Source organism: Chryseolinea sp. T2 (assembly GCF_037203685.1).
Lineage (GTDB): Bacteria > Bacteroidota > Bacteroidia > Cytophagales > Cyclobacteriaceae > Chryseolinea.
This window is the reverse complement of sequence record NZ_JBBCAU010000001.1, coordinates 1-57,671: the sequence shown is the minus strand read 5'-3', so window position 1 is coordinate 57,671 and position 57,671 is coordinate 1. Positions and strand designations below refer to the sequence as shown.

The 57,671-nt window shown below is 47.8% G+C and carries 48 protein-coding genes and 3 tRNA genes (1 of these 51 running past the window's edge); 32 read left to right on the top strand and 19 right to left on the bottom strand.

Annotated elements, in window-relative coordinates; genetic code table 11:
- A protein-coding gene (locus WBG78_RS00255) for a M20/M25/M40 family metallo-hydrolase (RefSeq protein ID WP_337324350.1) crosses the window boundary here: on the top strand, nucleotides 1–93 show its end. Its footprint begins 1,257 nt before the window's first position; 93 of the gene's 1,350 nt are visible here — the last part of the coding sequence; the start codon falls outside the window, past its left edge; its stop codon occupies nucleotides 91–93.
- A 317-nt stretch (nucleotides 94–410) separates the two neighbouring features.
- Here WBG78_RS00255 and WBG78_RS00250 read toward each other — a convergent pair whose 3' ends face one another.
- Nucleotides 411–1,475 carry a GNAT family N-acetyltransferase gene (locus tag WBG78_RS00250; protein WP_337324349.1) on the bottom strand — a complete coding sequence of 355 codons (1,065 nt, stop codon included), beginning with the start codon at nucleotides 1,473–1,475 and terminating at the stop codon, nucleotides 411–413.
- Complete coding sequence (locus tag WBG78_RS00245; protein WP_337324348.1) at nucleotides 1,472–2,743, bottom strand: hypothetical protein; 1,272 nt, start codon at nucleotides 2,741–2,743, stop codon at nucleotides 1,472–1,474. The genes WBG78_RS00250 and WBG78_RS00245 overlap by 4 nt, the downstream gene beginning before the upstream one ends.
- 270 nt (nucleotides 2,744–3,013) lie before the next feature.
- Here WBG78_RS00245 and WBG78_RS00240 point away from each other — a divergent pair, with 270 nt between their 5' ends.
- From WBG78_RS00240 to WBG78_RS00230, 3 genes are all read left to right on the top strand, one after another.
- The gene (locus WBG78_RS00240; RefSeq protein WP_337324347.1) at nucleotides 3,014–3,865 is read left to right on the top strand and encodes a helix-turn-helix domain-containing protein; all 852 of its coding nucleotides are present in this window, start codon (nucleotides 3,014–3,016) and stop codon (nucleotides 3,863–3,865) included.
- Nucleotides 3,866–3,960: 95 nt separating this feature from the next.
- Nucleotides 3,961–5,169, top strand: a complete 1,209-nt coding sequence (locus tag WBG78_RS00235; protein WP_337324346.1) for a PIG-L deacetylase family protein — start codon at nucleotides 3,961–3,963, stop codon at nucleotides 5,167–5,169.
- Between the two features lie 114 nt (nucleotides 5,170–5,283).
- Nucleotides 5,284–6,516 (top strand): sugar phosphate isomerase/epimerase family protein, encoded by a 1,233-nt coding sequence (locus WBG78_RS00230; protein ID WP_337324345.1) that lies wholly within the window; start codon nucleotides 5,284–5,286, stop codon nucleotides 6,514–6,516.
- Between the two features lie 333 nt (nucleotides 6,517–6,849).
- Here WBG78_RS00230 and WBG78_RS00225 read toward each other — a convergent pair whose 3' ends face one another.
- Nucleotides 6,850–7,488, bottom strand: a complete 639-nt coding sequence (locus WBG78_RS00225; RefSeq protein ID WP_337324344.1) for an ankyrin repeat domain-containing protein — start codon at nucleotides 7,486–7,488, stop codon at nucleotides 6,850–6,852.
- Nucleotides 7,489–7,611: 123 nt separating this feature from the next.
- Between WBG78_RS00225 and WBG78_RS00220 the strand changes: the two genes are divergently transcribed.
- The 3 genes from WBG78_RS00220 to WBG78_RS00210 all read left to right on the top strand — a co-directional run bounded on the left by WBG78_RS00220 (nucleotide 7,612) and on the right by WBG78_RS00210 (nucleotide 8,564).
- Complete coding sequence (locus tag WBG78_RS00220; protein ID WP_337324343.1) at nucleotides 7,612–8,037, top strand: VOC family protein; 426 nt, start codon at nucleotides 7,612–7,614, stop codon at nucleotides 8,035–8,037.
- Between the two features lie 146 nt (nucleotides 8,038–8,183).
- Nucleotides 8,184–8,258 (top strand) — tRNA-Val (locus WBG78_RS00215).
- Nucleotides 8,259–8,282: 24 nt separating this feature from the next.
- Nucleotides 8,283–8,564, top strand: a complete 282-nt coding sequence (locus tag WBG78_RS00210) for a hypothetical protein (RefSeq protein ID WP_337324342.1) — start codon at nucleotides 8,283–8,285, stop codon at nucleotides 8,562–8,564.
- Nucleotides 8,565–9,247: 683 nt separating this feature from the next.
- On the opposite strand, the gene WBG78_RS00205 is transcribed toward WBG78_RS00210, so the two are convergent.
- From WBG78_RS00205 to WBG78_RS00190, 4 genes are all read right to left on the bottom strand, one after another.
- Nucleotides 9,248–11,476 (bottom strand): hypothetical protein, encoded by a 2,229-nt coding sequence (locus tag WBG78_RS00205; RefSeq protein ID WP_337324341.1) that lies wholly within the window; start codon nucleotides 11,474–11,476, stop codon nucleotides 9,248–9,250.
- A 107-nt stretch (nucleotides 11,477–11,583) separates the two neighbouring features.
- Nucleotides 11,584–11,916 (bottom strand): nuclear transport factor 2 family protein, encoded by a 333-nt coding sequence (locus WBG78_RS00200; RefSeq protein WP_337324340.1) that lies wholly within the window; start codon nucleotides 11,914–11,916, stop codon nucleotides 11,584–11,586.
- A gap of 196 nt (nucleotides 11,917–12,112) precedes the next feature.
- Entirely contained in the window at nucleotides 12,113–12,835 is a 723-nt protein-coding gene (locus WBG78_RS00195; protein WP_337324339.1) for a Crp/Fnr family transcriptional regulator, read from the bottom strand.
- Nucleotides 12,795–13,658, bottom strand: a complete 864-nt coding sequence (locus WBG78_RS00190) for a hypothetical protein (RefSeq protein ID WP_337324338.1) — start codon at nucleotides 13,656–13,658, stop codon at nucleotides 12,795–12,797. The genes WBG78_RS00195 and WBG78_RS00190 overlap by 41 nt, the downstream gene beginning before the upstream one ends.
- Before the next feature lie 640 nt (nucleotides 13,659–14,298).
- On the opposite strand from WBG78_RS00190, the gene WBG78_RS00185 reads away from it, so the two are divergent.
- From WBG78_RS00185 to WBG78_RS00155, 7 genes are all read left to right on the top strand, one after another.
- Nucleotides 14,299–16,554 carry a bifunctional alpha,alpha-trehalose-phosphate synthase (UDP-forming)/trehalose-phosphatase gene (locus tag WBG78_RS00185; protein WP_337324337.1) on the top strand — a complete coding sequence of 752 codons (2,256 nt, stop codon included), beginning with the start codon at nucleotides 14,299–14,301 and terminating at the stop codon, nucleotides 16,552–16,554.
- Nucleotides 16,555–16,656: 102 nt separating this feature from the next.
- The gene (locus WBG78_RS00180) at nucleotides 16,657–19,110 is read left to right on the top strand and encodes an ABC transporter permease (protein WP_337324336.1); all 2,454 of its coding nucleotides are present in this window, start codon (nucleotides 16,657–16,659) and stop codon (nucleotides 19,108–19,110) included.
- A gap of 169 nt (nucleotides 19,111–19,279) precedes the next feature.
- Nucleotides 19,280–20,473: a glycoside hydrolase family 5 protein gene (locus tag WBG78_RS00175; protein WP_337324335.1), complete on the top strand. Its 1,194-nt coding sequence runs from the start codon at nucleotides 19,280–19,282 to the stop codon at nucleotides 20,471–20,473.
- Nucleotides 20,474–20,757: 284 nt separating this feature from the next.
- On the top strand, nucleotides 20,758–21,048 hold the full coding sequence (locus tag WBG78_RS00170; RefSeq protein WP_337324334.1) for a DUF1330 domain-containing protein: 291 nt from the start codon (nucleotides 20,758–20,760) through the stop codon (nucleotides 21,046–21,048).
- Nucleotides 21,049–21,200: 152 nt separating this feature from the next.
- On the top strand, nucleotides 21,201–22,835 hold the full coding sequence (locus WBG78_RS00165) for an aminotransferase class V-fold PLP-dependent enzyme (RefSeq protein ID WP_337324333.1): 1,635 nt from the start codon (nucleotides 21,201–21,203) through the stop codon (nucleotides 22,833–22,835).
- 176 nt (nucleotides 22,836–23,011) lie between these two features.
- Nucleotides 23,012–24,256 (top strand): amidohydrolase/deacetylase family metallohydrolase, encoded by a 1,245-nt coding sequence (locus WBG78_RS00160; RefSeq protein WP_337324332.1) that lies wholly within the window; start codon nucleotides 23,012–23,014, stop codon nucleotides 24,254–24,256.
- 49 nt (nucleotides 24,257–24,305) lie between these two features.
- Entirely contained in the window at nucleotides 24,306–25,538 is a 1,233-nt protein-coding gene (locus tag WBG78_RS00155) for an amidohydrolase/deacetylase family metallohydrolase (protein ID WP_337324331.1), read from the top strand.
- Between the two features lie 49 nt (nucleotides 25,539–25,587).
- On the opposite strand, the gene WBG78_RS00150 is transcribed toward WBG78_RS00155, so the two are convergent.
- From WBG78_RS00150 to WBG78_RS00135, 4 genes are all read right to left on the bottom strand, one after another.
- Nucleotides 25,588–25,851: a hypothetical protein gene (locus WBG78_RS00150; protein ID WP_337324330.1), complete on the bottom strand. Its 264-nt coding sequence runs from the start codon at nucleotides 25,849–25,851 to the stop codon at nucleotides 25,588–25,590.
- Between the two features lie 86 nt (nucleotides 25,852–25,937).
- On the bottom strand, nucleotides 25,938–26,711 hold the full coding sequence (locus WBG78_RS00145; RefSeq protein ID WP_337324329.1) for an SDR family NAD(P)-dependent oxidoreductase: 774 nt from the start codon (nucleotides 26,709–26,711) through the stop codon (nucleotides 25,938–25,940).
- Between the two features lie 107 nt (nucleotides 26,712–26,818).
- Entirely contained in the window at nucleotides 26,819–28,531 is a 1,713-nt protein-coding gene (locus WBG78_RS00140; protein WP_337324328.1) for an IlvD/Edd family dehydratase, read from the bottom strand.
- A gap of 18 nt (nucleotides 28,532–28,549) precedes the next feature.
- Nucleotides 28,550–29,530, bottom strand: a complete 981-nt coding sequence (locus tag WBG78_RS00135; protein WP_337324327.1) for a Gfo/Idh/MocA family protein — start codon at nucleotides 29,528–29,530, stop codon at nucleotides 28,550–28,552.
- 124 nt (nucleotides 29,531–29,654) lie between these two features.
- Between WBG78_RS00135 and WBG78_RS00130 the strand changes: the two genes are divergently transcribed.
- On the top strand, nucleotides 29,655–30,161 hold the full coding sequence (locus WBG78_RS00130; RefSeq protein WP_337324326.1) for a hypothetical protein: 507 nt from the start codon (nucleotides 29,655–29,657) through the stop codon (nucleotides 30,159–30,161).
- Between the two features lie 55 nt (nucleotides 30,162–30,216).
- Here WBG78_RS00130 and WBG78_RS00125 read toward each other — a convergent pair whose 3' ends face one another.
- Nucleotides 30,217–30,726 carry a YdeI/OmpD-associated family protein gene (locus WBG78_RS00125; protein ID WP_337324325.1) on the bottom strand — a complete coding sequence of 170 codons (510 nt, stop codon included), beginning with the start codon at nucleotides 30,724–30,726 and terminating at the stop codon, nucleotides 30,217–30,219.
- 79 nt (nucleotides 30,727–30,805) lie between these two features.
- On the opposite strand from WBG78_RS00125, the gene WBG78_RS00120 reads away from it, so the two are divergent.
- Together WBG78_RS00120 and WBG78_RS00115 are read left to right on the top strand one after the other, a co-directional pair.
- Nucleotides 30,806–31,255 carry a MarR family winged helix-turn-helix transcriptional regulator gene (locus WBG78_RS00120; RefSeq protein WP_337324324.1) on the top strand — a complete coding sequence of 150 codons (450 nt, stop codon included), beginning with the start codon at nucleotides 30,806–30,808 and terminating at the stop codon, nucleotides 31,253–31,255.
- A gap of 180 nt (nucleotides 31,256–31,435) precedes the next feature.
- Nucleotides 31,436–33,931 (top strand): ABC transporter permease, encoded by a 2,496-nt coding sequence (locus WBG78_RS00115; RefSeq protein ID WP_337324323.1) that lies wholly within the window; start codon nucleotides 31,436–31,438, stop codon nucleotides 33,929–33,931.
- 47 nt (nucleotides 33,932–33,978) lie between these two features.
- On the opposite strand, the gene WBG78_RS00110 is transcribed toward WBG78_RS00115, so the two are convergent.
- Nucleotides 33,979–36,582 (bottom strand): FtsX-like permease family protein, encoded by a 2,604-nt coding sequence (locus tag WBG78_RS00110; protein ID WP_337324322.1) that lies wholly within the window; start codon nucleotides 36,580–36,582, stop codon nucleotides 33,979–33,981.
- Nucleotides 36,573–36,911: a PadR family transcriptional regulator gene (locus tag WBG78_RS00105; RefSeq protein ID WP_337324321.1), complete on the bottom strand. Its 339-nt coding sequence runs from the start codon at nucleotides 36,909–36,911 to the stop codon at nucleotides 36,573–36,575. The genes WBG78_RS00110 and WBG78_RS00105 overlap by 10 nt, the downstream gene beginning before the upstream one ends.
- Before the next feature lie 319 nt (nucleotides 36,912–37,230).
- On the opposite strand from WBG78_RS00105, the gene WBG78_RS00100 reads away from it, so the two are divergent.
- Together WBG78_RS00100 and WBG78_RS00095 are read left to right on the top strand one after the other, a co-directional pair.
- Nucleotides 37,231–38,100, top strand: a complete 870-nt coding sequence (locus WBG78_RS00100) for a pirin family protein (RefSeq protein ID WP_337324320.1) — start codon at nucleotides 37,231–37,233, stop codon at nucleotides 38,098–38,100.
- 57 nt (nucleotides 38,101–38,157) lie between these two features.
- Nucleotides 38,158–38,754 carry a nitroreductase family protein gene (locus WBG78_RS00095; protein WP_337324319.1) on the top strand — a complete coding sequence of 199 codons (597 nt, stop codon included), beginning with the start codon at nucleotides 38,158–38,160 and terminating at the stop codon, nucleotides 38,752–38,754.
- An 80-nt stretch (nucleotides 38,755–38,834) separates the two neighbouring features.
- Here the strand turns inward: WBG78_RS00095 and WBG78_RS00090 are convergent, their stop codons facing one another.
- On the bottom strand, nucleotides 38,835–40,730 hold the full coding sequence (locus WBG78_RS00090; RefSeq protein ID WP_337324318.1) for a tetratricopeptide repeat-containing sensor histidine kinase: 1,896 nt from the start codon (nucleotides 40,728–40,730) through the stop codon (nucleotides 38,835–38,837).
- A gap of 415 nt (nucleotides 40,731–41,145) precedes the next feature.
- On the opposite strand from WBG78_RS00090, the gene WBG78_RS00085 reads away from it, so the two are divergent.
- Nucleotides 41,146–43,344: a PQQ-dependent sugar dehydrogenase gene (locus WBG78_RS00085; RefSeq protein ID WP_337324317.1), complete on the top strand. Its 2,199-nt coding sequence runs from the start codon at nucleotides 41,146–41,148 to the stop codon at nucleotides 43,342–43,344.
- A 67-nt stretch (nucleotides 43,345–43,411) separates the two neighbouring features.
- Here the strand turns inward: WBG78_RS00085 and WBG78_RS00080 are convergent, their stop codons facing one another.
- Nucleotides 43,412–43,885 carry a cupin domain-containing protein gene (locus tag WBG78_RS00080; RefSeq protein ID WP_337324316.1) on the bottom strand — a complete coding sequence of 158 codons (474 nt, stop codon included), beginning with the start codon at nucleotides 43,883–43,885 and terminating at the stop codon, nucleotides 43,412–43,414.
- Nucleotides 43,886–44,050: 165 nt separating this feature from the next.
- Here WBG78_RS00080 and WBG78_RS00075 point away from each other — a divergent pair.
- From WBG78_RS00075 to WBG78_RS00065, 3 genes are all read left to right on the top strand, one after another.
- Nucleotides 44,051–44,123 (top strand) — tRNA-Lys (locus tag WBG78_RS00075).
- A 67-nt stretch (nucleotides 44,124–44,190) separates the two neighbouring features.
- A tRNA-Val gene (locus tag WBG78_RS00070) sits at nucleotides 44,191–44,265 on the top strand.
- 525 nt (nucleotides 44,266–44,790) lie between these two features.
- On the top strand, nucleotides 44,791–45,525 hold the full coding sequence (locus tag WBG78_RS00065; RefSeq protein ID WP_337324315.1) for a hypothetical protein: 735 nt from the start codon (nucleotides 44,791–44,793) through the stop codon (nucleotides 45,523–45,525).
- Nucleotides 45,526–45,631: 106 nt separating this feature from the next.
- Here WBG78_RS00065 and WBG78_RS00060 read toward each other — a convergent pair whose 3' ends face one another.
- Both WBG78_RS00060 and WBG78_RS00055 read right to left on the bottom strand, forming a co-directional pair.
- Nucleotides 45,632–46,537, bottom strand: a complete 906-nt coding sequence (locus WBG78_RS00060; RefSeq protein WP_337324314.1) for a WD40/YVTN/BNR-like repeat-containing protein — start codon at nucleotides 46,535–46,537, stop codon at nucleotides 45,632–45,634.
- 11 nt (nucleotides 46,538–46,548) lie between these two features.
- The gene (locus WBG78_RS00055; RefSeq protein ID WP_337324313.1) at nucleotides 46,549–47,166 is read right to left on the bottom strand and encodes a YceI family protein; all 618 of its coding nucleotides are present in this window, start codon (nucleotides 47,164–47,166) and stop codon (nucleotides 46,549–46,551) included.
- Between the two features lie 137 nt (nucleotides 47,167–47,303).
- Between WBG78_RS00055 and WBG78_RS00050 the strand changes: the two genes are divergently transcribed.
- Together WBG78_RS00050 and WBG78_RS00045 are read left to right on the top strand one after the other, a co-directional pair.
- The gene (locus WBG78_RS00050) at nucleotides 47,304–48,569 is read left to right on the top strand and encodes a sensor histidine kinase (RefSeq protein WP_337324312.1); all 1,266 of its coding nucleotides are present in this window, start codon (nucleotides 47,304–47,306) and stop codon (nucleotides 48,567–48,569) included.
- Nucleotide 48,570: 1 nt separating this feature from the next.
- Nucleotides 48,571–49,278: a response regulator transcription factor gene (locus WBG78_RS00045; RefSeq protein WP_337324311.1), complete on the top strand. Its 708-nt coding sequence runs from the start codon at nucleotides 48,571–48,573 to the stop codon at nucleotides 49,276–49,278.
- 10 nt (nucleotides 49,279–49,288) lie between these two features.
- Here WBG78_RS00045 and WBG78_RS00040 read toward each other — a convergent pair whose 3' ends face one another.
- Entirely contained in the window at nucleotides 49,289–50,938 is a 1,650-nt protein-coding gene (locus WBG78_RS00040; RefSeq protein WP_337324310.1) for a L,D-transpeptidase family protein, read from the bottom strand.
- A 171-nt stretch (nucleotides 50,939–51,109) separates the two neighbouring features.
- Between WBG78_RS00040 and WBG78_RS00035 the strand changes: the two genes are divergently transcribed.
- The 7 genes from WBG78_RS00035 to WBG78_RS00005 all read left to right on the top strand — a co-directional run bounded on the left by WBG78_RS00035 (nucleotide 51,110) and on the right by WBG78_RS00005 (nucleotide 57,111).
- The gene (locus tag WBG78_RS00035) at nucleotides 51,110–52,030 is read left to right on the top strand and encodes a glycerophosphodiester phosphodiesterase family protein (protein ID WP_337324309.1); all 921 of its coding nucleotides are present in this window, start codon (nucleotides 51,110–51,112) and stop codon (nucleotides 52,028–52,030) included.
- 50 nt (nucleotides 52,031–52,080) lie between these two features.
- Nucleotides 52,081–53,079, top strand: a complete 999-nt coding sequence (locus tag WBG78_RS00030) for an adenosine kinase (RefSeq protein ID WP_337324308.1) — start codon at nucleotides 52,081–52,083, stop codon at nucleotides 53,077–53,079.
- Nucleotides 53,080–53,580: 501 nt separating this feature from the next.
- A complete protein-coding gene (rpmH, locus tag WBG78_RS00025; protein ID WP_025538858.1) occupies nucleotides 53,581–53,742 on the top strand; it encodes a 50S ribosomal protein L34 in 162 nt (53 codons plus the stop codon).
- 58 nt (nucleotides 53,743–53,800) lie between these two features.
- Nucleotides 53,801–54,154, top strand: a complete 354-nt coding sequence (gene rnpA / locus WBG78_RS00020) for a ribonuclease P protein component (protein ID WP_337324307.1) — start codon at nucleotides 53,801–53,803, stop codon at nucleotides 54,152–54,154.
- Between the two features lie 3 nt (nucleotides 54,155–54,157).
- A complete protein-coding gene (locus tag WBG78_RS00015) occupies nucleotides 54,158–55,840 on the top strand; it encodes a S41 family peptidase (RefSeq protein WP_337324306.1) in 1,683 nt (560 codons plus the stop codon).
- A complete protein-coding gene (tsaB, locus tag WBG78_RS00010; protein WP_337324305.1) occupies nucleotides 55,818–56,525 on the top strand; it encodes a tRNA (adenosine(37)-N6)-threonylcarbamoyltransferase complex dimerization subunit type 1 TsaB in 708 nt (235 codons plus the stop codon). Before WBG78_RS00015 ends, tsaB begins: the two co-directional genes overlap by 23 nt.
- A gap of 19 nt (nucleotides 56,526–56,544) precedes the next feature.
- Nucleotides 56,545–57,111, top strand: coding sequence for a DUF2480 family protein (locus tag WBG78_RS00005; protein WP_337324304.1), 567 nt, complete (start codon nucleotides 56,545–56,547; stop codon nucleotides 57,109–57,111).
- Nucleotides 57,112–57,671: the final 560 nt, after the last annotated feature.

Sequence of the window (57,671 nt, the reverse complement as noted above, 5' to 3'; positions counted from 1 at the left end):
GAAAAGGCAGATCCAAGATCAATTGCGTGGGAGGCAAAACGTGTAGCCGTATTGATGTATAGGTTAACGGCGAATAAAACGATGGCGCGGTAACGTTTATCAACGACATTTCGCACGTTTACAAATGATGTTTGCCACGATCGTAACCCAACGTTGAACCCGACGATAAAACGCGACGATTGATCCCGACGATTGGTCCTCACGTTTAACCCGACGATTGATCACGGCGATTGATCCCGACGATTGATCCCGACGTTGCCGTAGAGACGCAATGCATTGCGTCTCTACCCGCACGCACGTACCCGCACGCACCCGCACCCGCACGCACCCGCATACACCCGACGCACCCGCATGAATGCGCACCCACCAATCCAATTTGTGATTTAATTGCATATCGGCGCCAACGGCGCCTATTGATTTCCCTGCGTAAACAAACGGCTAAGGAATAACTTATTAGGTTCCAGCCCCGCAGGCTCCAACTCCTTCCATACGAAGTAGCCACCTCGTTTCAATATGATAAAACCACTTCTCTTGAAGAGTTGCTCCTGATCGATTAGGGCATCATTCGCGTCGAAGCACAACACGCGGATAAGATCTACTTTGTATTTGAGCTCACGCACAATAGCGCCAACGATCTTCTGCTTATCGTTCTCGTTAAGCCCTTCACCGAAGATAATTTGCTCAACATAGCCCAACCGTGGTAGACGTGTGTTGATCAAAGCATCCGCGACCAGCTTTCCGTTTTGCAGTATCTGGAAGTTGTCGTAGTTGTTGCCAAAGGGATTGCGCTTGAGACGCCACTCGAGGTAATCGGTGGTCATGTCGAGATAAAACATTTCACCATTTGGAGCCAACGCCTTTAACGTATGTTGCTTGTCGTAAAAGGCTGTTCGCTTAAGCTCGAGGTCCGGTGGGTTGGGAACAACGCGCGATGCAAGCCGCGATAAGAACGTAAGACCCGCGATCTTTAATTTATCAATGCGCTTGTTACTCGGATTTAACCGCGACAAATACGCATAGGCCTTCCGTGGATTCATCACCATCAATGCCTGATGCGCCTGGAACGGTATCTGAAATCCAATTCTCTCAAACGCCTTTCTCGCTGGCGTGAAACCCCATATATATTTGATGCCAGCATTCTTACAGGCATCGAATAACATCTCATACATGCGTTCAAAGATCTTTTGTCCGCGATAAGATGGATCAACTAAAGTATCTTCAGACTTGGCCGTCATTACACGGTCTCCAGCCGAATTCACCAGGCTGATAGGAATGGCACACTGGATACCCACGACCTTTATAGTATCCGTTACTTCCTGGTCAATCGCTACGACATAGATTGCAGGACCAAAGGGTCCATGACTGAATTCCCATTCGAAGTCCTTCAGCGACCGGTTGGTCTTATACGTCACATTGAAGAAGTCGTTCGCAAGCGTATATTCATGAGGCTGCAGTAAACGGATGAGAATGCTCATGGGCTTATCGTGTAGTGTTGGGTAATCTCTCGCGCCGAAATCGTGCGGAACTTGTTGTCGCTAATGTAGGCAAGTATATCCTTATATAGGGCAACATATCCCTTGAACTTATGGTCCGTGAAGAAATTGTTGTGCCACAGCACCGACAGTACACAGTTGTTCCGGTTCCTCTCGAAGAAGTCGAATATATCCACGCGCGCCTCCGCAGCCGTTTGTTTCTTGTATTGAAAGAAGGTCCTGTCCATTACATTCAGAGGCGCCTCCACGAATGAAAACGGCCTGCGCTCTTTGAAGTCGTAAGGATTAAAGGGCAGGCCGTAGCTATTCCGGAATCCCATTTCGGCGGAAAAACCAAGACTTGCATCCAGTTTCAGCCCGCCACTCTCGACGTCATGCCACGCATCTGGCAACCGAAACTTCAAAAAATGATAACGGTTGGCATACGCGGCGTTTCCAAATTTGGTAAGCTCTTCCCGAAACGATTCAGAACTTATGCTTTTGTGAAGCCCGTTCTCGAATCCTTGCCTGGCCACCGCATCAAAGTGTCGCTGTATCGGCCTCGAGTGAAAAGTGTAATCCGCATTCTCCTCACGACTGTTGATGCGTCCCTTGTTTACAATCCAAAAGAATATAGACTTGCAATCATACTCCGACTCGAGTGCCATGATCTTGTCCATGTTCAGCCACTCCGGCCGGGCAATAGCAAGATTGAACAGCATCTTAAAGAACAGATCGAAGCGGCCCTTGCGGATCACATTGTTTCCATCTTCAAGGATGGCCCCGTACACAATATCAATGTCATGGGATAAGAAGAACCGGGTAGGGGTGCTCTTCAACGGAAGCTTCAGCTTGCTGCTGATCGATTCAAAGCATTTTTGTACGAGATTGTCGTACACGTTGTTCAGTCGTTTTTGATAGCTGGTTTTGAACTGATAGCGGTTGAGCTCATCATATTCAGGAGCATCGTATTCCTGCAAAGCATTAACCATCTGGAAGGCACTCGCAAGGGGATCAGTCAGGTGGTCGAATCTGTCGGATGCGGTGCCGTCCATTTGAACATAGGGAGATCTTGTTGCTGGCTCGCCGGGTGTTGGAAATCGCAAACCAAGGCGAAGGTGTGCTTCACTTTGGGTACCAACGACAATTGAATTTTCGCGAAAGGGTGAAAACGCTATTTCGTGCGATTGATTTATTGCCCAAAGGCCAAGCGTATATCGGATTTCGGCCTCGAAGGCGCGAACGGAATCGTTGATATGAAAGGTGATCATGTGTTCGGTCCCATGCAATTATCGGCATTCCGTTTTGTTGCGCAAAACCACGCGCCCTCACCACCCACGACATCAAACCCCATTGTTGTAATTACCATTGCGTTCACCAACACGGTACATCGCAACACGCACCCCAATGGTTTCACAACGGTTGGGATATTGATCCAACAGGCAGACACGGTCTTGAAATTTCTCAATTCCCAATTTCCAATAATGTGCCGCATCGCGACGAATACGAGACGCATTCGCCAAATTTTCATAATTTTATCAATGACCATCGCTACCCAGCTCCCCATTATCTCAATAAAAGAGGCCAGTGTGCCGTTGAATAATGTTCCGGGCTTTAGCATTGGAAGACACGAAGAAATGGGCAAGGCATTTCTGCCGACCGCCCACAAGCACGACTTCTACCTCATCTTCGTTGTTGACGAAGGTTCCGGTGTTCATAGCATCGATTTTCAGAGGCATGCCGTCAGGAACAGGACAGTGTTCTTTCTGGCGCCCGGTCAGGCACACCAATGGAAACTTCATGAAAGCACCAGCGGCTTTCAGGTCATGTTCACAGCCGACTACCTGCCAACCCTCCCTGCCAGGCTTCCGTTTTTCATCTCCTCCTCGAAACCGTACCTGACATTGAGCAACACTGAGTTCATGGTGCTCAAAGAAGAACTGACAATCATCAAGGATGAATTCGACAATCAGGACCTGTTTGTGAACGAGGTCATCCGACAGCGCCTCCACATTGTCCTCACATTACTTCACCGCTGGTATGCAAAGTCTGACCCATTGGTGTTCAGTGAGTCAAGCAATCGCATTATATCGCGGTTCTTCAACCTGCTTGAAAAGCATATTCAGGAGGATACCTCCGTGGCGTTCTATGCCAAACGACTGCATGTTACTGCCAACTATCTCAACATTATTTCAAGGAAGGAAGTAGGCTTCAGTGCTGGTGATTGTATCAGGCGCCGGCTGTTACTGGAAGCGAAGCGATTGCTTGCCCTCACTCAAAAGGATGTTAAGGAGATCTCTTATGATCTCGGCTTTCAGGACGCCGCTTACTTTTCACGCTTCTTCAAGAAACACACAGGATACACACCTAAGGAATTTCGCGCGCAGTTATAAGAAGTACCAGTATCGGTATAATAAGAGCAATATTTCAGAATTGCGAACACCTAGATTCGTAGCTCACTAATTCCATTTCGTCAAACTAACATCACATGAGAAAAGTCTCTTTGATTCTTACCTTATCAATTTGTTTTATCAACGCCATGGCACAACAACCCTTAAGAGTGATGATGATATTCGCCCATCCTGACGAAGGCGAAGTCTACACCGGAGGAACAGCCGCGCTGTACACGCAATTGGGGCACCAGGTAAAGTTCATGTCACTCACGAACGGTGATGCTGGCCATTGGGAAGAGAAGCCTGAAGTCCTGGCAAAGCGCCGCTACCAGGAAGCGATGAATGCAAAAAAGGTGCTCAATCTTGTGGACTATGAGGTGCTGGATTATCACGATCAGGGTTTGAAGAATACCAAAGAGTCTCGTGCAAAAGTGGTGAAGAGCATTCAGGCGTTTAATCCCGACGTTGTCTTTACCTATTATCCGGCGGCGGGCGGTCACACGGATAACATGACCGCCGGCTACATCGTGCGTGACGCTGTACGCGAACTGAAGATGGAAAGGCTTCCAGTGTTCTTTTATGTTCGCGACTTTCACACTTCGACTTTCACTTACATTCCTCACTTCGCATTCAGCATCGACAAAGTGTGGGAAACAAAATTGCAGGCGTGTGGTTCGCATCAGACACAGGTTGCAGAAGCGATCCCTCATAGCATGGGCATCCTTGAGGAAGTCCGGAAGGATCCTGCAAAGCAAAAGCAACTGATAGATGACAACACTTATGCATTCAGCAAAGTGTTCCCGACATATCGCTATGCACTCGAGAAGTGGTACGGCAAAGATGAAGCTTCGAAAATTCGCTATGCTGAAGGCTTTGAAGTAGCAGAGTTCGGACGACAGATCCGCGAAGAAGAAGTGTTCGCGTTATTACCGATGCTACCCCGCTCATATGCCGTATCAGGTACCAAAGACTGGACGGATACCGGAATAACAATCACAGAAGGTGAGCAATATGAAGTCACTGCTGAGGGTACGATTGTATGGAACAAAGACGGAAGACAAAGATGTACTCCCGAAGGTGCAGTGCCCTATACACGCTGGGGCAACAAGCCCGTGCTTGGAGCGCCAACAGGTTCGCTCATTGCTCGTATTGGCGAAGATTCGAAGGATGGTTTCCTGGTTGGTTCTGATAGAAAGTTTATCGCGTCGAAGTCGGGCAAACTTTATTTCGGCATCAACGACGACAATACAGCTGATAATGATGGAGAGTTCAGAGCGTGGGTAAGAAAGATTTCTGGTAACTAGTTAGATTCGAATGAGTTCATTAATCACTTACGTTCGTCTGGCACCCAAGTTGGTTGATGTTAATATTGTTAAACCGCGTCCCCTTGTATTTGACGAAAGAAAAGCATTCTTAATATGAGCAACCTTTTATCAAGAAGAGAATTTATCAGCTCATCTCTTGCATTGTCTGTTGTCTCGACAGGTACATTGGCATCGGATGGCAATTCTGATATTGCCGTCGCATCTAATGTTGCCTCTGCTAATAGCGCAACGGATCACAAGGAAATTTCATCAAACAAGTCCGGTAAAGACAAACCAAAAGGAATGCGGCTGGGCTCTGATACAGACAAGCTCTATTCGGTAAAGTCCAAAGGCCCGTTGGCCATTTTGGATTATCTCAAGGAGAATAATTTTGATGGCGCATTCTTCAGAACAATGCTGGACATCAGTCCTACGCTCGACAGCGGGCAGTTGAAAGAAGTGAAAGCACATGCCGATTCACTTGGGCTCTTCCTCGATGGCGGCATCGGGTGGCTCAATCCTTATAACACTGCTGAAACGCCTGAGATAAGACGATTCGGAAAGGGAGACTACAGACTCGCCGTCGAGAAAATGATCGAGGCTGCCCGCGAAATTGATTGCACGGAATTGTATTCGGTGTCGGGCCATTCGATCCATGGCAATCAATTCTTCGTGGCTTACGATCGTTTCAGAACAGACGTGAGTTGGGGTGATCAATTGATCGCGATGAAGAAGTTCATAACGATGCTCAGTCCGATGATGAAAGACCTTGGACTAAGAGCCAACATCGAAACCCACGGTGACGAAACATCATTCGAACTCATACGTATGATCGAGGAGATCGGTCCTGATGTATTGGGTGTCACGCTGGACACTGGCAATCTTCCCCTCAGTGGCGATGTGCCGAACGATGCCATCAAAAGACTTGCCCCCTATGTGCACTGCACGCATTGCAAAGACGGCATCATCTACCGTTCCGAGACCGGAGTTACGCAGCAACTTCGAACGGTAGGTGAGGGCGTTGTCGATTGGAGCATGGCCATTGAAGTGTTGGGCAAGTACAGTCCCAACCTTCATTTGTGCTTCGAAGATTATCGCGCTGAAAATGTGATCGCACTTTATGATGACAAATGGCGGCGCCACTTCCCCGAACTCACCGACGAAGACGTAAGAAAATTTGAGCAGCTCGGTGATGATGCTCAGAGAAAGATCGACAAGAAAGAAATAAAGGGCATCGCGGAGTATAATAAACTTCCTTTTGGCGATGCTGAAAGACTTGCATCCTACAAACAGGGATACAAGTATCTCAAAGAGATTATCAGGAAGAAGGGCTTGGGATATTCGTAAAGGGCAAATCGGTTGTAGACATTCCACATGTATTCACGATCGCCGCGGTTGACACGTGTAATCCGAACCGACGTGCGACGATCCACCCATCAAACACGGATCCGAATGACGCACATAATCACCGTAGAGACGCAATGCATTGCGTCTCTACCCGTTGCGTCTCTATCCGTTGCGTCTCTATCCGTTGCGTCTCTATCCGTTCCAACATATGCGCCTCACACATTCGTCCCCACACATTGCGTCTATACATACGCACGTAACGCCATGTACATCACAACCCATTACAACAACAAACATCCGATAGATTATTTGCATCCCACCGTCGTTGTGAAGTTACTCTAATAGCTTCACGATTTCCTTAAAGCCCTTCGATCGTGCGTGTTGCAATGGCGTAACACCTTCGTGATCTGCAATGCGCGTATTCACTCCCGCCTCTTTTAGTATCTTCACGATCTGCTGGTACTTCGCACTGCCGTCACCCAAGATAACGGCCTCGAGCAACGCCGTCCAGCCCAACCGATTGACGTGATCGATCGGGAAGTTCTTAGTGTTTGCCAACAGCTTCACAGTTTCGATATGGCCCCGCTCGCAGGCTGGGATCAACGCAGTTCCATTGTAGCGGTTGAACAGATCGAAGCGCGCACCATTGTCGAGAAAGAGTTTGACCAACTCTGTTTGTCCACTCGCACCCGCATATAAAAATGGACTGTCAAGGTTATCGGCCTGTTGGTTAACATTCGCTCCTTTGGCGACAAGAAGTTTTGCCATCTCTTCATGGCCGTTGACCGTTGCAATAAGCAACAACGATCGGTTGCTCCCGTCTTTAGCATTCACGTCGCCGCCCTGTTCGAGCGCCTTCCGCGTTGCTTCGATATTATTTTTTCTGACCAGATCGACAATGTCCTGCTGCATGGAATGATCCGTGTTTGTCTTCAGACAAAGGAATGAAAAGAAAAGTATTATCACTTGCATGCCCTGATGTTTTGACGTTCCTGTCGCAATCTCCCCTTTAATTTGACATCATCACACCGTCTCGAACATTCACGTCTTGGCTAACATTGTATTGTACAACAAACGCTGATAGCAAAAAATACAATGGCCGAATCTATTTATCCATGCCTTTGGTTTGACAATCAAGCCAGGGCAGCAGCTGAATTCTATTGTTCAGTATTTAACAATTCAAGGATCCTTAGCGAACATCCGGTGGTCGTGATGTTCGAATTAAACGGTAGCAAGTTCATGGGGCTGAACGGAGGTCCAATTCACAAACCGACACATGCAACTTCGTTCGTCATTCCGTGTGATACTCAGAATGAAATCGATAGCTACTGGCAGAAATTGTCTGAAAACGGCGGTCGGGAAGAGCAATGTGGCTGGGTGCGTGACAAGTTCGGTTACTCGTGGCAGATTGTTCCGTCAATTCTCGGGGAACTGATGTCCGAGCCGGCGAAGGCCGAACGCGTGATGAACAAAATTCTGAAGATGAACAAGCTGGACATAGAGCAGCTAAAGAACGCCTAAACCGCCTCAAATTCGCCGATTTTGGGCTATTTTGGACGTGGTGCCCTTCCAATTGTAAATTACCGGTGATCTGTATTTGCAGATATTGAAATCTGGTTTACATTTGCACTCCCAAAGAATTCCCCGCCGGGGTTTTTGAAGGAAATGGGAGCTTAGCTCAGCTGGTTCAGAGCATCTGCCTTACAAGCAGAGGGTCGGGGGTTCGAACCCCTCAGCTCCCACATCAAAAAAGCCATTCCAAAAGGATGGCTTTTTTAGTTGTAATGAATTTCACATCTCTGGGCCAGGAAGATTGTCCGGAAAGCTTGTTGTCAATAACAGGCGATAAGCTCAATGTGTTCACGACATTGGCTACCATCATTGTAGATGGAGAGATACCAGAACAAATATCGCATTCCCTCAAGTCGCGCTTCCTTTTGGAACTATGGATGGGTGGGAGCATACCTGACTACCATTTGCACTCGGGATCGTCAATGCTTTTTCGGCGGCGTAGAAAGCAGCGAGGTGGTTCTGTCAACGATCGGTGAAATAGCAGATGAGGAATGGCAAAGAACATTCATAATGCGACCCGACATGAACCTTCAAATGGGTGCATACATTGTGATGCCTAACCATATTCATGGGATCGTTATCATCGGCCCGAACCCTTTTAACCAGAGAACATCGGATTATACTGTAGAGACGCAATGCTTTGCGTCTCACCCTTCGTGTTCCACCACAATAAACCATTTCGCACCCCAGTCCAAAAATTTATCGTCGATCATTCGTGGATTCAAGATAAGTGTAACGAAACGAGCCCATTTGATTGATCCCTATTTTGACTGGCAGGCGCGGTTTCATGATCGTATTATTCGGAATGAGATGGCATATCAAACCATTTCCAATTACATCACCAATAACCCTTCAAATTGGAAGGAGGATAAATTTCATTCCGCTCAGTAAATTATCTCGTTAACATAACATGATTTACACGAGTCAATCTCCAATCATGACCACGGTTCGATTATAATACGATCCCAAACGGCACCCCATGATCCAATGGCGGTAATCACGACCCCCGATCCGATGACGACCGGCGACGACGCCGACGACGATCCCGATAAACCCGCCGTAGAGACGCAATGCATTGCGTCTCTACAACCCACGTCGTACCCCATGTCGAACCCCGCGTGCAATCCCACGTCGAACGCATCGCGACACGAATTCCACATCAATAACCCGACAAAACCATCGCCCCCGTCTCCCCATCCAACACCCAGGTCGAATTCGGCGGCATCTCTAAAACCACACGCTTCCCATTCTTCAACGCTACCTCTACCGGCCCGCCCGTCTTAGTATGAATCGACACCATGCCACTCCACGCATACACAATCTCTCCATTGCTGCAATACCTATGCGCACCAGCTTTCGTTAATATATATGACCACAACTCGCTGCGATCATACGGCAGCGACAAAAACCACGACGTACTTTCTTTCAGTTGCTTCGATGCCAATGCAGATTGTGTTGTCTTCGAAATGACACCGTAAGTCTGTGCCTTGGTGTCCGTCACAACAAAAACAGGATTCGATACAGCAGGCTTGTTCAAAGCAAACGTGTAATTAACTATCGATGAATCAATCACTGCGCCCGGCGCTTCCGTTGTCTGAAGCTTCGACAAACTCATGCCGGTAACTTCGTCCATGAATTTCTGATCAAGTGTTGCACCGTCGCTGTATGCGGGAGCATATATCCAGATGAGATGCCGTCCTTTCTTCGCGACATTGCTTTTGATCAACGCACGCTGCTGCCCCGACATCACAAAGGTGTTAACAAAAACGACGGCCTTATATTGATCAAGATTTACCAGGGAAAGATCATCGATATGAATAACATCGTGAACAACGCTGGCCTTGAATATCCCCACCGGGATCCAGTTGTTTGCCCGATGAGCAACCGACGAATGATCGCGCGAGCTCCCCATATAGTAGAACGACTTAGTATCATGAACCAGCAGTACATCAGCAACACTCTTTAAGGGCAACTGATATTGCTTGTCAAGTACGGTTTTGAGATTCTTGATATCGGCACGAAGCGTTGGTTCATCCCACCATCCCCAGGTACCGTGATCTTTCAGCCTGGCACCGCCGTTAAACCCCGACGGACCAAAGTCATAAAACCAAAGTCCCTGTCCCTTACTGAACGTGAACAACACATTGCGCCTCACCTGGGCAATACTCTTCTGAAGGCTCTCTTTATAGGTGGGATCTTTGAGCGGAACCAATGGCGTTTGCTGGTCCATTTCATCCAACCACATCTTACCGTGTAATGACACAGAGTTGATGAGACTTCGCGAGCGATATGGATCTCCCATCTCAACGGCCGATGGATAATAGGTACCCGGCCCGCATAGAAAATCAATATCGGTCGACTTCAACAACCGTTGAAGTTGCAGATGCCCACCAGCCGCTTCCCTTCCAAACACTGCATAGAAGTACCCATAGAACGCACCGGTAACAATTGGTCGCGTCCAGCTTTCTTTAATGATCTTGCAAAAGTGGAGGATGTCATCCACAACCACGTCCTGTTGTGCTTCATAGTAATCGATCACGCTACGTTCCTTTACAGGATCACGAAATACACCATGCAACGTTTGACGCCTTTGCTCGAGCGATGGTATTGTTGCATCTGCTAAAGTAATCTTAACGCCCCATGACTGTTGAAGCGCCTTGTCAGTCTTGTATTTTTGCGTTAGCCATTGTCGGAAATATTGCTGCATCGGCAACGACATATCGGGCTCGTTTTCAATAAATCCCCAATAATGCCATTCACCATAAACACCGCCAGCAACCTGGATACCCGCGAGACTGTTTGATTCCGGAATGTTCTTTAGTTGCGAAAGAAACTCTTTCAGCTTGATTGTCGCCTCTGCCTTCCAACGCTCCGATGCCAAACTATGACGCGTTGGATTTTCTTCATCATCCTCAATAATGCGCTGAATACCCCAGCCGATATCAGGCATTGGCTTTGTATCGGCATAGACAGTATTCTCTTCAGGATGTTGTTGCTGCCACCACTTTGGCGGATTGACATGAAAGCGAATGAATACTGCAGCATCAGGACAAACATCATGCACTGCCTTGAGCTGACGTTGAACGGTATCCATCACGATGCGTCCATCAGGTGCCCAGACGTGATCAAAGGCTATATCAACCTGAACGAGTTTGATTCCGAGTTCACAAAATGATTTAAGGTTATATCTGGGAACTTCTTCCCATGCCCAGCGTCCGCCAGGGACGTCCGTGAGCGAGTAAAACATCGGATATTCCGCCCTGCCGTTGATGAATAGTGTAGGCCTTCCGTTGCTCATACGGACTTCTCCACTATTCTGAGCGAAGGCTAACGAGTACGCTGATAACAAAGCAAAGGAGAAAGCGATAATTGCAATTCTGCGTGACATGCTGATCAGTATTAATGATGTACATGTTCAGAAATCCACGCCAGAATTGCAACTATAACTATGCAATGTGGGATTTGCCATTAACGTTCGTGCGGCTCTCTGCCCGGTCAGTCTCCATAAAAGAACTGCTCTTTCACGATCTTGTTGTCCTTCCAGGTCTGTACCGAGACTTGCGTATAGTTCTTCACTCCCCATTCCTTGTGGGTATAGTCATAGCTCCAGATAACAAAGGAAGTGTTATTTGACACAGCCAATCCTTTGACAGATGCATTCCGAAACTCAGTGATATTCGAAAGAAACTCCTGCTCGCGCTTCCGGTTTGCATCCTTGCCACGTACAGGGCTGTTTTCGTTTTCCTGCATCTCAACATCGTCGTGGTAGTACTTTTCGAAAGCATCCAGCAGCTTGCCTGAGATGACCAACTGATTGAGGTCCGCCACTTTTCTGTGATTGTGTTCATGATCTTGTTTTGCTTTTATGTGAAGCAAAATTGTGACCCTCGGCGGCGAGAAACATTGACGTGGATCAAGAACGAATCTTGACCTGTGTCAAGAACAAGCATTTGTTTAACCTCTCCCGAACGCCAAAACTATGCGCGTTTCGTGCTGCATATGAATTGGCAGCAGCGTTATTAGTTTAATGTTTTGATTGTTGTTTCCTGATCCGACTGATAGTTTCAGCCGACATCCCAAGGTAGGATGCTATCTGATGCTGAGGTACTCGCTGCTCGATGGATGCGTACTTTCCGATGAACTCGATGTATTGTTCTTCCGCGGTCTGACTGATCTTGCTGAGGATCCGTTGCTGATACGCGACAAAAGCATTCTGAAAAAGTATTCTGAACATGCGCTCGAACTTCGGTATCTCCCGGTACAATCGTTCAAGGTCACTCTTGTCAATGGTAAAAACGTCGCTGTCTTCTATTGCATCAATGTTTAGAGTAGCAGGTGCACCAGAGAGAAAACTGTAGAGATCACCGATCCACCAGTTTTCAATGGCAAACTGTACGATGTGTTCTGTGCCATCTTCTTCTACTGAATATGATCTAAGGCAGCCACCCGCTACAAAGGTCTCGAAGGTGCTTACGTCTCCAGCCTGCAAAAGGTATTGACGCTTTCTCAGTTTACGGTGCTTCAAAAATGACTTGAAGCGTTCCGCTTCTGTATCTGTCAGTTCAATATACTTTGACAAATAGTCTAAGATCGGTTGATACATCGCTTTGACTGTGAGCTCAGTTTTTCGAAACCATAGTCGTACTGTCGTGCCTTCAATGTTCTGCGTTGCTGCAAAGTCTTCATCCTGCATCCCTAATCGCTTCTCACCCTGGTGGAGGATCTTCTCGCAGTGAAGGAGCATCATGTCCTTTTAAAGTACCGGCGTCCGTCGCTTTGCCAACCTCGTCGTTAGATGGAGCGGATACAGATGATCTATTATTTAGCATCGCATCAATTTCCGCCTGCGATACCGGAGAATACACAACTTTGTTGAAGCCTGAGGTCGATTCGATTTCTGACTTCGCTGACTTGCGTTCCATTTGTGCAAGTATGGCCGAAGCAGATATTACCGGAATTTTCACATGCTTCTGCTTAATGGATTCGGCTTGTCCTGCCAGTGGAATGGTTACTATCCTCCTCGCTTTGTTGCCTGCCATATCTGTGGCTGTTACTGTAAACACAGTTCCAGGAACACTGTCGTTTCGTACCGTGGTGGCCATACGCCACAATCCCTTTTTGCCCCTTGGCAACGCCTGACCCTCTTCTATGATAGTGCCATCGTTTTTTGCTATTGTGATGGATACTGACATCACTTTAAAATCATCCCATGCCCGTACCCGGATGAGTTCACCAGGAGCGCCAGTGTAGGTCAATAGATTAACTTCCCTGACCTCGGGACAAGTCAGATAGTCCTTAAGCGCGACTGCGTTCACACTGGTCCTCACGGCATCGATGCCCTTAGCATAGATTGCACTGACCTGGGGATGGGCCGTAGCATTAGTAGCATACTGGGTAGCGTACCGAAAGACACTTTGTTGAGCAATCTGTTTGTCGGAATCGCTCTTCCTCTTCTTCCCATAGTTCGCTACTATGACGACACCACGTTTACGGTATTGTTTGATCACGATGTTCTTTCCAAGAGCACCGGATAATCCTTTGTATAGAGAGTTATTGCTAACGATTGGCATAATCTCAATACTAAGCAATACCAGTTAGGATTCCGATATAATTTGGAAATATATTTTTCGTGCATACTTCGTTGATTCTTCGTTGATCCTTCGTGCTTTGTGTTGATATTATTTGAAATTGAGCTAAAAAAGCTGTTTTACATCAATAAAAATGCTTTTATTTGATGTAAAATGGGTTTTGATTGAACCCATAGGCGAAATAACAGGAGAGGCGTTACCTTAAAAGGCGTTACCTAAAAGGCCGCTTTGATCTTCTAAAATACCAAATTTGAGGGGCCTGCGGCATTTAAATAGTGTTCTTAAAAAGAATTCTTGTCAAGCCGTTGGCCCATCAGGACAGACAAAATTTTCAAAAGTAGCATTTGCATAATACCACAATCCGAAAGCAATGGATAGACTATTGTGCTAACGCGTAGCTATACCGTTGTACAATCGGAATTTTTATCCTCATATTTTCACCCTACATTGCTACACGTTCGGAAATCTAACTGAGGTTAAATTTTCATTAAAACTCAGTTCTCCTTTATACACTGAGTATTTTCACGCGGTCACCCGCCGCACCTTTGCATGGGTGTCCGAAACACTGCAACTCTTTCGTGCCAGACACGTGGCATGCAGTTTGAACCTAACAGCTTTGATTATGGGTGATTCTAACAAACGACTAATCCTCGTTTCCAATCGGCTCCCCTTTCAGTTGATTGAAAAAGATGGACAAATATCCCTCAAACAAAGCGATGGCGGCCTCGTCACCGCACTAAAGGGCTATTTCGAGCAGTTGAGTCAGGCTAATGGCATTGCAGAGAAGATATGGATTGGTTCTGCCGATTTTCCGGAGAAAAGATGGCTTAAATACAAGCAGAACCCCGAAACACAGTCTTTTCGGATAGATGCACTGTTCATTGACGCAAAATCCTACAGCAAATACTATAATGGCTTTTGCAACGCCACACTGTGGCCTTTATTCCACTATTTTCCATCCTATGTGGTGTACGACGACGCAACTTTTGCGGAGTATGAAAAAGTTAATCAGCAGTTTGCGAATCAAATTATAAAGCAGGCCCGGCCCGGCGATACAATCTGGATACACGACTACCAACTGTTCCTCGTACCTCAAATGGTACGCGAACGTATTCCTGATGCGACCATCGGGTTCTTCCTTCATATTCCATTTCCATCATTCGAAGTCTTCCGGATGTTGCACCGTCCCTGGAAAGAAAAGATCATCCGGGGAATGTTGGGTGCCGACCTCGTCGGATTTCATACACACGAATACGTACAGCACTTCCTGAAAGCCGTTCGCATGGTCACAGGGCACGACCATCACTATCGCCAGATTGCTCATGAGAGTCGCCTTGTAAAAGCAGAGCTCTTTCCGCTCGGCGTTGACTTTGCAAAATTTAACGACTCGGCCAAGCGCGATGATGTCGCCGCTACGAGAGACGAAATCGTGAAGAATTTTCCCGACAAAAAAATAATCTTCTCCGTCGACAGGCTTGACTACACAAAAGGTATCACACATCGCCTCGCAGGCTACGAGTGCTTTTTAGATAAACATCCGGAGTGGCGCGAGAACGTCGTATTCATTCTCGTGGTTGTTCCATCACGACAGATCATTTCAAAGTACAACGAACGTCGAAAGCTTATAGAAGAACAGGTCGGCGGACTTAATGGAAAATACTCGACGCTATCGTGGCAACCGGTAATCTACAGATATAGCACACTTGACTTCAGAGAACTCTCTGCATTGTACAGTGCCGCACATGTCGCGCTTATCACACCATTGCGCGATGGGATGAACCTGGTTGCAAAAGAATACATTGCCAGCAACTCAGATCACGGTGTGCTCATCTTAAGTGAGCTCGCAGGCGCCGCCATCGAAATGGGCGAAGCAATCCCTGTAAATCCGTTGGACACTTCGGAAACTGCCGACGCTATTAATCAGGCCTTGTCTATGCCATTGCTTGAACAAAAGCGAAGACTCACGGTAATGCGCAAGCGTCTTCACGACTACGACGTGTTAGCATGGGTTAACGATTTTCTCAGTCAACTCAACGAAGTCAAAACACAACAGCAACAGGAGCATAGTAAATATCTTTCACCGGGTATCCGAAAGAACCTTGTCCGAAGCTACCGCAAGGCCAGCCATCGCAGTTTGCTTTTGGATTACGATGGAACATTGGTTCCATTCGCTCGAAATCCACGCGAAGCCATTCCAGATCCTGAATTATTGGCGCTATTGACAAAACTGGGAACAAGCGAAAGCACAAGTCTCACGATCATCAGTGGCCGGGATGCTGAATCCCTTGAGGAATGGTTCGGCAATATGCCCGTGAATCTAGTCGCCGAACACGGTGCCACAATCCGGCGTGTAGGCAAGCCGTGGACTAACGCAAAAGCCTTTGATCAAACATGGAAGCCAATGTTGAGGCCTACGCTCGAAATGTTTGTGAAACGTTGCCCTCGTTCCTTTATTGAAGAAAAGAATCATACCCTGGCGTGGCATTATCGCAATGTTGATCCGGAACTCGGCTTTCTTAGATCAAGGGAATTGCTTGATAGTCTTTTCCACCTCGTAAGAAACGGTCAGCTGCAGGTTATAGACGGAAACAAGGTGATCGAGATCCGCATGGCAGGCATTGACAAAGGTGTCGCCGCCCGACGAATTATAGAACGTACTGAAAGCGATTTCATTCTTGTTGTCGGTGATGACAAAACAGACGAAGATATGTTTAAGGCAATGTCCAACCTGGCAACAACGATAAAGGTGGGCTCGGGTCATTCAGCAGCCCAGTATTCGCTGTCACATCATTCTGAGGTGATCCGACTTTTGGGCGAACTGGCCAATACACATGATGAACAGGATAGTCCCGCAAGCGAGGTGATGCGCGTTCTTTAACTGGTCCGGTCAAACACGATTGTAGCCTGTGGGATAATTCGCGGAGAGACCTTCGCTGTTGCCTTCAATATTGATTATCATTGAAGTCCAATCTCACAACCTATGTCTTCCTGGCTCACCACCGTTTTGAGAAGTTTTCTCAAGCATAAGTCTTTTACATTGCTTAATGCAGGTGGTCTGCTCTTCGGACTGGGCTGTTTCACCGCCATACTTTTGTACGTAGTGGATGAACTGAAGTTTGATCGCTTTCACGACAACGCGTCGAGGATATATCGGATCAACGTCACCACATCGTACGATGGTGCGGGTACGCGCTATCCAACAACGGCTGCCCCACTGGCCGAATTTGTTGCCCGCGACATTCCGGAAGTGGAGCACGTTGCCCGGTTGTTTGGCAGAGAAGCATCGCTTCAGCCGATATCAGAAGATTCATCTTTGGTCGCCGACAAGAAATTCCGCGAGCCGAACTTTTACTTTGCGGACCCATCAACGCTGAAATTATTCACATTCAGCTTTCTTGCAGGCAACTCTTCAACAGCACTCGATGCTTCCAATAAAATCGTCTTGTCCAGGCGCACCGCGGAAAAATACTTTGGCTCAGCCACAGCAGCCATCAACAAACTGTTGATGTTTGAAGGTTCAATACCAATGGTTGTATCCGCAGTTTACGAGGATTGGCCACTGCAATCTTCTAACATCATCGACGCGGTAGCACACTTCGACAACTACTACGCTGTTGAGACGCCTGAAGTCCGTGACTTCTTAAAGCGCGACTGGCTGTATAATCCACTTCAAACTTATGTCATGCTCCGGCCAGCAGCCGATCCGGTAAAGACAACAAGCCTTATTCAGAAATTGAACGAGCGATATGCAGATGAACGCGTACGCGATCACGTGATTTATAGCCTTCAGCCTATTACCGATATTCACCTGCGTTCCGACTTCACCCATGCGAGCGATCGAAATGCCATTCGTTACATCTATATCTTCCTGGCGATCGGAGTATTGATTCTTCTGATTGCATGCATCAACTTTATCAATCTGTCAACGGTGCATTCGATGCGTCGTGCGAAAGAGATTGGCGTCCGGAAAGTCGTTGGAGCAAGCAGGTTTGTGCTGTTCTGGCACTATATGTCGGAATCGTTGTTATTAACGGTTTTGTCGGGCGGATTGGCAATGGGACTTCTTTACTACGCTCTGCCACTGATCAACGGGCTCACAGGAAAATCATTCGATAGTACCGCACTGTTTGGAACAGAGGTACTCTTCATTCTCATTCCCATTATTCTGATCACCGGACTTACCTCGGGAATTTACCCTTCACTGTTTGTTTCAAGGATCAATCCGGTAAGTGCACTCAAGGGATTGAAGACCAGAATTGGCACAGGACACTTCCTCGTGCGACGCATTCTCGTGGCCGCGCAATTTACAGCTTCCATTGCCCTCATTGCTTTCACACTGGTGATTCAAAGGCAGATACATTTCATGCAGGACAAACCACTTGGATTCAATAAAGAATTTGTACTAACGGTTCCGGTGTTCAGCAGCAATCCAAACTCGATTCTTGGCGGCGGCGTGGGCCGCGATCTGCGCCTTAGAATGAATGGCTTCGAGACTGAAATTGGCAACACACCTTCCGTGAAAGCCGTTACCGTTTCATCAACACTGCCCGGACAGGGAGCAGTGTTTGCACTGGTTACGACAGACAGCATTAGGGATACAGACAACCTTTTCGTTCCAATAGTGAGTGTGGACTATGATTTTCTGGAGACCTACGACATGCAGGTAATTGCGGGGCGCGCCTTCGACAGAACCGCAGGTACCGATCACCTTAACGCTTTCATGGCAAACGAAGAAGCTTTATCAGTTCTGGGATTTGGGGATGCCAGAAGTGCTATCGGCAAACAGGTAAATGCTTTCGGAAAGAACGGAACATTGATCGGTGTCATTCGTAATTTTCATGTCCAGGGATTGCAGCAACCCTTGCGTCCGTTGTTAATGGAAGTCGATGTCAGCAAGTTCACCGTCTTTTCCGTTCGGCTTGATAACACGAATGTTTCTTCATCAATCGAGGCAGTGAAGACCGCATGGAACAAATCGTTCCCGGAGCGCGTGTTCGAGTATCGCTTTTTGGATGATCAGCTAATGGAAGCCTATCAATCTGAACAACGGTTCGGCAGTCTCATCGGCGCATTCTCCTTGTTGGCTATCGGCATTTCTTCATTGGGACTTTTGGGGTTGGCCGCCTATGTTAACATACAACGGCAGAAGGAAGCAGGCATTCGGAAAGTATTGGGTGCTTCTACAATACAGGTCTTTTATGCTTTGTCAAAGGAGTTTGCACTGATATTCGGCATCGCCGCATTCATCGCCATGCCACTTTCATATTATCTATCGGCAGCATGGCTCGCCACCTTTGCCAACCAGGTTGGTATCGGATGGATACCGCTGATGCTGGCGCTGTTCATAACATTTGCTGTGATCCTCTTTACTACTGCCGTTCAAACCATCCGCACCGCGTCAGTCAATCCCGTTCAAACCATACGTAACGAGTAATACGGCCTTGCTGTAAATTATAGGTCGAAGGGCCAATATGACATTGGCATTTTCACAAGGCTGCTGCAGATTTGACCCTGCTGAACACTACCACGGCATTCTCGGAGATGAATTACTGAATGCAGACCGTGTTCAATGGATCAATTACAGACATATAAGATTCTAATAGATGAAAAGAAGAGACTTCATTCGGACGACGGCATCCACAGTTGCTGTGACGGCTGCTTCGTCGGCACTGGTATCCACGGCTATCGGCGCCACAAGGTCACCGGAATCGCCAACGGTAGGGGTATCTGAAGCACTAATAACGCCACCCAAAAACGCGATTCCCAGATGGAAAGGGTTCAATTTGCTTGACTTCTTTTCACCGGATCCCGCCAACGGGCGCGGCACCACTCCGGAAGAACATTTTAAATGGATGTCAGACTGGGGTTTCAATTTTATACGAATTCCCATGGCCTACCCATCTTATCTCAACATCGACAGAAGTAAGAACATTACTCCCGACGATGTCTACAAAATCAATAACGAGGCCGTCGATCATATCGATGCGTTGGTAAACAAGGCCCTCAAATACAACATGCACGTGAGCCTCAACCTTCACCGTGCACCGGGATATTGTGTGAACGCAGGCTTTAACGAACCGTACAATCTTTGGAAAGACCAGGCGGCCCTCGATGCGTTCTGCTTTCACTGGAACATGTGGGCAAAGCGTTACAAGAACGTGAGCGAAACAAAGATCAGCTTCGACCTCGTCAACGAGCCGTCTATGCGCGAAGACATGAATGATCAGCATTCTAAACGTTCCAGTGTTCCCGGCGATGTTTATAGGAAGGTAGCCAAGGCTGCCGCCGAAGCCATCAGGAAGGAAAATCCAAAGCGTATGGTTGTCGCTGATGGAAACGATGTCGGCAATAAAGTAATTCCTGAACTGATCGATCTGAATATTGCCCAGAGCTGCAGAGGTTATACTCCCGGAATTATTTCACATTATAAAGCACCCTGGGCGAACAAGGATCCGGACCATCTCCCGGAACCCAAATGGCCTGGCCAGGTCGGAGATCAATACCTCAGTCGCAAGATTCTCGAAGACTATTTTAAACCCTGGATAGAACTCAAGAACAAAGGCGTTGGTGTGCATTGTGGTGAATGCGGTTGCTGGAATAAGACACCTCACGACGTGTTCCTCGCGTGGTTCACGGATATGCTCGACATACTTAAATCAAACGAGATTGGATTTGCTCTCTGGGAATTCAAAGGCTCATTCGGCGTGATCGACTCAGAACGTGCAGATGTGAAGTATGAAGACTGGCACGGAGCGAAGTTGGATAGGAAGCTGCTTGACTTGCTCATGAAGTATTGAAAAGTCCTGAGTCCTTAGTCCTGAGTTCTTAGTTTGGTTGGTAGTTTTGAGTTTTTAGAGTATCAGCTCCGGGTTATGATTCACCAGTCCGCAGCCTAATATGTTTTTAGTGCTGCCAAAAACAAATCAATAATCCATAGCCTCAGGACTTAAGACTCAAGACTAAGGACTATATTTGAACCAGAGCACCCAGCCCTAAATACTCTACCTCTACTCAGGACTACTAACCACTAACGACCAACACTCAATACTCAGGACTAACTACTCAGGACTATTTTAAAATCATGAAGGCGTACATCATCGGCGACATTACCATCACGGACCCTGTCCGCTATGAGGACTACAAGAAGCTCACCCAGGCAACACTCGAGCCTTACGGCGGAAAGTTTGTTGTACGTGGAGGCCCGCTTACTGCTCTTGAAGGGGATTGGAATGCAGGACGAATAGTACTATTGGAGTTCCCATCTCCGGAAAAAGCAAAAGCCTGGTATGAAGGAGAAGTTTATGCACCTGCCAAGAAGATCCGCCAGAGTGCATCGAAAGGGAAGTTCGTCCTTGTAGAAGGAATTGAATAAAAGTTCGTGGTGTGTGAAAGGCACATCAATATATTGGTACCGGATGCTTCGGTAAACAGCAGTTCAAATGAACAATGTTATCAGTTCAGAGGACGATGCTGGTGCTGACCGTGCTCATTAAGTTCTACACCCTTTCCTTAGAAAGATTCATCATGAAAAGAAGAGAGATTGTTAAACAATTATCCACGATTCCATTCGCGGGCGGATTGATTTCTGCTGCGGCAGCAACTCAGGCAGCGGCTAACGGTTTACCCCTATCGACACCGTTGGATAAAAAGCCTGTTGCCACCGGTTCAATATATGACTCGATCGGCGTCGATCCCATCATCAACTGTCGTGGCACATTCACCATCATTGGTGGATCTGTAGAACGACCGGAAGTTGTGAATGCCATGAAGGCGGCTTCGGGCTATTTCGTTCAGTATGACGAACTCGCTTACGGTGTGGGCAAGCGACTGGCAGAGTTAACAGGCGCTGAATGGGGCATGGTGAGTTCCGGATGCGCGGCCGGGCTGAAGCACGTAACTGCCGCTTGTGTAACTGATGGTAATCCGGAGAAGCTGATAAGAATTCCAAACCTGACAGGATTTACCAAAACGGAAGTAATCATACCGAAGCATAGCCGAAATGTTTACGATCACGCACTGCGTAATATCGGCGTGACGATCATTACTGTTGATTCCGCCGAGGAGCTGAAGGCTGCTATCAATTCCCGAACGGCGCTGATCTATTTGATGGCAAGTGAAGAAACGATGCCAGGTCAGCCATTGTCTACTGAGGTGATCGCACAGATCGCGAAACCCCACAATATTCCCATTCTTATCGATGCAGCTGCAGAGGTACTGACTATTCCTAACGTTCACCTCGCGCATGGCGCTACCGTTGTCGCATACAGCGGCGGCAAAGCCATCTGCGGTCCGCAGTGTGCTGGTTTGCTTCTGGGCAAAAAAGATCTGCTGATGTCTGCCTGGCAGGCAAGCTCACCTCACCACGGACCCGGCCGCGACAACAAAGTCGGCAAGGAAGAAATGATGGGAATGCTGGCAGGTGTTGAAGCGTGGACAAAACGCGATCATGCTGCAGAATGGAAGGTGTGGCTTTCTTATCTGGATACGATCAGCAAGGAAGTGACAAAGGTTGCCGGCGTTACTACGAAGGTTTTTGAACCTACAGAATTATCGAATAAGTCCCCAGTGCTGAACGTATCATGGGAAGTGAACAAGTTTAACATCACCGGCGAAGAGGTAGCGGAACTGTTCGCCAGAACAAAACCGCGCGTTGCTATCGGAGGACGTACCGAGGGGGATGTAACTTCGCTGAGTATCACCACAGGTCAGATGCAGCCAGGTAATGATAAAGTAGTGGCACAGCGTATCGTTGCTGTATTGTCCGAGAAGAGGCCCGCAAAAGATGACACTATGCCTGCGCCTGGCGGTAACGTTGCCGGACTTTGGGATGTGACCATGGAGTTTTTCTCTGGTACAAGCAATCATCAGTTCAGAATCGAGCAGGATGGCAACTGGCTTCAGGGCCTGCACATTTCCGACTTTTCCAACAACGAACTGGTTGGCATGATCGAAGGCAACGAGATCAAGATAAGAACGAACTATCGCGCTGCAGGTGACGGCATCACTTATCTGTTCTCAGGTCAATTGAATAACGGAGAGTTCAGCGGGTCGGTCTACATGGGCGAATACCAGACAGCTAAGTTCAAGGCACGTAAGCGCGTCTACAAGCTTGCCCGGAAACGAATCGTGATCCCCGGCGGACCACCACTCGCGACCTAACGAGTAAGCAAAACGAAAAGTCAACTTCAGTAAAAGGCTGCTTCAGAAATGGCTGCTGTTTTCCAACATTGACGGGGGCAATCACTGCATCTTGATTTGTTAAGTAGACAAGACTAAAGACTTAGAACTAAATACCCAACTAAGGACTCAGGACTAAGGACTCAAGACTGACTCGCATGTTAAGAATCATAACCACATTCCTGTTTCTCTTCGCCGCCGCGCACTGTCCCGCCCAGGACTTCGACCTCCTTATCAAAGGAGGACATGTTGTGGACCCGGCCAACAACATCGACGGTCCAATGGACGTTGGCGTTAAGGACGGAAAGATCAGCAAGGTTGCATCTGACATTCCATCTACCGCATCTAAGAGGGTGGTCGATGCAAAGGGACTCTATGTAACTCCTGGTCTCATCGATATGCACGTCCACGTGTTTATAGGCAATGATCTCGGCGCATACATCGCAGACGGACAAACCAGTGTACAGCCGGATGGATTTACCTTCAGATCCGGTGTAACCACCGTTGTTGATGCCGGATCTTCGGGATGGCGCAACTTCCGGAAGTTCAAGGAACAAACCATTGACAGGTCTCAAACACGCGTGTTGGCGCTTCTCAACATCGTGGGCAACGGTATGGTTGGGCGCTTTGAAGAGCAGGACGTAAGTGACATGAATCCTGTCATGACGGCAAACATGATCACTCAAATGTATCCTGATATTCTTGTCGGAATCAAGTCAGCGCACTACTGGGGAGACTTCACGCAGGTTGATAAAGCAGTTGAAGCAGGTAAACTCGCGAAGGTTCCCGTCATGGTAGACTTCGGTGAACACGATCCTCCGAATTCGATTGAAGCCCTGTTCATGCAGCACCTCCGCCCCGGAGATATCTTCACGCATACCTATTCCCACGGTCCGGCTAAGCGCGAGACGATTGTCGACGACAAAGGAAAAGTAAAGCCGTTTGTATTCAGTGCCCGCAAGCGCGGGATCCTGTTTGACGTGGGGCATGGTGGTGGTGCTTTCTCCTGGAAGCAAGCTGTTCCCGCTTTACAGCAGGGATTTGCACCCGACGTGATCAGCACTGATTTGCATACACAAAGCATGAATGCGGGGATGAAGGATCTGCCAAATGTGATGTCGAAGTTCCTCGCTCTGGGTATGCCTTTGAAAGATGTGATACAACGCTGCACCGTAAATCCCGCCCGCGTCATCAGCAGGCCGGCATTGGGTACGCTCACCGTAGGCAGCGATGCCGACATTGCTGTATTCAATTTGCGAAAAGGCGACTTCGGATTCCTGGATGTATCGGGCACTAAAGTGAAAGGTTCACAAAAACTCGAGGCCGAGCTTACCGTACGCGCTGGTAAAGTCGTTTGGGACCTTAACGGTATTGCTGCCGCTGCTTTTCAGCCTTCGAATTGAGCATTCGATAGTCAGCGGCAACGATGTCGACATTCTTAAATCTTATATCATGCGGCAACGGCTGATACTTTCACTGATTCTGATTTCAATCGTGCGCTTTACAGTCGCGCAGGAATTTGACACGATCATAAAGAATGGGCACGTAGTTGATCCGGCGAATAATGTAAACGCTGCTCGTGACGTCGCCATAGCCAACGGCAAGATTGCCCTCATTGCAAAAGACATTTCATCAGATCGCGGCAAGAACGTGATCGATGCATCGGGTTTGATCGTTTGCCCTGGTTTCATCGATATCCACACGCACGTATTTGTGGGAAGTAATCCTGGCGTGTTCGCCGATGGTGTCTACAGCCTTTCACCTGATGATTTTACATTTAAGAGCGGTGTTACTACAGTGGTTGATGCCGGAACTTCAGGCGCTCAGTCTTTTCACAAGTTTAAAGAGCAGGTGATCGATCAATCCAGGACTCGAATTCTTGCCTGGCTTAATATCGCATCGCCCGGCATGATCGGCAATCCTGGCCAGGAAGACGTCGCCTCAATGGATGTTAACGCCGCTGTTGATGTCGCGAAAACCTTCAGTCAGCACATCGTTGGAATTAAGATCGGACACTATGAAAAATCCGATTGGGTGCCGTTTGAAAGAGCCCTCCAGGCAGCTAGTCAGGCCGTTGTGCCGCTCTTTGTGGAATGCCATTTGCCAAAGTATAGCCTGCAGGATCAGCTCGCTAAGATGCGCGCCGGAGATATCATCACTCACAGCTTTGAGAAGGTTGACGAACGTACACCCATCACAGACGAGCAGGGTAATGTTCGCGACTACGTACTTGCTGCGCAAAAAAGAGGTGTTCTCTTCGACCTCGGTCATGGAGGGGCAGGCTTTTGGTTCAGCGAAGCCATTCCAGCAATGAAGCAGGGCTTAACGCCTTTCACATTTGGAACAGATCTCCATCGCTTCAGTATGAATGCCGGCATGAAAGACATGACTAATGTGATGTCAAAGTTTATAGCGCTTGGAATGAGTCGTGACGATGTGATCAGGCGAGCAACTGCAAACGCAGCAAAGGCTATTCATCGCAGCGATCTCGGAAACCTGAGCGTCGGCTCTGTTGCTGACGTTGTTATCATTAGAGAAGTGGAGGGTGACTACGGTTTCGTTGATGCCGGCGGAAACAGGATCATGGGTGATCGCAAGTTGATTGCCGAGGCCACTATAAGAGAGGGAAAGGTAGTTTGGGACCTGAATGGGCTTACAGCAAAACCCTTCGTCAAATCACGATAGTTTCGTTGGGCAGTCAGATAAGCCTGGCCCTGTTCATAGCCGCATGAACTTATTCATACTTGCTGGCGAGTATATGCCCCGTTGTGTGATCGAAATACTCCGACAACCAATAGTGCGGATCATTAATCTCCCGAAACTCAATCTGCTGCATATAATATCGTCCCTTGAATGGCGCTCTCAGAAAAACAACAATGCCGTTATCCGTTGGCCATCCTTCACCCGTCTCGGCAATGGTGTTTCCGAGTTTAAGCTCGGCATCGAGTATTCCTTTTAATGCTTTACTAAATCGCTCAAGATGAATTTGCGAAATCATGTTGTTGTGCCCAGCTTCAATGTCCGGGCCGATTTGGGGCACAATGCGAATATCTATCTCCTGTCGCTTTATGCTTTCTGGAATCATTAATAAGGCGACGGACTTACACTTGTCCATCCGCCGTCAATCACCAGCGACTGCCCTGTTATGTGTCCCGCTCCCGGTGAAACAAGGAACAAGGCAGCGTGTGCAATGTCCTTCGTAGTCGCCGGCTTACCAATGGGAGTTATGCGCGACCACGTCTCTTCATAATTTTTATCAGCAAGCGTTCTCTCAGTTGCTGTTGCTCCAGGGGCAATAGCGTTGACCGTGATGCCGTAAGGAGCGAGTTCGAGTACCAGCGTCTTGGCTAGCATCTCCAGAGCTGCTTTGCTCATACCATAGGCCGCGAGGTTCTTATGCGCCTGGTGCCCGGTCACTGAAGACATAAACAGAATTCTTCCTCCGCTGTTTTGGTCCCTCATCTGAAGTGCCGCCACCTGGGCAAGAAAGAAGCTACCTCCCACGTTCAGGTCCAGTACTTTCATAAGATCTTCCTTCTTATAGTCAAGGAACTCACCGTACAAAGTGATACCTGCATTCGCGATTGCTATATCAAGCTTCCCAAACTGCTTCACTGCCTCGGCAACCATCTCGCGGATAAAGTCAACATCAGAGGCATCGCCAGCGTACGGTATGCATTTTCCTCCTTCCCGCTGAATGATTCCCGCTGCTTCTTCCGCCAATGATTTTTGAACATCGTTCAATACCACGGATGCACCCTGTTCTGCCAGCGACCGGCAGATTTCAAGGCCGATGCCCTGGCCCGCTCCAGTTACAATAGCCACACGGTTGTGAAATGCTTGTCCGTTTCTTTCCATTAGTCAAATGCTCTTTTGAAATAAATTCTCCTTGAAACCAGCATGCACGAATCTCAACCAAGGATGGCTGAGTTATTAATCCATGCTTCCGGAATTCCTTTAAAACATCAATGCGAGTCTCGTGACACCTCACTGCCCGATCCGCCACGCAGATAAACCATGTCAGCACCCAAATGAGCCTGTTCCACCTGTTGCTGATACAGACTTACGTACCCACGATCGTAGATCTTGTGCTTGGGCTTCCACTCCTTGCGACGCTTTGTCAGTTCTTCTTCACTCACGTTCAATGTCAGCTTCCGGTTCGGGACGTCAAGGGTTATCGTATCCCCGGATCTTATAACAGCAAAGTTTCCGCCCAACGCCGCCTCAGGTGAGGCATGCAGGATCACTGTACCGAAGCCGGTGCCGCTCATTCGTCCATCAGATATTCGGATCATATCGTGAATTCCTCTCGTGAGAAGCTTCTTGGGCAACGATATGTTGCCTACTTCTGGCATGCCTGGATAACCGACAGGCCCTACATTCTTCAGTACCAGTATGCAAGTCTCATCAACGTCCAGGTCTGGATCGTCTACGCGCTTCTTGTAGTCATCAATGTCCTCAAAAACAACAGCCTTGCCAGTATGACTCAACAGCTTAGGGTCGGCAGCCGATGGCTTCATCACCGCGCCGTTCTCGCACATGTTTCCGGTGAGGATCACAACCCCCGAAAGAGGATTAAATGGTTCTTCAACTGTCGAGATAATATCGCGATCGTAGCACGTCGCCTTTTCGTAATTCTCCCTGATGGATTTTCCATTTGCAGTGATTGCGTTGCCATGCAGAAAACGATCTATTTCCTTCATCACAGCAGGTAATCCACCAGCATAGTACAGGTCTTCCATGAAGTGTTTACCCGAAGGCTGGATGTTGGCAACAACGGGAACGAGTGCCGAAAGTTTGTCGAAGTCTTTCAACTCTAACGGAACACCTATACGTCCAGCAATGGCAAGAAGGTGGATTATAAAGTTCGTCGAACCACCAATAGCTGAATTGGTAATGATTGAATTTTCAAAAGCCTCGCGGGTAAGAATGTCTGACATGCGCAGATTCTCCTTGACCATTTCTACGATGCGTATCCCCGACATCTGCGCCAGTACCTTTCTCCTTGCATCAGCTGCCGGAATAGCGGCATTATCAGGAAGCGTCAACCCAAGCGACTCCACCATGGCAGCCATCGTGGATGCGGTACCCATCACGGCGCAATGCCCACGGCTGCGGGCCATGCACGCTTCAGATATCGTAAGGTCTTCCTGCGACATTTCTCCTGCACGAACGGCATCATTAAAACGCCAGATGTCGCTGGTACCGATGTCTCTTCCCTGAAACTTACCCGCCAGCATCGGTCCGCCCGATACTACTATGGTAGGAAGGTTCACACTACATGCACCCATTACGAGTGAAGGTGTCGTCTTATCGCATCCGCACATCAGCACAACCCCATCAACGGGATTGGCTCTTATTGATTCTTCCACATCCATGCTGGCCAGGTTCCTGTACAGCATTGCCGTGGGTTTGATGAGCGTTTCACCCAATGACATTACCGGGAATTCGACGGGAAGGCCACCCGCCTCCGATACGCCACGCTTGATTGATTCTGCCAGCTCTCTGAAGTGAGCGTTGCAGGGTGTTAACTCAGACCAGGTGTTGCAAATGCCAATCACAGGCTTGCCTCTGAATTCATAGTCGGGGATACCCTGGTTCTTCATCCACGCGCGATAGATGAACCCGTCCTTACCGGTCTTTCCAAACCATCCCTGGCTGCGCAATTTCTCTTTCATAGGTGTTTTATAATTCGATCAACAATTTTCCATTATCTCTATTGTATCAAGCGCCTCTGCGAGCGAACAAGGATTCTTGCCCTTGCCTCTGAAGTAATCGGCTACTTGTTGAATCATCGGTTGCTGAATGTTCACGGGAAATGTAAAGCTCTCCGTCGTCGTATCTTCTCCCTTCGTAATTTCAATCGATGCACTGGTAAAGCTTGTGAAAAAGGGAAACGTCACCGATCCTTTATCACCAATGATCCGACAACTGTCATGTCGTTGCGACTGACTCACATTAAATGACCACAGCCCCTGGAAGAACACATTATCGCGAAGCACCATGGACAACGATGTTACATCAGGCGCATCGTAAAATACTCCCTGCTTAACCGAAGTACCCTTGAATGACAGTGGCTTTCCGAATATCCAATAGATGATGTCGAGCTGGTGGGGAGCCAGGTCAAAGAACAATCCCCCTCCCGAAACGCCGGGATCCACCCGCCAGTTTTCATTAGCGCTGGTCGGCTTGGCCGGGTGAAGCAGGTTCAGCTGGACCAGCGTTGGCCTTCCAATAGCCCCTTCGTTAATCAGTTGCTTCACGCGACGAAAAAGATCCAGCCCCCGCCGGTAATGAGCAACAGACGACGGTTGTCCCATAGATTCGGATGCCTCCAGCATGCGTCGGCAGGATGCACTGTTGAGCGCTATCGGCTTTTCGATATACACGGGCTTCCCCGCCTTCATCGCTTCCAAAGCGTAAGCCTCATGAGAGGAAGGTGGCGTTGCAATGTAAACCGCGTTCACACCGGGATCGTTGATCAATGCCGAGGCATCGCCGTATGACTTATCAACATGATGGCGTTGTGCAAAATCGGCAGCCTTATCAGCATCGCGCCGCATAACGGCAACCAATGATGAATTGTCTATTTTGGAAAATGCAGGACCGCTCTTTACCTCACAAACATCGCCGCAGCCGATAATGCCCCAACGCAGGGGGCCGTCAATGAAACGCATGCCGACAAGTTATAAAATATATCTAAACGAAGGACCGATCATTCGATTGCAAGGCTGCCATAGCCATTAATTTTTTGAGCGGTAACTGTCAGATATAAATAGATACATTGTTAGCTTAGGCACTATGAACGCCATATTCAAGAAACTCAACTTCAAAGATCAGTCCGCCGCCGTCATTGTTAACGCGCCACAAAGTTTCAATGCCGACATGAATGAGATGAAAGCTCTTACTAAAGTGGCCACGTCCATACCATCCGGAGAGATCAGCTTTTTCCTGGCATTTGTCACAAAGCAAAATGAGGTCGATTCGCTGGTTGAAAAGGTTATACCGTTGATGGCTGAGGACGGGCTGTTCTGGTTTGCCTATCCCAAAGGTTCATCAAAAAAATACAAGTGCGAATTCAACCGCGACTCAGGATGGGCCAAACTTGGCAAGCACGACTACGAACCAGTACGAATGGTTGCTATCGACGAAGACTGGAGTGCCCTGCGCTTCCGCCATGTCGATAATATCAAGGTGATGACCCGAAGCAGAACACTAAGCGATGCAGGTACTAAGAAGGCTGCTCCACCAAAGAAGACAGTAGCAAAAAAGAGCGCTTCAAAGGGTCCTAAAAAGAAGGCTAAATAGTTTGTCGTTGGTACTTGTGCGGCTAAATGCCTCAGGTGACTTGAAGCAAAATTGATTACATCTTCATTCGCTTTTCTTCCCTGATCATTTCCCCGTATCCCTTCTTCTGACTCAGGGCATTTACCGACATAACGATCCTCTTCGTTTTCGTTTCAACAGTTTTGGCGCTCTCGATCCACTTGCTGAAGTATTGCTGATGCGACATCGGCAGTGACTTGAAAAATTCAAAGGCACCTGGCTCGTCAGCCAGCGACGCCATCAGGTCCTTCGATAGTTCGATCTTTCGCTTATCCACATCGAGGACCAGCGTAACCTTGTCTCCACTTTCTTTACCTATTGCCCTCCGCATGGTGCCATTAACAGGCAGCATGAAGGACCCATCACCCATTGGTAAAACAGAAGTCTTATTGAGCGCATAGCTGTCGATCGAGCCTTTGACCCGAAATCCCAGTCGGGAACCAGCAACCAGCTTCTTTGCATTGGCAGCAGAAATGATGATATATGACCAGCCGGTCTTTTCCCTGCTGCGGTCATCGCGTTTGATTGTGGTGGTGAACGTTACCATGGTGCCGACAATATAGTTGCCTCAAAGGAAACTTTCTCTCTGAAAGTCTTGTATATACAATTGTTGAAACTACTTAGCTATGTCACTTGAGCAGGATATCAAACAGGAAAAGTTTGCTGACGAGCATGAAAAGGCGGTAATCAACATTTTGTTTACTGCCAGTTGGCTCTACAACCGGAATGCGTCACGGCTTAGGGTGCACGACATTACCCCTGAGCAGTACAATGTCTTGAGGATCTTACGGGGAAGTCACCCCCGCGCGTTAATGCTGGCGGACGTTACCTCCCGCATGATTGACAAAAGCAGCAATGCTACCCGCCTGGTGGAGAAACTACGTCAGAAGGGATTGTTGCGTCGTGAGATTTGTGAAAGCAATCGCCGCCAGGTCGACATCATGATCACCGATCAGGGGCTCGAGCTTTTGAAGCGTATCGATGAGGAAGCCGCCGTGTGGTTAGAGTCGCTCAGGATCATTTCCAAAGATGAGGCGAAAGAACTAAACAGAATCCTTGACAAGCTTCGCGATTGACAATCTGATCCAGGCTCCGTGACTGCAGACCGATTGACCACTATGGCCTTGTCTACAACGGTTCAGACTTTTTTCCTGACCATATTTTGGTAGGAAATCTGGATCGGTGCAACCCTTTGTGGTATCTTTTTCGTACACATACGGCAAGCAATTTCGCCGGCATGGTTGCACGGCATTGGTATGCTCAGGAACACGTTACCCGTTGCACTTAGAAACCTCCTTCGAAACAAAACAGTCGCTCTTATTCAGGTTGGTGGCTTTGCATTAGGCCTTGCTGCTTTCCTCTTTTCGATCAAGACGGTATTGTTTGAATACAGCTTCGACAACTTTCATGCTGGAGCTGACCAGCTGTTTTTTGTCTCTACCACTGTTAAAGGCCTCAAGGGAGGCGCAGAAGATCAGTTCGTATCGACCATGCCCGCCCTGATTTACAGAATAAAATCGTCGGTGCCGGATGTTGAATATGTATCCCGCTACTTCGATCAGGGCAATCGCGAACCATATTGCATTGTTAGCTATACGCCGAAGAGCGGTCCTCAAAAATCTTACAATGAGCCCGGCGCCCGTTACGTAGACGAAGAGTTTCTCAATGTCTTTGATTTTCCTCTGCTCCAGGGTGATCGTAACCGCGCCTTATCAACAACGACATCGATGGTAATGACGAAGTCATTGGCGAGGAAGTATTTCGGAGACGAAAATCCGCTGGGTAAAGTTGTGCAGATCAGGACTGGCGGGACGGAGACCAGACAAACACAATTCAACTATCAGGTCACAGGCATCATCGATGATGTTCCGGAAAATTCAACGCTCCGGTTCGACATGCTTCTTCCATTCAGAAACTTCGAGGACAACTATTTACAGGACATCAGGAACATCTGGTACTGGCCGGGGTTCTTTACGTTCATGAAAACCAATCATGCAGTGAGCCGCGACTCCCTTGAATCAAAGGTACTTCGCACCGTTCCCGCCGAGGCGAACAAACAGCTCGCAGATGGTCAACGATTGGAACTAAAAGTTCAACCAATCAATGAACTTCATTTTGAATCGGGAAGGATAGACAGCAATGCGCCCTCGATACAAACCAACCCTGTTGGCTATACGCTGATGATTGGACTCATCGGGATGTCTATTCTTGCCGTGGCAGCCATCAACTACATCAATCTGACAACAGCCAAAACTTTCAACAGAGTTAAAGAAGTGGGTGTTCGAAGGATCATGGGTGCTTCAGCATGGAACCTCGCACGCCAATACCTGCTCGATGCATCGCTGATTCATGCTGCCGGCTTCGTGGTTGCACTTATAATCCTGCTGTTAGCGCGACCGTTGATCATTGCTCTGACAGGCAAATATGTCCCTTTCCTTTTATGGACTCCGGGCCAGGTAATATTGATCGCTTTTGCTTTGCTGGCAAGTGTCCTTGTGAATGGACTTATTCCTTTAACCACACTGGCAAAGCTGCATTCGGTTAAAGCATTGAGAGGCTATTCGGTTAAATTTTCCGACGGTGCGTTCATGAGAAAGGCACTCGTCGTACTTCAATTCGTTGTGTCCGTTACACTGATCATCTTCAGCTTCACGGTTTTTCTGCAGATAAAACATTTGCAATTGCGCGAAAGAGGATTTGAGTCCGATCATCGGATTCAGATCAGGAACATTGGGACCGACGATCCGGACTTTACGAAGTTTCGCGCGTTTCGCGAAAAGGTGCTGAACAATAAACAGGTTATAAACGTGACCGGTGCGATGGCTATCCCGGGGAAATTTGCTGAGCTCACTACCTCCGAATACACGAACCTTGAAAGACCTGATGAACGGGTCCGTCTCTGTCAGAATGTGGTCGACTGGGATTACGCATCAACCATGGGGATTGAATTAGTGGCGGGTCGCGAGTTTACGCGCGAACGAACCACTGGTGAGAAGGTAGTGATGATCAACGAAACTTCCGTGAAAGCCTTTGGATTCCAGAGCGCCGACGATGCTGTCGATAAACCAATTAATTTCGTTTGGAGAGGCTCGGAAGGTGACATGACCTTGAAAATTATCGGCGTCGTAAGAGACGTTAACAACACTAATCTTCCGGGCTCTTCTGTGTTACCTGGCATCTTGATGTACGCCAACACCGCGTGGCCCTATGGTACTTACAACTATGTGATCGTTCATCTTGCTCCGGGCAACATCTCGCAAAGCGTTGCTGCTCTCGAGAAAGAATGGAAGAGTATGTTTCCTGGCACCCCATTCGAATACACGTTTCAGGACATTGTTTTTCAACGAATTTTTGAACGCGACGAAAGGATCCGATCCATTGCAGGCTTGTCGACATTGCTTTCGATCTTCATTGCCTGCATGGGACTTGCTGGCCTTATGTCGTTTTCACTTCATCAGCGGGTCAAAGAAATCGGTATCCGTAAAGTACTGGGTGCAACAATCAGCCAGATCCTCGTGTTGTTGTCCAGCGACTTCGTGCGACTCATCATTTTGTCGATTGCCCTGGCCGTACCGTTAGGATGGATCATTGCAAAGCAGTTCCTGAATAGTTATCAGTATAGAATTGAACTTTCGTACTGGATGTTTGTAATCCCCTGCATCATCCTGTTATTCATAGCCGTGGCGACAATCAGCCATCAGACTATTCGTGCCGCCAGAGGCAATCCGGTTGATGCTCTCAGGCACGAGTAAGCCGCCAATGTTCATGGCAATTCAAATGAAGCTCGGAGTTTCAAATACTAATCGTTCTTCAGAGTCTCTGCAGGTGTCGCCGCGTTCAGGCGACCCAATTGCGTAGCAACCGTAACGACAACCGTAGAGATCATCAGGCTGCCCGTTAGAACAAATGGCCACGCAGGAATCGGAATCTCTTCCGGATAAGCTGCCTTGATCATTTGGCTCACCATCTGCCACCCTAACGGAGCAGCTATCACGAAGGCAGTAATGACAATCCACGCGTAGTCACGATTCATCTCTTTGAGGATGTGAAGCATGGATGCACCAAAGACCTTTCGAATACTGAATTCTTTCAATCTCCTGGTGAGGTTATAAGACATTAATCCATACAATCCCATGATTGCCAGTGCCAGCGCCACGATCGATATCGTCATCATGATCTTGTTGTTGCCGCTGTTGGAATTGAAGAACTGCTGGAATACATCATCCTGAAACTTTCCTTCATAGGGATCATCAGGTGCCAGTTTATTCCACGCAGATCTCAGCTCGTCGGACACCTCATTGAGATGGCCTGCTTCAACATGTGCAGCGAGATACTTGTAGCGCTCTTCTGTTCCGATGTGAATGAACACAGGTTCCACTGCAGTATAGAATTCCTGGAAGTTGAAGTCTTTTGCTACACCAATGATGTACCACTTCTGACCGTCGAAATCAAAAGTCTTACCCAATGGATCTGACCAGTTCATCTTCCTGGCAAAAGCTTCATTGATAATTACGGATTCCTTCTTGTCGGATGCGATATTCTCATCAAATGAACGACCTCGAACAATCTTTACGTCCATCGTTTCCAGGTATCGGAATCCAACCTCGAAGCGATTGACGGCCACCTGGTCTTCTCCGATATTGATCGTGGTAATGTGATTCGTCATTCCGATATGACTTTCTGCACCTGCATATGCAATGACGTGCTTGTTCGATGCAAGCTTTCGTTCCACTTCCCGAAACTGCGCAAGGTTTGACACGGGCGTGTAAAGGTGGCCGTTGTGCTGATAACCCCAATCTTTCGATTCAAAATGCTTGCTGCTGTTGATGAACACAAAGCTTGCCACGATGATAGAGAAAGAAATCACAAACTGAAGGGTGAGCATGAACTTGCTCAGCATGCTCTTTGAACCAAACTTCTCGCGTCCACGCATGATCGTAACGGCATTAAATGAAGAGACATACAAGGCAGGATATGCTCCCGAAATGATGGCCACCATCAGAATGACACCAACAAAAAAGGTGATCATGGTAGCGGGCGAGGAGAAAGCGAATGGTATGTGAATTGGAAACAGTGTATTGAAACCAGGCAGAAGAATGAAGGCCGATATTATTGTTCCGGCCAGCGTTGCTATCGCGCAGAACACTACGTTCTCGATCATGAATTGCCAGATGATCTGTCTGCGCCCACCACCTACGACTTTACGGATTCCAATTTCTTTCAAACGTGTAGATACCGACGCGACGGCAACGTTCATATAATTAATACATGCCAGGAGCACCAGGAATGATGCAATGATGCCCAATCCGATCATGGCTGCTGGCATGTTGCTCCACGACAAGGCAAACTTGATATCGAAACTGCGCTCGGCAACTTCTTCCATGGGGATGAATGTTACAGATTCAATCTGAAACTTATCGTTGGCTTCATGCTGCGTCTTCTTCAAGGCTTCCACCACCGTGTTGAGCTCGTTCGGAAAACGCCCTTCCTTTAGCACGACAAATGTAGCAGCGGCCCAGGTGCGCCACTGAATTACCTTTGAAGGCTCCACGTGCTGTTCCCACTGCTTCATGGGTATCAACACACCAAAGTGCATGCTCGACTGGTCAGGTATCGTGTTTACAACGGCGCCTATCTTATACGTTACTTTGTCGTCGTTGCTGTACTTGATCTGAATGTCTTCGTTCACCACGTCTTCGCGGCCGAAGTATTTCTGTGCTACCTCCTTCGTTATGGCAATGGAAGTGGGGTCGTGCAACGCATTCTCCTGTCCATGAATTACTTTATAACTGAAGGCATCGAAGAACTCAGGATCTGTAAACCAAACTTGTTCATTGAAGACAGTGTTGCCCCGGCGCATACTGAATGAGTGACGCTGAACCCGTACTACGGATTCGACTGCAGAGTGTGCCTCCTGCAATGCAGGTCCGATGAGATAGGGTGAACGCGTCCAATGCTCTACGATGCCACCCGACTTCATATCATTCATGACCAGGTACAGGCGATCGCCCTTTGCATGAAACTTGTCTCTGTTATAATAGGAGTCGAGCAGAAGAAATATGGTAATGCCACATCCCAATGCGAGAGACAGCCCTATGATATTGATGGAAGATTGAAACTGATTACGTCGGATATTTCGAATTGTTGAAGTAACGTAGCTCTTCAACATGGCGGGTGAGAGGGTAGCGGAGCTCATATGGTGTTTGCGTTTCCTGATGTTGCGTGGTCTGAAGAAGCGTATCACATTCCAAACGAACTGCAACCTCGCGAGGCGCGGTGAGTGATCAGCGGAACGCTCATACAATTCCAGCAGATCTCCCTGAGTTTCTTCAAGAATATCCGGACGGCAATACCACTCAAGAAACCGGTTTGCCCAGCCTGGGGGTTGTGGCGTTACGGCCATTGAAATTGAAACGCTACTTTCGGAATGCGATTGAACAACTGGTTTCGGACTTCATTAGCCTCCTCAAGGGCCTTACTTCCTGCAGCAGTCAGTGTGAATATTCTCTTGCGTCTTCCTCCACGGGCCGTTGTCGGGTCGCTCATGGAAGAGCGAACAAAGCCCTTTTCCTCAAGTCGTGTCAGCACGGCATGCACAGCACTGATGTTGAGCTGGCGCCCTGTGTTCTTCACCACTTCATCCATCACAGCCACCCCATAGGCATCCGGATACAATATGCCAACGGTGAGAAGTATCAGTTCTTCGAGTTCTCCGAGATTTGATCCTTTCATATCTGTATCTGTTTCTACAAACGTGAAAGTAATTGATATGTTTCATCTTTGTAGCATAAAAAGAGGCTTTTCTGATTAAATTTCGATACTAATGTATTTACAACTGTTGTACTGAACTTTAAGTGTCGAATTCACATTGTAGGAGTAGTATTTAGTCCTGAGTCCTGAGTCCTTAGTAAAGGCAAGGATGGTCAGCATAATACTCTGGTCCTTCCCAACTCAAATTTGTCTTCAAATCTTAAGTACTAAGGACCCCACAGGACTCAGGACTAACTACTCAGGACTAACTATTCAGGACTACTTTAACTTCGATCAAGTCATGAAAAACAGAAAAGTAAACCAGCTTCTCTACGCTCACGAAACCATGATGGGGGATATGCCGATAAGACAACCCTTTCCAACAGAAAAGGTTGAGCAGATAGATCCCTTTCTCTTGCTTCACCACGCCAATGTAGAAGCAGACAAATATGTTGACCCTGACGATGCTGGTGTAGGACCGCATCCGCATCGCGGATTTTCTCCCGTGACATTCATATTCCAGGGGGGTGTTCATCACCGCGACAGCAGAGGCAACGATAGCGTGGTATATGCAGGTGGTGCGCAATGGATGAACGCGGGCCGGGGTATAGTTCACAGTGAAAGACCACCTCACGATATCCATGAGATAGGCGGACGTCAGGAGATAATTCAGTTGTGGATCAACTCGCCAGCGGCGAACAAGACGGATCAGCCAGCATACTATCCGCTGCAGGCCAGCGATGTTCCCACGAAGGTACTCGATGATGGCCGGGTTGTACTGAAGGTTGTTTCAGGAAATGTTCTTGATACAGTAGGAGGAATCGCCGCAAGACCCGAAGTGAATGCTGCAACTATCACCATTGGCAAAGGCGGTTCGGTTCAAATCCCGCTGCCATCAAACCATAATGTTTTCATCTATCTGCTCGACGGAAAATTGAACGTCGACGGGTTTGGAATAGTAGAGGCACATCACGTCGTATTGTTTAACAATGATGGAGACGGAATTTCATTCAGCGGACTCGAAGACACGCGCATACTGCTCGTATCAGCAGAACCACTGAATGAAGAAGTGGTCTCGCACGGCCCGTTCGTAATGAATAGTCAAACCCAGATCCTGGAAGCAATGCGCGATTATCAAATGGGCAGGATGGGGATACTTATAGAAGAGTGAGAAACTGGAGGAATTAAGAATTAATTCTTAATTCCTACCCTAACTTTGAAGAGCAACATGGAAAAGTCAGATCAATTCGAGCATCCGATAAACGACCTCATCAGGAACCGGAAGAGCACTCGTTCATTTTCGGAGCAACCTATAGAACCCGAACGCATCGCCTCGTTGTTCGAAGCAACAAGGTGGGCGCCCTCCAGCACAAACGAGCAGCCATGGGTATTCATATACGCGACTCGTGACCAGCCGGAATTATGGAATCAACTGTTTTCCTGCTTGAACGAAGGCAACCAGATATGGGCAAAGGATGCACCCTTGCTCATACTGAGCCTGGCGCGCAAGAACTTTTCGAGATTCTCAGGTACCAACAGTTATGCAATGTACGATCTCGGCGGTGCCAACTCCTTTCTTTCTCTGCAGGCCGTCGAACTTGGATTACAGGTGAGACAAATGGCGGGCTTTCATAAACAAAGAACCATTGATCTTCTGAACATCCCCGACCAATATGAGATTGGTGTATTCATCGCCGTAGGATATCCGGGAGATCCACAATCACTTCCGGAAAAACTTAAGCATCGGGAGCTTGCCCCACGCGAACGATTCTTGCAACAGGAGTTTGTCATGAATGGACCGTTTCCCCCTCAACCGGAAGGCTAAGCGTCAAGCGCCATCCGTTTCAGACTTCAGGAATGCTCTCACAAATTGTTGAAGGTATGCTGCCTTGTCCTTTGTATAACTCAAGACGGAACGGCAACCAGCGCTGACTCTTCAGCTAACGGGATCGTGAAACTAACAGTAGTCCCTTTGCCTGGCGTACTCTGAATCTTAAGTTCACCGCCATTGCGTTTTACAAACTCCTTGCAAAGCAGCAGGCCAAGGCCCGTTCCCTTTTCTTCATGGGTACCGACCTTTGTAAAATGATGAGGCCTGTCTTGTAACATCTCTGTCTCCTCGGTGGTCATGCCAATGCCATGGTCTTCGATCTGTATAATACAGTGCGAAGCGGTTGTGGATGTTATCACTCTTATCGAACTGTTCTGCTTTGAGAACTTGATCGCGTTGTGAACAAGATTTCTGAGGATCAATTGTACCTGATTAAGATCGGCCATCACCTTTGTCGGCAACGAACCATTCGTTTCGAAAGTGAGATGCTTGCGTTCGGCAACCTCACTCATCAGGTTGCAAACCTCTTCGATCACTGCTGACACATCAAAGCTTCTGGACTCTGTCTTAATGCCATCCATCTGACTCAAAGACCAGTTCAAAAGGTTCTCAAGCGTGCGCTGCGTTACGTTGAGGTTAGTCTTCAGCTTTTGTGAAATGCTGATGAACTCATCTGCAGTCATGGCCTTAGTGGTAAGCAAACTGAGCAACGCATGGAGATTTGAAATCGGCCCGCGGAGGTCGTGACTGATCACGGAGAACAGCTTCGATTTAAGCTGGTTCAATTCAAACAACTTCTCGGCTTGCGCCTGCATCTCTTCCTTCTGCTGCTCGATAGCAAGATTCCGGGACTTGAGGTCCTTGTTCGCACGCTTCTGAATCAGGCGCAGTTGCCATAAAACGAAGATCAGTGCGAGCAATAGAACGATGCCGATCGATAGCGCTATCGTTATAAGTTGTTGACGTCCCTTGGATTGCTCAAGTGCAAGTATTGCCTTGTCCTTTTCCTGCAACTGATAGGCCGACTGCATCTCAACATACTTCCCTATACTTTCGGAATTATAAAGACTGTCTTTCAGAGAGGCCTCGAGCTTGAATTCGGAAACTGCTGAGTCGGTTTTGTGCTGTCGTGTAAAAATCAGCGCCTGCAGGTGATGTGCTTTAATGAGATTGCCAAGTCCTCCGAGTTCATTTAACAGTGAAAGTGACTTCTTCAGCAACGCATTGCTTCTTTCAAACTTCTGGAGTTTGTAAGCATTAACAGCAGCCTGATAGTACTGAATGCCCAGTCCACGTTTATTTCCAACGAGGCTGTCGAGATAGATGGCCTTATTGTTAAACGATTCGCTGACACCAAACTCGCCCAGTGCGCAGTAGGCCTTTGCCTTTCGGCCATATAAGACACTTGCGTCAAGCGTATCTCCGTTTGATTCGTAGATAGCAAGACCTTTGTCGGCTATTTCGATGGAGCCGCGATAGTCTTTTCGTTCCATCATCAACATCGACCTTTCGCGATATACGCCTGCCTGTAATGATGACGATTTTGTTCTGACTGCCAGCGCTTCTGCCTGATTGAGAAATTCGCTCGCTTCCTGATAATTCTTCAGTTCCGTTAGTGTTCTGGCCAGGGAAAGTAATACTTCACCCTTTAAATCATTGTAAGGAGAGTCCTCCAGTAAACGAAGTGCGTTGAAGCCAGATTCTGCGCTGGAACCTAAACGGCCTTTTGCCCAATGTGCTTTTGCCATCAGGTAGTATGCATTTGCCTGAAAATAGGTACTCCTGCTTTCAATTGCCGCTTCAAGCAACTGCCTTGCTTCAAAGAGTGACGTGTCTGGTGTTGAGAGATAATTTTGAATTGCAAAGTCAGCTTTACGGCTCAGCGCAAGGCTGTCGAACTTTTGTGCGGAAGCGCCAATCGGGACGGAAAGCAAGGCAATCAGCACAAAGAAAACGCGGTTCGACATCATGCCAAATAGATACTAATTCAACTTAGTTTCAAGTTGAAAAAAAGTGAAAATAATACGTCTGTCGCCACTTTTGTGAACCGTCGTTTTTCAGTTCAGACGGTGGTAAACGTAGTTAAAGTGCAACGTTTGCAACAGACTAAATCTTTACCCGTGTAAAAAATGTCATGCAGGCTGGCCATTTCAGCGTATTCGTGAAGGATGTTGTTTTATTGCCATGTACCCGTAACGCAACAGTTCCCGGTGCAATTGTGCCTTTTGCGGTTCGCCCTTTTCTTTACTCTTGATGGAATTCATACATGAACCTGTACACAAACACCAAATAAAATTCTGTTCGACAAGGTTACCTGGGAAAATGTTACCTTCAAATGAGCCTTCCCAACCCTGTGGGACGACTGTACTGCGTTTTGACTTCGTGATGAAAAAGTATTCCCTGGTTTCTTTTATTGCATTACTGCACCTTGTCACTATAGCAGTGAAGGGACAAACCTATTCCGCGGGATTTGTACAGGTCCAGGTAGCCAATACAATTGCTAACCCCACTGCGATGGCTTTTGCACCTGATGGACGCCTGTTCGTTGCCCAACAGGCGGGTGCCTTAAGGGTAATAAAGAATGGCGCGTTGCAAGCGACACCCTTCGTAACAGTCTCAACTACGTCAACAGGAGAGCGGGGGCTCATTGGTGTAACGATAGATCCTGATTTCGCGGTCAACAATTGGATCTATGTGTACTACACCGTGCCGGGGTCGCCCGCGCATAATAGGATAAGTCGCTTCACGGCAAATGGAGATGTCGCACTAGCGGGTAGCGAGGTAACCATTCTCGAACTCGATCCACTTAGTTCTGCTACAAATCACAATGGCGGGGCGATGCATTTTGGCAAGGACGGAAAGCTCTTTGTAGCTGTAGGTGAGAATGCGAACTCGGCACACGCTCAAAATCTCGATACCTATCACGGCAAGCTGTTGCGGATAAACAAAGACGGGTCAGTCCCTGCTGGAAATCCTTTTACTACAGGAACAGCGCAAAGGCAAAGGGTTTGGTCGTACGGACTTCGAAATCCATATACATTTTCAATTCATTCAACAACGGGAAGGATACTGGTAAACGACGTTGGTCAGAATGCCTGGGAGGAGGTGAACGATGCATCTGTCGGCGGCAGGAATTTCGGATGGCCGGCGACAGAGGGAAATTTCAATACAGCAACCTATCCAAACTACACCACGCCCATCTACTTTTACTCGCATGCATCAGGCGATGGAACTGGTTGCGCGATCACGGGCGGCGCGTTCTTCAATCCTTCCACCACTAATTATCCTTCCTCATATTTCGACAAGTATTTCATTCAGGATCTTTGTGGGGCATGGATTAATGTGCTTGACGTTTCGACGGGGGCGGTCAGGTCATCGTTTGCCACCGGCATCCCGGGGAATGCCCTCGCACTCACATCAAGTCCGGATGGAAATATGTATTTCCTCAGTCGCAGCGGTAGCGCTGTATACAAAATCGTTTATAACAATTCCACTCTTCCTTACATCACCCAGCAACCACAGGGAGCCACCGCCGCAGAAGGCCATCCTTTTTCGGTTAGCGTGATTGCTGCTGGAAGCAGCCCACTGGCATATCAATGGTATATTGACAATGCCACAATCGAAGGAGCAACGACTTCAACATATTCAGTAGCCAAGGCAACTCTGGCTGACGCAGGTCAGTATACTGTGCGCATCTCCAATGGCAGTGGTGCAGTCAACAGTAATCCGGTTACCATCGCAGTAATAGCGAACAAACCACCTGCCGCTTCCATTGAGACTCCTTTATCAGGCACGTTCTATCGCGCCGGTGACGTCATCAATTTCTCCGGCCGTGCCGTCGATGAAGAAGATGGCCCGCTGTCGGCGACAAATCTTCGATGGAACATTAATTTTCATCACGATACACACCAGCACGACGAGCCCGCTGTGGATGGTGTCGCCTCAGGATCGTTTACAGTTCCTGTGGAAGGCGAGACGTCGCCAAACGTTTGGTACAGGATCATCCTGACAGCAACGGACGCCAACGGACTGAAAGGAAAAGATTCTGTGGACATTCATCCGCTGACATCAAGCATCACACTCGCCACCGAACCGGACGGCCTTACGCTTACGCTGGACGGACAGCCGGTAGCGACCCCGTTGGTTGTGGAATCTGTTGTGGGGCTCCTTCGAAACATTGGCGCAGTAACGCCGCAGGAAGGTGAGCTCGTTTCATATACTTTCGAGTCCTGGAACGATGGAGTAACGGAGACCGCCCGCACCATCGCGACACCAGATAAGGACGTCACCTACGTTGCCAGGTTTCTCAGTATTGTAGCCGTAGAAGAACGCCATAGAGGTCTTGCAGCGTATCCAAATCCAAGCCGTATCGGGGCGATTATCTTGCGGGACAATTGGCAACCACCGGTTAAAATAACGATGGTTGATCTGCTCGGTCGTAAAGTGATGGATTCGTCGTGGCCCTCCCTTGCGGGTGATGTGGAACAACGCTTTGACTTCGGAAAGGTCAGAGCGGGAGTTTATGCACTGATTGTCGAGCAGAACGGCTCACGGTCCACAATTAGGATCCGGGTATCTGACTGAAGATGACACAAATCTATCGAGTGGAATACGTTGAATATGAAAGCTGCAAGACGGATGTGCGCCTTGATTACGTCAGCTTTTGTATGATGTCTGAATGTTTTGGAAACTGACCGAGAAGTTCCTGTCGCTTCGCCATTTCGAAGTCGCTGAAATCGAAGCCTGGCGATACCGTGCATCCCGCAAGGACGTATGGACCCTCCGTTACCAATGCTCCAAACCAATGATTTGCCGGGATGACGATCTGAAGTTTGTCGCCTTGCTCAATATTTTGTCCCAGTGACTGTGATACGAGGCCGCCCTCCGTGAGCATGTAAATAGTAAGCCTCCCACCGGCGTGAAAATGCCACAACTCGTCGGACTTAATTCTATGAAACATAGACCGGTCCTGCTTCCGAAGCAGGAAATAGATCGCCGTGGAATAATTCCGTACGGCATTATCACTAACACTTAGCCTCCCCCCGGCACGATATGTCTCGCGATAAAATCCGCCTTCGGGATGTGCCGAAAGTTTAAGGTGCTCAATCCAGTAATCGGCGTTCATGACTGCTGCTTTGGGGCGATTCCTTTCGCGACCACCACAAAGATGATTAATATTCCAGCTATTCCGCCTTAACCGTGGCCGTTCAATTTCGGCCCGTCAAAAGAAGAGAAAGGCAAAAAATAGATTTGCGCTCATCACCTTCAAATACTTACTTTGCACTCCCTTGACTCCGTAGCTCAGCTGGTAGAGCAATTGACTCTTAATCAATGGGTCGAGAGTTCGAATCTCTCCGGGGTCACAATATTGATTGACTTGTTGATCCAGCTTTAGCGGGATCAATAAGTCAACAAATAAGTCAATAATCCGGGGTGTTAGCTCAGCTGGTTTAGAGCACTACCTTGACAGGGTAGGGGTCATTGGTTCGAATCCAATACATCCCACGAATTCACTTGTTGATTTGTTGATCCCGCTAAAGCTGGACAGGTTTGTTGATTTGGAAACTCGTCGCCGATGTTGTCTCTCGCCTCCCAGCTCTCTAACCGATCCTTTTAAATTTTACATTTAGTATTTAACATTTTGCGGTTAGTTTTCTGCAGAAGTTTATGCCGTGCCGTCTGCTTGCATATCTAATGGCTTGCATAATCTAATGACACATTCTTATTGCAATCTAATGACACATTCTTAAGCCTTCTTCAGCATTTCTATTGCTGGTGCAACAACCGATTCGTTAGTTCAATAGAGTCCTGAATAGAGAATGTGTTCCTATTGTGGAGTGATTCACCATCTTGATGAACAATTCACCTTGCGATGATTTAGCACAAGAATTTATTAAAGGCATTTGAACCACGCATAGGTGACGTTCGACCCCGCGTTTCTTTGATTGGAAGTTTGTTACGCTTACGTTCCTCCAACGGCATGTATATAGCATCGTGGTTATCGTTAATAACCCGAACAAACACCAAACTATGAAAAGAAAGAGTGCCTGGTTATTTATTGCTGTAATGGGATTGGCCGCCGCCTGTAGCGACGACGAACAAAAGAATTCCATCACATCGGATGAAGCAGCAGCTATTGTAGCCGTTTCTCTGTCATCTAATGGCGTAAATTCAGTTTCATCTATGTCGGCAGAATACGCTTCTGATGCTATGGACGGAAACATCGGAGGACGTGTAGCGACTTGTGGTTTCTCGGAGACAGTTGACTACAAGACCAACAGTGATCCCGGATCAATCAATGCTTTTAACTTCGACTTCGAATACAAATTCGAATTGACTTGCGAAGGCGAATTGCCTGCTGCGCTTGCCGTTAAAATGAATTACAACGGTGACTTCAGTTCAACCAATTACTCTTATGACTGTTCAGGACTTGCCAACTTGCAACTTGATGGACTCCATTCAGATGCATCGGCATTCGAAATGAACGGCGAATACAAATATGACGGTTCATTTGTCGACAACGAACAAAAGCGAACTATCAGTAGCAACGTTGCAATGACATTGACAGATATTTCCATTAGCAAGGCAGAGCATGTGATCAAAAGCGGTAAAGGATCATATTCTATCAGCGGATCAGTTCCTTCAAAAGGATCGTTTAAGTACAGTGGAGAGATCACCTTCCTCGGTGCTGGAAAAGCTGAGGTGAGCGTTAATGGTGTGGTATATGTTACCGATTTGAACATCGGTACTGCGACTAAGAAGTAGTAAGATTACACGCCGCCTCGAAAGGTCGCCGAAGCTCATCGGCGGCCTTTCTCTTTTTAGAGGCTTTCTGACCATCAACATGAGATATACTTCAGGCGTTAACACTTCAACATCCGCCACTGGATGCTGCCAGTAGCCCAAACGGTGTCCTGACAAGAAGATTCAACGGTTTGTTACCGGGTAGCCCGCGTCTATTGGACGGGTTATAGAAGGAAATGTCCGACCATTCGATCCCAATCAACTTGCCGCTTTTTGGCGTAAGCCGGAAATAGTGAGTGTGTGGCAGATAGATGTCTTCCCTGACGAACGTCGGCTTATCCAACAGTCCGCGAAACACATTCTCCTCCAAATCCATTATTGTAACTTCATTTTCATTGAAAGCAATTTTGCTGATGGCCGCGCCCTCGAAAACCTGTTCCCAGTTAACTCCATCGGTAGAACGAACCGCACCCTGATGTGTTCCTCCATAGATGTAATTGCCGTTTGATGCGAACGTATTGATCTGCTGCCTGCCCAACAATAGTGTCCAGGTTTCACTCTTGATATCGATCCGATATATTCCAACATCTGTCCCTGCATAAATGCCCCCCTTGAATTCGCTGATCGCTCTTACATTCGCGTCAGGATTTTGGTTGACCTTTTTCCATGTATATCCATCGTCAGTAGAAAAGTATAAGCCGCCATGATAAAGTCCTGCATATAGGATGTGATTAGAACTGAGCAACGACAGCACCCGCGAACTTTTAGGAAGTCCATTGGATTGGATACTCCATCCGTTTTTATCCATTAGCCAAACGCCATGGCGATCGGTGCCGGCGAACACCAGACGGTTGTGTACAACTATCACATTCAATCGTTCGTCGACGGGAAGGCCCTTATCTGCCGGTTGCCAGCTGACGCCATGGTCAGTGCTTAAATAGGTATTTGCTTTTTCAGATGGATGAGGAACAGCTGCAATTGAAGCCAGAGCAAGCGCAAGCAGACAGGTGTTCAATCCTAAACTCGTCTTCATAATATTGATTATTATTTAACTTCTGCAATGATGTTGAACTCGATAGCAATGGCATCGGATATCGCTCCGTCGCCAACTTCTGAGAATACTTTTCCGGAGTTGTATTCAATACCCCAGCGTGTGCGATCGAACTTGAACTTGCCGACGGCAGTAAAACTCTTTGACGTTCTGTCTATCGTGGCATACAATGTTACCGGCGCGGTGACCTGCTTCAAGGTCAGATTGGCAATCAGCTTTGTGTTGACATCTCCCGGTCTGGCAGCTTCCACAGGTTCACTCTTTACGATCTCGAGCTTTGAGCCTGGATATTGTGATACATCAAAAAAGTCCTTGCTCATCAAGTGTTCACTGAGATCTTTGCCTCCGTCTTCATAGGCCATGTCGGTGTCGCGAATGCTTTTCATGTCAGCCGAAATCAATCCGGAGATGCCGCCCTTATCATCGGCAAGGATCTTTCCGTCTGTAATGTTTATTGTGCCAGTGTGCTCGCCAAAGTTGAACAGGTAGTAACCCGTCCACTTCAGCGTACTCTGCGAGGGCAAGACCTCATATTTCACCGTTGTGGATTGTGCGGTGCAGTCAACGGACATAGCAAGTGCGAGGGCTGCGCAAAAAAGAATTTTGGTCATCTTTCGAGTGTTTGTATGCTAACAAACGTAGATGCACCAAGCCGGCCTTTTGCAAAAGCGCTGTAAAAACATGTTAATGAAATGTAAATTTTTCATACTGCACATGTTTCGTGAATACATTTACATAATCAACAACAATGGCTATGCAAGGCGGCAGAGTTTATAAGATGTTGGTGGCCCTTGGCATTCTATGTCTTGCCGGGCTGCTGTGTGTTCAGGTCTGGTGGTTTAGTGCTGCATACAACCTTGCAGAAAGGCAATTAACAGAACGAACAACACTGGCGATGCGTCAGATTGCAAACACCGTAGGCGATCTTCATGGTGATCACGTTCCAGCCGTTATTGAAAAGAATTCATCCAACAGTTTCCAGCTAACGTATCCGCATGGAATAACTTACGAACGGATAGATTCTCTCAGTAGAAATACTTTTGCTGAGTACGACCTTTCGCTACCCTTTCAGGTAGTGGGGTACAACAATAAGCAGGAGATCATGTTTGGAAACTTCTACAAACAGGGGGCAACCTCCGAGGCCGATGCATTGTGCTTACATCACGGACTTGCAAAAGCAGAAACAGAAATGGTCAACATCAGTTTCCCCCAACACACTACAGATGTTATCGGCGGTATGCGCATCTGGATCTTCTCTGCCTCTGCTTTCATTGTTGTCCTGGCGCTGACGATGGGAATGATGGTTCATCTTTCACGCAGCAAACACAGAGCGGAGGTTCGGGCCGATTTCATCAGCAACATGACACATGAACTCCAAACACCTATTGCTAATATCGCAATGGCCAGCGAAGTGTTGAAAAAGAACCGCGACGCTAACAGTCGTGCCCAGCATTACGTTAATATAATATCATCGGAGAATCTCCGCCTCAAGGCGCATATCGACCAGGTGCTTCAGACAGCCATGCTGGAGAAAGGTGAGCTTGCAATGTCGCGGCAGGAAATCAATATAAACGAAATTGTACGGGAGATTACCGAGGTGTTCAATGAACGCATCGCGGTGCGCGGAGGCAGATTGTCAGTCGATATCGGAGCCGTGCGACCCGTAGTCTTTGCCGACGTCCTCCATTTAAAAAACATTCTTTACAACCTGCTGGACAATGCCGAGAAGTATTCCCCGGGCTCGCCCGACATCACAGTATCAACAGCAGACTGTGACGAAGGAGTAGTTGTTTCCGTAAGTGACAAGGGCATGGGCATCGTGAAGGAGCATCAGACGAAGATCTTTGAAAAGTTCTTTCGCGCATCGAAGGGAAATGTCCACGATATCAAGGGATTTGGTCTTGGCCTCACCTATGTGAAGGGCATTGTGGAGGCGCATAATGGTACCGTTAGAGTTAGTAGCGTGCCCGGCAAAGGGAGTCGTTTCGACGTAATGTTGCAAAACTGTATCTGAGATGCCAGCGAGAATACTCATCGCCGAGGATGATGACAACATGCGATTCATGTTGCAGGACAATCTTGAAATGGCGGGCTATCGTGTTTCCGCTGTGGGAGATGGACAAACTTGTCTCAGTGTATTCTTAAAGGAAGAATTTGACCTTTGTCTGCTCGATGTCATGCTTCCAAAGAAAGATGGCTTCACACTGGCATCAGATATCCGAAAGATCAACAGAGATATTCCGTTGATTTTCTTAACAGCGAAGCTGATGAAAGAGGATCGCATTCAGGGATTTCGTATTGGTGCCGATGATTATGTTACCAAACCCTTTAGTATTGAGGAACTGATCCTGAGGATTGAGGCGATTCTCAAACGGGTGTATCAGACTCCTTCCCGTGCCGACAATGAAGCGACCTACGATCTTGCCGGTTCATGTTTCAACTTTCACGATCAAACGGTAAAGTCGTCAAACGGAATCGTTGAGCTCACCACTAAGGAGGCAAAGCTGCTGAGGCTATTTTGTATTCATCGGAATCAGGTGATCGAACGGGACCTGATCCAAAAGGCCATATGGGAAGATGAAGGTTATTTTGTTGGCCGCAGTATGGATGTATTCATTTCACGCCTGCGAAAGATTTTCCGTCACGATCCGAACATATCGTTCCAGACACTTCATGGCATCGGGTACAAACTCAATGTGAACGACGCAGTGGATCGAGCTTGAGTGTCTTGCCTTAATTCCCCGCAATCATCATCTCAGCCAGACGCGAATCTCTCTTATACACATCCTTCCTGATATTCAACGCACCATCACGTCCCACCCATGCAGTGAAATAAGCAATGAAGACCGGCACAGGTTTATCCAGCGTCACCCACTTTTCAGAGTTTGAGCTCATGGCCGCGTCGATCTTTGCTGATGTCCATGCTTTGCTGTCCCTTAAAAGATACATCGCCAGCTTCTTGGGTTCCGCGAGGCGAATACATCCATGACTGAACGCACGATTGTCTTTACTAAATAAACTCTTCGATGGTGTGTCATGTAAATAGATGTTGTAGCTGTTCGGGAACAGAAACTTCACACGCCCCAACGAGTTTGATGGCCCCGGCTTTTGTCTCACACTGTTGCCGAACTTTTCCATGTTGTGCTTTGCCAGGTAGTCCGGGTCGCGTTTGATACCTGGAAGGATCTCATTCTTATATATGCTCTGAGGTACATTCCAGTAAGGACTGAAGACGACGTACTTCAGCTCGCCATTGAAGATCACAGTTTCGTGCATGGGCTGTCCCGCGACAATATTCATGTCCCACACCAGTGAGTCGTGATCGTAGACATACAACTTGAATGCAGGAATATTCACAACGATGTAGCTACCGTCCATGCTTACCGGCACCCACCTTGCCCGTTCCATATTCAGAACGATCTGCTCGACGATTTTTGACGCCGGCATATTGAGTTCACTAATTACCGTCGGGCCGATCACACCATCTGCCTGCAGTCCCCGGCTGTCCTGAAAACGTTTTATAGCTTTGGCGAGATCGGCTGTATACGTTGCCGAAATGGTGTCGCCCTGAAAATCTCCGGTTAATGCCAGCCTTTTCCTGATGTGGAGAATAACATGCGATGAATCGCCTTCTGAAAGTTTCCGGTCTGAAGACGGAACGGTGATCCACTTTCCTGCTGAATCTATCTCATTATATTTTTTCAGATAACGTCTCAGCAGCGCGTACTGTCGGTAAACTGGTTCATCGGCGTTGATCGATCTTTCAGGATGTAGAAGTAGCGAATCCATTAGTGCCTCGAGGTCCAACTTTTTACGAACGAGATACCAGTCCATCTTTTCTTCATCTGTTTGGCCGACTCCCTGCCAGACGTGCTTGGCGAAGCTGAAGTATTGTGAAGTAAGCATTAACTCGGCATCCGCGTTTCTCGGTTCCTTGCGCAAGATGCTGTCGCTGTCTTCCATCATCCGGACAAAATCTGCTTCGTAGGGTAGCTGTGCCGTTATTCCATCGTCGTGGATGTGCACGATTCGGTTAAACAAACTTCCAGCCTGTTCAATCAACCCTTTTTGATCATACCAGGCATAGGCAAAGTCACGCTTCCGATAAAACTTGTTGATGTCGGCGGCGTAGTCCGCAAACCTGGGATATCTCGTAACAAACTTCTGCACTTCATTGCTGTCGAACCTGAGCTCTACCTGGTTGCTGAAGTTTCCGGCAACGGCCATCTTGTCGCGCTGCGCATCCGGGGTAATCTGTGTGCGGGGGCCCTCAATCGTGCGATAACCGGGACGAGTGCAGTTGCCAAGCAAGAACAATGAGGCAACCACAAGGCATGTGCCCACAGCGAAAATGATGTTCGACATTTTCATTCCTGCGCGCATAGATCATTTAATTTATTTGTGAATGGCACGGTGTTGGCGTTCTTCAAAAGTAACATCTTCCGCTTTTTTGAAACCGATCGTCGGGTAATTTATTGTCGGGCAGTATTGAAGCTATAGAGCGACGTGTGATTGATTGTTTGTGAGGACAGCGCCATGAACCTATCTTTGGACATGTTTAAACGATTGCACCTTGCTGCGGCGTTTGTTGTTATGTCTCTGGCAGCATCAGCGCAGTATCTTCCGAAGTTTGATATTCAGGGCCACCGTGGTGCGCGCGGACTTATGCCCGAGAATAGCATTCCGGCATTCCTCACAGCCCTTGACTCCGGGGTGACAACGATTGAGCTGGACGTCGTCGTAACAGAAGACAAGAAACTCGTGTTGTCGCACGAACCGTGGATCGCCGCTTCCATATGCTATGATTCTGCCGGTGGACTGATCGCCGAAAAAGATGAGAAGAAGTTCAACATCTACCAGATGACCTACGACCAGGTTCGAAAGTTTGACTGCGGATCAAAAGCCAATGAGGAGTTTCCCGAGCAGCAAAAGATTCAGACCAGCAAGCCTCTGTTGAGGGACGTAATTGTGGCCGTCGAAACACGGATCAAGAGTTATAATTCCTATGAAGTAGATTACAGCATCGAGATCAAAAGCAGTCCTGAAACCGACAAGAAGTTTCATCCTTCCATCGAAGAATACTCAGAGCTGATCTACAATCTTATGGATGAGTATATCCCCATGGACCGCCTTGTAATCCAGTCTTTTGATTTCCGCGTACTCAAATACTGGCACGAAAAACACCCTGAAATAAGATTAAGCGCGCTGGTGGGTAACAACAAATCCATCGACGCCAACCTGGAGCAGCTCGGCTTCATTCCTTCAGTATACAGTCCGCAGTTTAAGCTAATCGACAAGGCCAAGGTCCAATATCTTCACTCAAAGAAGATCCGCGTCATACCCTGGACGGTCAACGAAACGCGCGACATGCTCGCCTTAAAAGGCATGGGTGTCGATGGCTTGATCACCGATTATCCCAATCGTTCCCGTCGTTTCCGCATGACTTTGAACATTCCGGGCAAGGGCGGGCGCTGAGCGAGTATCTTGACCGGACTTTTCCCGTATTATTGCGAAAAAAATACTTAATGAAGAAGTACGATGTTTTTGGTATTGGCAACGCCATCGTCGATATCGTTACAGAAGTCGAGTTCGACTTCTTTGAAAAGAACAACATAGAAAAGGGTGTGATGACCCTCGTCGACGAGAAGCGTCAGCTGGAGCTCATGAAAGTGATCGACATGAAGCGCAGCAAGATGTCTGGTGGCGGATCTGCCGGAAACACCGTAGTCGCAGCAAGTCAGTTTGGAGGCAAAGCATTTTATTCTTGCCTCGTCGCAAAGGACGAATTGGGTAAGTTCTTCCTTGACGATATCAAACGACACGGCATCGATACAAATCTTACTCACGATGCCTGTCCTCCCGGGCACTCCGGGCGTTGCCTCGTAATGACTTCTCCAGATGCAAACAGAACGATGAATACGTTCCTGGGCGTTAGTTCATTTCTGTCACCGGAGCACATCAGTGAGTCTGCTATCATTTCGTCCGAATACATTTATCTCGAGGGTTATCTTGTTGCAAGCCCAAAAGGCCTGGAGGCAATGAAAGAAGCGAAGCGGATTGCAGAAAAGAATAAAGTTTCTGTGGCCCTTACTTTTTCGGATCCAAGTATGGTCAAATACTTCTCTGCTCAGATGACTGAAATTGTTGGAGCCAGCGTCGATCTGCTGTTCTGCAATGAGGAGGAGGCCATGATATTTACGGGAACCAACAGTGTTACGGAAGCTCGGACCAGGCTTCGAGAGGTGGCAAGGCGATTTGTAATTACTCAGGGCGAGAATGGAGCGACCATTTTTGATGGCGACACCTTCATTAGTATAGAGCCTTATAAGGTGAAGGCGGTCGACACGAATGGCGCAGGCGATATGTTTGCAGGGGCCTTTATGTACGCCATCACGCACGGCCATAGCTATGCGGAAGCAGGTAAACTGGCTTCGCTGGCGTCTTCAAAGGTGGTGGCGCAATGGGGCCCCAGACTGGAGACCGCGCAGGTGAAAAACATACTTGCGGATCTGGGTCATCATTAAATCGGGAAGAGTTCCATTCAGGCTGTCGAAAAGTCAGAATTGCCGTTAAAGGTCACCCTCGCAACGCCTGCTTCGGATAGGTTTTTGGATTGTGTAGATTTCATTGACCTTTCATTAAGGGTTCATTGAGGATCGATATAAACCAGTGAGGCCAGCGCAGGCTAACTGTTCTGTCATTTTGGCAAATAGGCTCATTTGTTCTCTCACAGGGCGGCTTTGCAATTTCAGGTATCGGATATTTATACCAGTTACGGATGAGGGCTTTGGTCATCCAGGCCCAGGAGCTTGCGCTCAAGGCCTTGTTTGGAATCAGAATATGACAATGCTTTGATGAACAGGACCTTAGAGGAATCACATCGATCTACTGATGATGCTTCTGGAAGGATTTTGTCTTCCAAAGGTTGGATTTAACATTAATACTTGGCATCTTTGCAGCCCTTTGAAAAATAGGGGAACAACAAGACGGATCGAGCATCCGAACACATTTTTAAAGCTTGAGCTATGAAACGTACATTCCAACCTTCGCGCACAAAGAGAAAAAATAAGCACGGATTCCGCGAGCGTATGGCAACTGCCAACGGACGTCGCGTACTTGCTAACCGCCGCAAGAATGGCCGGAAGAAGCTTACTGTGTCCAGCGAGAAGACAGTTAAGCACAAATAAGGCTCAAATATTCTGAGAGGGACGGTCGCCTCTTTCGAGATTGATTAAATTCAAGCTCATGAGGAAGTACACGTTTCCGAAGGATGAGAAACTTACCAGTGAGAAACTTATAAAGGAACTCTTCGACAAGGGTTCCTCTTTTTATTTGTACCCCTTCAAGGTATTCTTCATGCCTCATCCTGGTGAAGACCAATCATCACACCAGGTACTGATCACTGTTTCACGAAAGTTGTTTCCGCGTGCCGTCGATCGCAACCTGATAAAACGGCGAATGAGAGAGGCTTACCGCTTGAATAAGCCTTTTCCGGAAGTCCCAAAGAAGCTGGTCATTGCCTATATTTATAGTGTCAAGGAAAAGCTGCCGGCCGCGCAGCTTAGGGAGCGACTCGCGAAAACATTCAAACGCTTCTGAACTATGGGGAGAAGTAATCGCATGTGGAGAAGATTCAAATGGCCCGTTACTATTGGTGTGCTGATCATTTCGAGCCTGGCGTTTCGCCAGCCGATTGAAAAGTACTTCGACATCGCCAAAAGCCTAGACATTTTTGCGACCCTTTTCAAAGAGGTTAATGCTTACTATGTCGATGAAGTAGATCCGGAGAAGCTCATTCGGGTGGGCATCGATGGCATGCTTGAGTCGCTGGATCCTTACACCGACTACATCGCAGAGGAGGACATGGATAATTTCCGGATATCCACGACCGGACAGTATGCAGGAATAGGCGCACTGATAGGAATCATCAATAAAAGGGTCGTCATCACTCATCCTTACAAAGGATTTCCCGCTTACAACGGTGGGCTGCACGTCGGAGATGAAATCATATCCATTAATGGTAAGAACGTCGCCGGAAAATCAACGTCGGAAATAAGTGCCATGCTCAAAGGCCAGCCGAAAACGGAGGTACAGCTTAAGACCAAAAGACCCGGGCAACGTGAAACTGAGACCCGCCTGTCGCGTGAGCGTATCGTAATAGCCAACGTTGCATATGCTGGCATTATCGATAAGGATATTGCCTACATCAAGTTGCAGGATTTTACCGCGGGGGCGTCGCGTGAGGTGCAGGAGGCGCTGACAAAACTGAAAAGCAATGGCGCAAAACAGGTGATATTGGATCTGCGGGACAATCCGGGAGGATTACTTCATGAAGCAGTGAACATCGTCAGCATGTTTATTCCAAGAGGAAGTGAAGTGGTATCGACGAAGGGAAAAGTCGATTCATGGAACAAATCTTATAAGACTCTTAACGCACCTGTTGATACATCTATACCCGTGATTGTTTTGGTGAGCGAGGGAAGTGCGAGTGCCTCAGAGATCGTGGCAGGCGCGCTGCAGGACTACGATCGTGCAGTTCTGATGGGTACCAATACATTTGGAAAGGGTCTTGTGCAATCAACTCGGCCGCTATCCTATAATGCCCAGCTGAAGGTGACGACGGCCCGATACTATACACCTAGTGGAAGGTGCATTCAGGCACTTGACTATGCTCACCGGAAAGACGACGGTTCGGTTGTACGTGTAGCCGACTCGTTGAAGACGCAGTTCAAGACACGCAATGGTCGTCCGGTATTCGATGGAGGAGGATTGGATCCTGATGTACCGGTGAAAGAGGAAGACCTGGCGGCCGTGACAACAGCACTTATCGTGAAGGGCATGACGTTTGATTTTGCATCGCGATATTGCGCAGATCATGCGCTACCTTCGGATCTTGCGGCATGGCGACTTCCGGCAGCCGATTATGAAAAGTTTATCGCCTTCATCAAAGAGCAAAAGTTTAGCTACACCACTAGCATTGAGCACGAGGTTGAAGAGATGAAAGAGATTGCTACGCGCGAAAAGTATCAGGATGTGATGCCCGTACTCGAAACGCTCACAGATAAGATTGAGCAAACAAAAGCGAGCGACCTTGTTCGCCTGAAGGAAGAGATTAAAGCAGAGGTAGAATCGCAGATTGCATTCCATTATGGTCTCAATGAAGGGCAGGCTCTGAATTCATTAAATCGCGATGCCACGATTGAACAGGCACGAAAGCTGTTCCGTGATCCGGCTTCTTTTAACAAAATCCTAGCTACACCCGATGCCGGTGCTGTTAAGCCTTGAAACATCAACAGACGTATGCTCAGTGGCCGTTCACAAGGACGGTGCGCTGGTGGCTATTGCCGAGGTCCACATCGGACAGGCTCATGCGTCGAAACTTGCCTTGCTTATTAAGGAAGTTATGACTATCGCCGGTACAACAATGAAGGACCTGAATGGTGTAGCAGTCTCGGCAGGACCCGGCTCATATACGGGACTTCGGATAGGAACTTCGACGGCTAAAGGTTTATGTTATGCACTAGACGTACCGTTGATATCAGTTGGTACGCTGGATATCATGGCTGAGCATATGAGGACCGTTGCGTCTGAGGATGCTTTATTGTGTCCTATGATCGACGCAAGGCGAATGGAAGTTTATTGCGCGTTATATAATAGTGCTGCCGGCCGACTCGGTGAAGTGGAGGCGCGTGTTATAGATGAGGAAAGTTTTCTGGAACAACTTAATGCGGGCAGTGTTGTTTTTGCAGGCAATGGCTCGGGAAAGTGCCGTGGCGTGATCACGCATCGTAATGCAGCATTTTTGGAAGGCATCTTTCCTTCTGCGAGGTACTTGGGAAACATTGGTTATCGCAAATTGACTGAAGGCGAGACGGAAGATCTGGTGCACTTTGAGCCGTTTTATCTGAAAGACTTCAAGGCTAAACTGCCCTCAAATATTATTGCTCCGGCAGTGAACAAACCTGCCTGACACTCTTGTTAAAGCATTTATGGAACCAGTAAATACACCGGGCAGCGATCAGGCATCGCCCCAGGATGCGATTCAGTCGGAAGGAGGAATTGTAAATCGGGTGGCGAACAGCGCCCTGTTGACCTTCGATCTTGAGGAATACTACGAGCCTGGGGAACGGGTAATTATTGATATCGCCGACCAGCTATATCAGGGATTGATTTTGCGCGAGAAGGACTTTCGCGAGTATATCAAGACCAACGACTGGAAACAATATGAGGGCAAGTTTGTGGCAATTACCTGCTCTGCGGATGCTATTGTTCCCACGTGGGCATTTATGCTGGTAATGGTTGCCCTGGAACCTTATGCCAAGCAGGCCGTTTTCGGTTCCGTCGAAGCGTTAGAGGAGCAAATCTTCAGGAAGAGACTGGCAACCGTTGATTGGTTGGCATATCAGGGAGCAAAGGTTGTGATCAAGGGTTGCAGTAAAGTAAATGTTCCGGTTGCGGTTTATGTAGAAGCTACGGCTCAGATACGAAAGGTGGCGTCGAGCATCATGTATGGAGAGCCTTGCAGTACAGTTCCCTTATTTAAGAAGGCCAGATAGACAGCGTCTTTTGTTCTAGAAGCGGCCAGATAGAAATCTCTTACAAATGGACAAGTCAATGTTGGTGACTTTGGGATCTTCGATGCATCGTCTTTGTATAGCCTTTGCATCGTCTTTGTGATATCTATTTAAGCCTTTATAAGCCTTTATCAATCTTTCTGAAAACCTTCAAAACCGCGTTTAAAGGCAACATTCGATTGCTTTGGCTGCCGGATTAAGGATATGTGAGCGGAAGATGAAATGTGGATAACTTTTTTGGCATTGATTGTTTCAACTGATGGTTCCGTTGTTACCTTTGAAGCCCTTTTGCCAGCAGGGACAAGGGAAATAAAAAAGTTTGAAAGAATTTGGTTCGAGTTGCAAATCCAATTACCTTTGCACTCCCAAAATGAAAGAAGCACGGAAGTCGGAAGGATTTCAGTGCAATAGTTGAAAGACTACAATATTCGAGAGCATCCCGAGAGGGCATTAAGACTTGAGAATAAACGTTCTTTGAATAGATGTTAATTGATAGCGGACCTGCAGGATTACAAGGCTGAGAGGTTGAGTGATTCTGCGAT

Excerpts from the sequence above, each read along its gene's own strand:
- WBG78_RS00160 (WP_337324332.1), top strand. The coding sequence starts at position 23,012 with ATGTTAAGAATCATAACCACATTCCTGTTTCTCTTCGCCGCCGCGCAC.
- WBG78_RS00105 (WP_337324321.1), bottom strand. The coding sequence starts at position 36,911 with ATGAAAGGATCAAATCTCGGAGAACTCGAAGAACTGATACTTCTCACC.
- WBG78_RS00235 (WP_337324346.1), top strand. The coding sequence starts at position 3,961 with ATGAGAAAAGTCTCTTTGATTCTTACCTTATCAATTTGTTTTATCAAC.
- WBG78_RS00015 (WP_337324306.1), top strand. The coding sequence starts at position 54,158 with ATGGGGAGAAGTAATCGCATGTGGAGAAGATTCAAATGGCCCGTTACT.
- WBG78_RS00230 (WP_337324345.1), top strand. The coding sequence starts at position 5,284 with ATGAGCAACCTTTTATCAAGAAGAGAATTTATCAGCTCATCTCTTGCA.
- rpmH (WP_025538858.1), top strand. The coding sequence starts at position 53,581 with ATGAAACGTACATTCCAACCTTCGCGCACAAAGAGAAAAAATAAGCAC.
- WBG78_RS00170 (WP_337324334.1), top strand. The coding sequence starts at position 20,758 with ATGAAGGCGTACATCATCGGCGACATTACCATCACGGACCCTGTCCGC.
- WBG78_RS00040 (WP_337324310.1), bottom strand. The coding sequence starts at position 50,938 with ATGCGCGCAGGAATGAAAATGTCGAACATCATTTTCGCTGTGGGCACA.
- WBG78_RS00205 (WP_337324341.1), bottom strand. The coding sequence starts at position 11,476 with ATGTCACGCAGAATTGCAATTATCGCTTTCTCCTTTGCTTTGTTATCA.
- WBG78_RS00165 (WP_337324333.1), top strand. The coding sequence starts at position 21,201 with ATGAAAAGAAGAGAGATTGTTAAACAATTATCCACGATTCCATTCGCG.
- WBG78_RS00055 (WP_337324313.1), bottom strand. The coding sequence starts at position 47,166 with ATGACCAAAATTCTTTTTTGCGCAGCCCTCGCACTTGCTATGTCCGTT.
- WBG78_RS00225 (WP_337324344.1), bottom strand. The coding sequence starts at position 7,488 with ATGCAAGTGATAATACTTTTCTTTTCATTCCTTTGTCTGAAGACAAAC.
- WBG78_RS00095 (WP_337324319.1), top strand. The coding sequence starts at position 38,158 with ATGGAAAAGTCAGATCAATTCGAGCATCCGATAAACGACCTCATCAGG.
- WBG78_RS00180 (WP_337324336.1), top strand. The coding sequence starts at position 16,657 with ATGTCTTCCTGGCTCACCACCGTTTTGAGAAGTTTTCTCAAGCATAAG.
- WBG78_RS00030 (WP_337324308.1), top strand. The coding sequence starts at position 52,081 with ATGAAGAAGTACGATGTTTTTGGTATTGGCAACGCCATCGTCGATATC.
- WBG78_RS00135 (WP_337324327.1), bottom strand. The coding sequence starts at position 29,530 with ATGCGTTTCATTGACGGCCCCCTGCGTTGGGGCATTATCGGCTGCGGC.
- WBG78_RS00065 (WP_337324315.1), top strand. The coding sequence starts at position 44,791 with ATGAAAAGAAAGAGTGCCTGGTTATTTATTGCTGTAATGGGATTGGCC.
- WBG78_RS00060 (WP_337324314.1), bottom strand. The coding sequence starts at position 46,537 with ATGAAGACGAGTTTAGGATTGAACACCTGTCTGCTTGCGCTTGCTCTG.
- WBG78_RS00195 (WP_337324339.1), bottom strand. The coding sequence starts at position 12,835 with ATGATGCTCCTTCACTGCGAGAAGATCCTCCACCAGGGTGAGAAGCGA.
- WBG78_RS00035 (WP_337324309.1), top strand. The coding sequence starts at position 51,110 with ATGTTTAAACGATTGCACCTTGCTGCGGCGTTTGTTGTTATGTCTCTG.
- WBG78_RS00090 (WP_337324318.1), bottom strand. The coding sequence starts at position 40,730 with ATGATGTCGAACCGCGTTTTCTTTGTGCTGATTGCCTTGCTTTCCGTC.
- WBG78_RS00050 (WP_337324312.1), top strand. The coding sequence starts at position 47,304 with ATGGCTATGCAAGGCGGCAGAGTTTATAAGATGTTGGTGGCCCTTGGC.
- WBG78_RS00100 (WP_337324320.1), top strand. The coding sequence starts at position 37,231 with ATGAAAAACAGAAAAGTAAACCAGCTTCTCTACGCTCACGAAACCATG.
- WBG78_RS00045 (WP_337324311.1), top strand. The coding sequence starts at position 48,571 with ATGCCAGCGAGAATACTCATCGCCGAGGATGATGACAACATGCGATTC.
- WBG78_RS00145 (WP_337324329.1), bottom strand. The coding sequence starts at position 26,711 with ATGGAAAGAAACGGACAAGCATTTCACAACCGTGTGGCTATTGTAACT.
- WBG78_RS00115 (WP_337324323.1), top strand. The coding sequence starts at position 31,436 with ATGCTCAGGAACACGTTACCCGTTGCACTTAGAAACCTCCTTCGAAAC.
- WBG78_RS00175 (WP_337324335.1), top strand. The coding sequence starts at position 19,280 with ATGAAAAGAAGAGACTTCATTCGGACGACGGCATCCACAGTTGCTGTG.
- WBG78_RS00240 (WP_337324347.1), top strand. The coding sequence starts at position 3,014 with ATGACCATCGCTACCCAGCTCCCCATTATCTCAATAAAAGAGGCCAGT.
- WBG78_RS00005 (WP_337324304.1), top strand. The coding sequence starts at position 56,545 with ATGGAACCAGTAAATACACCGGGCAGCGATCAGGCATCGCCCCAGGAT.
- WBG78_RS00085 (WP_337324317.1), top strand. The coding sequence starts at position 41,146 with ATGAAAAAGTATTCCCTGGTTTCTTTTATTGCATTACTGCACCTTGTC.
- WBG78_RS00120 (WP_337324324.1), top strand. The coding sequence starts at position 30,806 with ATGTCACTTGAGCAGGATATCAAACAGGAAAAGTTTGCTGACGAGCAT.
- WBG78_RS00110 (WP_337324322.1), bottom strand. The coding sequence starts at position 36,582 with ATGGCCGTAACGCCACAACCCCCAGGCTGGGCAAACCGGTTTCTTGAG.
- WBG78_RS00155 (WP_337324331.1), top strand. The coding sequence starts at position 24,306 with ATGCGGCAACGGCTGATACTTTCACTGATTCTGATTTCAATCGTGCGC.
- WBG78_RS00150 (WP_337324330.1), bottom strand. The coding sequence starts at position 25,851 with ATGATTTCGCAAATTCATCTTGAGCGATTTAGTAAAGCATTAAAAGGA.
- WBG78_RS00130 (WP_337324326.1), top strand. The coding sequence starts at position 29,655 with ATGAACGCCATATTCAAGAAACTCAACTTCAAAGATCAGTCCGCCGCC.
- WBG78_RS00185 (WP_337324337.1), top strand. The coding sequence starts at position 14,299 with ATGGGTGATTCTAACAAACGACTAATCCTCGTTTCCAATCGGCTCCCC.
- WBG78_RS00190 (WP_337324338.1), bottom strand. The coding sequence starts at position 13,658 with ATGCCAATCGTTAGCAATAACTCTCTATACAAAGGATTATCCGGTGCT.
- WBG78_RS00080 (WP_337324316.1), bottom strand. The coding sequence starts at position 43,885 with ATGAACGCCGATTACTGGATTGAGCACCTTAAACTTTCGGCACATCCC.
- WBG78_RS00140 (WP_337324328.1), bottom strand. The coding sequence starts at position 28,531 with ATGAAAGAGAAATTGCGCAGCCAGGGATGGTTTGGAAAGACCGGTAAG.
- rnpA (WP_337324307.1), top strand. The coding sequence starts at position 53,801 with ATGAGGAAGTACACGTTTCCGAAGGATGAGAAACTTACCAGTGAGAAA.
- WBG78_RS00245 (WP_337324348.1), bottom strand. The coding sequence starts at position 2,743 with ATGATCACCTTTCATATCAACGATTCCGTTCGCGCCTTCGAGGCCGAA.
- WBG78_RS00210 (WP_337324342.1), top strand. The coding sequence starts at position 8,283 with ATGGCTTTTTTAGTTGTAATGAATTTCACATCTCTGGGCCAGGAAGAT.
- WBG78_RS00220 (WP_337324343.1), top strand. The coding sequence starts at position 7,612 with ATGGCCGAATCTATTTATCCATGCCTTTGGTTTGACAATCAAGCCAGG.
- WBG78_RS00250 (WP_337324349.1), bottom strand. The coding sequence starts at position 1,475 with ATGAGCATTCTCATCCGTTTACTGCAGCCTCATGAATATACGCTTGCG.
- WBG78_RS00125 (WP_337324325.1), bottom strand. The coding sequence starts at position 30,726 with ATGGTAACGTTCACCACCACAATCAAACGCGATGACCGCAGCAGGGAA.
- tsaB (WP_337324305.1), top strand. The coding sequence starts at position 55,818 with ATGCCGGTGCTGTTAAGCCTTGAAACATCAACAGACGTATGCTCAGTG.